The 57671-nt window shown below is 41.4% G+C and carries 30 protein-coding genes and 3 pseudogenes (2 of these 33 running past the window's edge); 18 read left to right on the top strand and 15 right to left on the bottom strand.

Features of this window, described 5'->3' with window-relative positions; genetic code table 11:
- The 11 genes and pseudogenes from sufB to ACR5KR_RS11740 form a co-directional block, all read left to right on the top strand.
- On the top strand, nt 1-465 hold the 3' portion of the coding sequence (sufB, locus tag ACR5KR_RS11790; protein WP_445626369.1) for a Fe-S cluster assembly protein SufB. It extends 975 nt beyond the left edge of the window; only the last 465 of its 1440 coding nucleotides appear in the window; its start codon lies beyond the left edge, outside the window; its stop codon occupies nt 463-465.
- A gap of 131 nt (nt 466-596) precedes the next feature.
- Complete coding sequence (sufC, locus tag ACR5KR_RS11785; RefSeq protein ID WP_322640942.1) at nt 597-1385, top strand: Fe-S cluster assembly ATPase SufC; 789 nt, start codon at nt 597-599, stop codon at nt 1383-1385.
- Complete coding sequence (gene sufD / locus ACR5KR_RS11780) at nt 1385-2776, top strand: Fe-S cluster assembly protein SufD (protein WP_448266654.1); 1392 nt, start codon at nt 1385-1387, stop codon at nt 2774-2776. Before sufC ends, sufD begins: the two co-directional genes overlap by 1 nt.
- 86 nt (nt 2777-2862) lie before the next feature.
- Nucleotides 2863-4125 carry a cysteine desulfurase gene (locus ACR5KR_RS11775; RefSeq protein WP_448270175.1) on the top strand — a complete coding sequence of 421 codons (1263 nt, stop codon included), beginning with the start codon at nt 2863-2865 and terminating at the stop codon, nt 4123-4125.
- A 103-nt stretch (nt 4126-4228) separates the two neighbouring features.
- Nucleotides 4229-4836, top strand: a pseudogene (locus tag ACR5KR_RS11770) (hypothetical protein).
- A 1-nt stretch (nt 4837) separates the two neighbouring features.
- A pseudogene (locus ACR5KR_RS11765) lies at nt 4838-5470 on the top strand (Uma2 family endonuclease).
- A gap of 47 nt (nt 5471-5517) precedes the next feature.
- Nucleotides 5518-6150 (top strand): Uma2 family endonuclease, encoded by a 633-nt coding sequence (locus ACR5KR_RS11760; RefSeq protein ID WP_448266652.1) that lies wholly within the window; start codon nt 5518-5520, stop codon nt 6148-6150.
- A 165-nt stretch (nt 6151-6315) separates the two neighbouring features.
- Entirely contained in the window at nt 6316-6609 is a 294-nt protein-coding gene (locus ACR5KR_RS11755; RefSeq protein WP_448266650.1) for a hypothetical protein, read from the top strand.
- A 68-nt stretch (nt 6610-6677) separates the two neighbouring features.
- Nucleotides 6678-6899, top strand: a complete 222-nt coding sequence (locus ACR5KR_RS11750; protein WP_445626373.1) for an addiction module protein — start codon at nt 6678-6680, stop codon at nt 6897-6899.
- The gene (locus ACR5KR_RS11745; protein ID WP_448266649.1) at nt 6896-7195 is read left to right on the top strand and encodes a type II toxin-antitoxin system RelE/ParE family toxin; all 300 of its coding nucleotides are present in this window, start codon (nt 6896-6898) and stop codon (nt 7193-7195) included. Before ACR5KR_RS11750 ends, ACR5KR_RS11745 begins: the two co-directional genes overlap by 4 nt.
- A gap of 884 nt (nt 7196-8079) precedes the next feature.
- The gene (locus ACR5KR_RS11740; protein ID WP_448265250.1) at nt 8080-8871 is read left to right on the top strand and encodes an IS5 family transposase; all 792 of its coding nucleotides are present in this window, start codon (nt 8080-8082) and stop codon (nt 8869-8871) included.
- A gap of 266 nt (nt 8872-9137) precedes the next feature.
- Here the strand turns inward: ACR5KR_RS11740 and ACR5KR_RS11735 are convergent, their stop codons facing one another.
- Nucleotides 9138-9620, bottom strand: a complete 483-nt coding sequence (locus ACR5KR_RS11735) for a tetratricopeptide repeat protein (RefSeq protein WP_445626375.1) — start codon at nt 9618-9620, stop codon at nt 9138-9140.
- Between the two features lie 253 nt (nt 9621-9873).
- On the opposite strand from ACR5KR_RS11735, the pseudogene ACR5KR_RS11730 reads away from it, so the two are divergent.
- Both ACR5KR_RS11730 and ACR5KR_RS11725 read left to right on the top strand, forming a co-directional pair.
- Nucleotides 9874-10005, top strand: a pseudogene (locus tag ACR5KR_RS11730) (GTP cyclohydrolase II); the annotation flags it as partial.
- A gap of 545 nt (nt 10006-10550) precedes the next feature.
- Nucleotides 10551-10967, top strand: coding sequence for a DUF2294 domain-containing protein (locus tag ACR5KR_RS11725; RefSeq protein WP_445626376.1), 417 nt, complete (start codon nt 10551-10553; stop codon nt 10965-10967).
- On the opposite strand, the gene ACR5KR_RS11720 is transcribed toward ACR5KR_RS11725, so the two are convergent.
- Nucleotides 10936-11319 carry a response regulator gene (locus tag ACR5KR_RS11720; protein WP_445626377.1) on the bottom strand — a complete coding sequence of 128 codons (384 nt, stop codon included), beginning with the start codon at nt 11317-11319 and terminating at the stop codon, nt 10936-10938. The genes ACR5KR_RS11725 and ACR5KR_RS11720 overlap by 32 nt on opposite strands.
- Nucleotides 11320-12017: 698 nt before the next feature.
- A complete protein-coding gene (locus ACR5KR_RS11715; protein ID WP_448266646.1) occupies nt 12018-13322 on the bottom strand; it encodes a CCA tRNA nucleotidyltransferase in 1305 nt (434 codons plus the stop codon).
- Between the two features lie 86 nt (nt 13323-13408).
- On the opposite strand from ACR5KR_RS11715, the gene ACR5KR_RS11710 reads away from it, so the two are divergent.
- Complete coding sequence (locus ACR5KR_RS11710) at nt 13409-13657, top strand: Ycf34 family protein (RefSeq protein WP_118167283.1); 249 nt, start codon at nt 13409-13411, stop codon at nt 13655-13657.
- A gap of 52 nt (nt 13658-13709) precedes the next feature.
- Here the strand turns inward: ACR5KR_RS11710 and ACR5KR_RS11705 are convergent, their stop codons facing one another.
- Complete coding sequence (locus ACR5KR_RS11705) at nt 13710-13907, bottom strand: hypothetical protein (RefSeq protein WP_448266643.1); 198 nt, start codon at nt 13905-13907, stop codon at nt 13710-13712.
- Between ACR5KR_RS11705 and ACR5KR_RS11700 the strand changes: the two genes are divergently transcribed.
- Complete coding sequence (locus tag ACR5KR_RS11700) at nt 13895-14428, top strand: 6-aminohexanoate hydrolase (RefSeq protein ID WP_448266642.1); 534 nt, start codon at nt 13895-13897, stop codon at nt 14426-14428. The two genes, ACR5KR_RS11705 and ACR5KR_RS11700, sit on opposite strands and share 13 nt — an antisense overlap.
- Before the next feature lie 160 nt (nt 14429-14588).
- Nucleotides 14589-15245 carry a tRNA (adenosine(37)-N6)-threonylcarbamoyltransferase complex dimerization subunit type 1 TsaB gene (tsaB, locus tag ACR5KR_RS11695; protein WP_445626381.1) on the top strand — a complete coding sequence of 219 codons (657 nt, stop codon included), beginning with the start codon at nt 14589-14591 and terminating at the stop codon, nt 15243-15245.
- Nucleotides 15246-15275: 30 nt separating this feature from the next.
- Here tsaB and ACR5KR_RS11690 read toward each other — a convergent pair whose 3' ends face one another.
- Complete coding sequence (locus tag ACR5KR_RS11690; RefSeq protein WP_448270173.1) at nt 15276-16193, bottom strand: AEC family transporter; 918 nt, start codon at nt 16191-16193, stop codon at nt 15276-15278.
- Nucleotides 16194-16295: 102 nt separating this feature from the next.
- Between ACR5KR_RS11690 and ACR5KR_RS11685 the strand changes: the two genes are divergently transcribed.
- On the top strand, nt 16296-17099 hold the full coding sequence (locus ACR5KR_RS11685; RefSeq protein ID WP_448266641.1) for a M15 family metallopeptidase: 804 nt from the start codon (nt 16296-16298) through the stop codon (nt 17097-17099).
- Nucleotides 17100-17180: 81 nt separating this feature from the next.
- On the opposite strand, the gene ACR5KR_RS11680 is transcribed toward ACR5KR_RS11685, so the two are convergent.
- The 3 genes from ACR5KR_RS11680 to mrdA (ACR5KR_RS11670) all read right to left on the bottom strand — a co-directional run bounded on the left by ACR5KR_RS11680 (nt 17181) and on the right by mrdA (ACR5KR_RS11670) (nt 22416).
- A complete protein-coding gene (locus ACR5KR_RS11680; protein WP_448266640.1) occupies nt 17181-18218 on the bottom strand; it encodes a serine hydrolase domain-containing protein in 1038 nt (345 codons plus the stop codon).
- A gap of 170 nt (nt 18219-18388) precedes the next feature.
- The gene (gene mrdA, locus ACR5KR_RS11675; protein ID WP_445626386.1) at nt 18389-20227 is read right to left on the bottom strand and encodes a penicillin-binding protein 2; all 1839 of its coding nucleotides are present in this window, start codon (nt 20225-20227) and stop codon (nt 18389-18391) included.
- Nucleotides 20228-20568: 341 nt separating this feature from the next.
- Nucleotides 20569-22416, bottom strand: a complete 1848-nt coding sequence (gene mrdA / locus ACR5KR_RS11670; protein WP_445626387.1) for a penicillin-binding protein 2 — start codon at nt 22414-22416, stop codon at nt 20569-20571.
- Nucleotides 22417-22794: 378 nt separating this feature from the next.
- Between mrdA (ACR5KR_RS11670) and ACR5KR_RS11665 the strand changes: the two genes are divergently transcribed.
- Nucleotides 22795-23922: an ABC transporter ATP-binding protein gene (locus ACR5KR_RS11665; RefSeq protein ID WP_448266638.1), complete on the top strand. Its 1128-nt coding sequence runs from the start codon at nt 22795-22797 to the stop codon at nt 23920-23922.
- A gap of 301 nt (nt 23923-24223) precedes the next feature.
- On the opposite strand, the gene ACR5KR_RS11660 is transcribed toward ACR5KR_RS11665, so the two are convergent.
- From ACR5KR_RS11660 to ACR5KR_RS11630, 7 genes are all read right to left on the bottom strand, one after another.
- Nucleotides 24224-26122 carry a PAS domain-containing sensor histidine kinase gene (locus ACR5KR_RS11660; RefSeq protein WP_448266637.1) on the bottom strand — a complete coding sequence of 633 codons (1899 nt, stop codon included), beginning with the start codon at nt 26120-26122 and terminating at the stop codon, nt 24224-24226.
- 231 nt (nt 26123-26353) lie between these two features.
- Entirely contained in the window at nt 26354-32245 is a 5892-nt protein-coding gene (locus tag ACR5KR_RS11655) for an AAA family ATPase (protein WP_448266636.1), read from the bottom strand.
- A gap of 158 nt (nt 32246-32403) precedes the next feature.
- Nucleotides 32404-38403 carry an AAA family ATPase gene (locus tag ACR5KR_RS11650; protein ID WP_448266634.1) on the bottom strand — a complete coding sequence of 2000 codons (6000 nt, stop codon included), beginning with the start codon at nt 38401-38403 and terminating at the stop codon, nt 32404-32406.
- 113 nt (nt 38404-38516) lie between these two features.
- Nucleotides 38517-44387: a trifunctional serine/threonine-protein kinase/ATP-binding protein/sensor histidine kinase gene (locus ACR5KR_RS11645; protein ID WP_448266633.1), complete on the bottom strand. Its 5871-nt coding sequence runs from the start codon at nt 44385-44387 to the stop codon at nt 38517-38519.
- A 73-nt stretch (nt 44388-44460) separates the two neighbouring features.
- Nucleotides 44461-50292 carry an AAA family ATPase gene (locus tag ACR5KR_RS11640; protein ID WP_448266632.1) on the bottom strand — a complete coding sequence of 1944 codons (5832 nt, stop codon included), beginning with the start codon at nt 50290-50292 and terminating at the stop codon, nt 44461-44463.
- A 75-nt stretch (nt 50293-50367) separates the two neighbouring features.
- Entirely contained in the window at nt 50368-56217 is a 5850-nt protein-coding gene (locus ACR5KR_RS11635) for an AAA family ATPase (protein WP_448266631.1), read from the bottom strand.
- Between the two features lie 75 nt (nt 56218-56292).
- A protein-coding gene (locus tag ACR5KR_RS11630) for an AAA family ATPase (protein WP_448266630.1) crosses the window boundary here: on the bottom strand, nt 56293-57671 show its 3' portion. The gene runs 4411 nt beyond the window's last position; the window shows 1379 of its 5790 coding nt (coding positions 4412-5790); the start codon falls outside the window, past its right edge; the stop codon is at nt 56293-56295.

The following is a 57671-nucleotide window of genomic DNA, read 5'->3' as shown; positions in this document are numbered from 1 at the left end:
GAGTTTTACTCGGTGGCGCTGACAAATAATATGCAGCAAGCTGATACGGGTACAAAGATGATTCACGTAGGTAAAAATACCCGTAGTACAATTATTTCTAAAGGAATCTCCGCAGGTAATTCTAGTAATAGCTATCGGGGTTTAGTGAAAGTTAATCCGACGGCTAAAAACGCGAGAAATTATTCCCAGTGCGACTCGATGCTGATTGGGGATAATGCTCATGCTAATACTTTCCCTTATATCCAGGTGCAAAATAATACTGGGAAGGTGGAGCATGAAGCTTCTACTTCTAAGATTGGGGAAGATCAATTGTTCTACTTTGCTCAACGGGGCATTTCAGCAGAAGATGCGATTTCGATGATGGTTAGTGGCTTCTGTAAGGATGTTTTCAATCAGCTACCGATGGAGTTTGCTGTGGAAGCTGATAAGTTGTTGAGTTTGAAGTTGGAAGGCAGTGTTGGATAAATGGAAGCAAGGATAAACACAGAGACATCAGCGTTCTGTGTTTATCTTTAGGAAGAATGACGTAGACGCAAAGCGGCTTGCCGCAGGCTACGGCGAAGACGCTAAGAAGGCGAAGAGAGAAGGGAGAGAAGATGATTATTGAAAATAGCGAAGTTGTGCTGTCAGTACGGAATCTGACGGCTAATGTTGATGGAACACCAATTTTGAAAGGTGTGAATCTTGAGGTGCGATCGGGTGAAATTCATGCGATCATGGGGCCGAATGGTTCTGGTAAGAGTACCTTTTCTAAGGTGTTGGCTGGGCATCCGGCGTATGAGGTGACTGGCGGTGAGGTGATTTTCCAGGGGCAGAATTTACTGGAGTTGGAGCCGGAGGAACGCGCTAGAAGTGGCGTATTTTTGGCGTTTCAGTATCCGTTAGAAATTCCGGGTGTGAGCAATTTAGATTTCTTGCGGGTGGCGTACAATTCCCGGCGCAAAGCGCAAGGTTTAGAGGAAATAGACGCTTTTGATTTTGACGATTTGATTGAAGAAAAGCTGGATGTGGTGAAGATGAATTCCAGTTTTCTCAGTCGGAGTTTGAATGAAGGGTTTTCTGGTGGTGAGAAGAAGCGGAATGAAATTCTGCAAATGGCGTTGCTGGAACCAAAGTTAGGAATTTTGGATGAAACTGATTCGGGTTTGGATATTGACGCGCTCCGAATTGTGGCGAATGGGGTAAATCAACTGGCAAGTCCAGAAAATTCGACAATTTTGATTACTCACTATCAGCGATTACTCGATTATATTGTGCCTGATTTTGTGCATGTGATGGCACAGGGGCGAATTATTACGAGTGGTGGTAAGGAACTGGCGCTGGAATTAGAATCTCGCGGTTATGACTGGGTGCTAGAAGAATTTGCTGCTGAGGTGGGTGTGTAATGAATATTCAAGTTTCTCCTAGCCCAATACCTAATTCAAATGCAGTCAGTTTGACATCGATGTTAGATAGAGATGATTATCTGACTGGGTTGTTGAATCAAGTAACGGCAACTAAAACAGAAGGTTGGTTGCAGGAATTACGCCAAAGTGCTGCAAATTGGGTACGTCACTCGATTATCCCGACTACCCGCGAGGAAGAATGGCGATTTACTGATTTGTCGTCTTTGCGGCAAATTCAATTTAATTTTCAGCCAGGCGAGATATCAAATGCAGAGGGTACACCTTTATCGCTGCCAGAAGCACTAAAAAGTCGTTTAGTGTTTGTTAATGGCAAATTTGCACCTACTTTATCTGCAATTGCCAACTTACCACCTGGCGTTAAAGTGAGTAATTTAGCTAGCTTGTCTGCGGATAATCGTGAGCATTTAAAACAGTATTTAGCTCAAACAGAAGGAGCGCAGGAAGTATTTACCGCGCTCAATACTGCTGGTATAAATGATGTAGCGGTAGTGTGGGTTTCCAAAAATGTAGAAGTGGAAACGCCAATTCATTTACAGTTCGTAACTGTGGCTGAACCTTCAATTTTTTCTCTACCGCGTTGTTTGGTAGTAGCTGAGGCTGGAAGCAGTCTTATTTTAGTTGAAGAGTATACAACTCCTTCAGGTCTTGTAGGCAATTTTGTAGAGAATACCACACCAGAATTTGTTGGCTTTACTAACGCAGTAACGGAAATTTGGTTGGGAGAGAATGCTCAGGTAAATCACACTCGCATTCAATGCGAACATCTGATCGATTTTCATGTAGGTAAAACTGCTGTAACCCAAGCTCGTGATAGCCGATATACTTGTCATGCCATCACTTTAGGTGCAAAGTTGTCGCGGCATAATTTGGAAATTTTGCAAACTGGTGAGCAGACACAGACTACTCTTAATGGGTTGACGATTATTTCTGGTAGGCAGTTGGCTGATACTCACAGTGCGATCGCACTTAACTATCCTCACGGTACAAGCGATCAATTGCATAAATGTATTGTAGGCGATCGCGCTCATGCAGTGTTCAATGGTAAAGTTTTTGTACCCAAACCAGCGCAGTTAACAAATGCAGCCCAGTTGAATCGCAATTTGCTGCTATCATCGAAAGCCAGAGTTGATACTAAACCCCAACTGGAAATTACTGCGGATAATGTAAAGTGCGCTCACGGTGCTACCGTTAGCCAATTGGAAGATGATGAAATATTCTACCTCCAAAGCCGGGGAATCGATGAAAATGATGCTCGCAAATTGTTAATTAACGCTTTCGCCGCCGAAATCATCAACCAAATACCAGTTCCCTCTCTGCGAGAAATCTTGTTAAACACAGTCAATAATCTTAAGTCTCTGACTAATGACTAATGACCATTGTACAGACGCAATTAATCGCGTCTCTACTGACCATTGTACAGACGCGATTAATCGCGTCTCTTATAACTAATCTACCAATGACTTTTACTCCTACCAAAACCCTTGCTGATAAAGTTCGCGCTGACTTCCCGATATTGCATCAGGAAGTCAACGGGAAACCCTTGGTTTATCTCGATAATGCGGCGACATCGCAAAAGCCTTTGTTCGTATTAAATACCCTACGGGATTATTACGAGCAATATAATGCTAACGTGCATCGCGGGGCCCATTCTCTGAGTGCCAAAGCTACTGATGCTTATGAAGGTGCTAGAGATAAAGTTGCCAAATTCATCAATGCTGCATCGCGTCAGGAAATCGTCTATACCCGCAATGCAAGTGAGGCGATTAACCTAGTAGCCTATAGTTGGGGAATGAATAATTTGCAGCCTGGGGATGAAATTATTCTGTCGGTGATGGAACATCACAGTAATATTGTACCTTGGCAATTGGTGGCACAAAAAACGGGCGCAGTACTGAAATTTGTAGAATTAACACCAGAAGAAACTTTTAATTTGGAACAGTTTCAAAAACTGATTTCTGACAAAACCAAGTTGGTGTCGGTGGTGCATATTTCTAATACTTTGGGTTGTATTAACCCAGTGGAAGAAATTGCTGTGATCGCACACAAATATGGTGCTAAATTTTTAGTTGATGCATGCCAAAGTGTTCCCCACTATCCTGTAGATGTGCAGAAGATAGATTGTGATTGGTTGGTAGCATCTGGTCATAAAATGTGTGCTCCAACTGGGATAGGATTTCTGTATGCCAAGTTAGAATTATTAGAATCAATGCCACCATTTTTTGGTGGTGGTGAGATGATTGCAGAGGTGTATTTAGACCATTCTACTTATGCAGAATTACCGCATAAATTTGAAGCTGGTACGCCTGCAATTGGAGAAGCGATCGCACTTGGTGCTGCGATCGATTATCTTAGCAATATCGGCATGGATAAAATCCACGCCTACGAAGCAGAATTAACCGCTTATTTGTTCCAACAATTAGAGCAAATTCCCCAAATTAGAATTTACGGCCCCAAGCCAAATGCAAAAGGTGAAGGTAGAGCCGCTCTTGCGTCGTTCACAGCCGGAGAAGTCCACGCCAACGACTTATCTACATTATTAGATCAAGAAGGCGTTGCTATCCGTTCTGGACACCACTGTACTCAACCATTACACCGTTACTTAGGTCTTGCTGCAACCGCACGAGCAAGTCTATCTTTCTACAACACCCGCGAAGAAATTGATATTTTCATCAAAGCACTGAAAGAAACTCTCGATTTTTTTGCAGGTTTACTTGCTTAAAGTTACAAAATATTCCGATAGTGATTGTGCCAAATATCAGCAATTTATCTTGCTAATAGTTGGCACAATTTAATTATCTGGATTCTTTACAGGAGCAACTAAAGTGTCATACAGTGACTTTACTTTAGATAGAGTTAGAAAAACCTTTGGCTTAACTATTTCTGATAAGATTGATATATTTCCATTTATACATGAAGTAGACTGTCCACCATTACTTGCAGAACTATTGCGGTAAAATGTACCTTTGGCTCTTGTTAGTAATACTGAAAAATCTCGTTCAAAGATGATTATTGCACCTATTTTAATCGCTATAAGAAAATATTTAAATAATCAAATAAGTTTATTTTCTGGTATTGACTTTACTGTTGATTCAGCACAAGGTTTAAATGGAAATTGCGATTTTATTATTAGCCGTTCATCAGAGTTACTAATTCTGAATGCACCAGTTGTCACAATTGTAGAAGCTAAAAAAGAAAATATCAATGCAGGATTAGGTCAGTGTGTAGCAGAGATGTTAGCAGCTAAATTGTTTAATGAACGTGAGTATAATAACATTCAGGCAATTTATGAACTGTCACCACTGGAACTAACTGGAAGTTTTTGAAGCTCATTGGGCAAGTGATTGAAATTGACTTGAGCGAGTATTATATTAATGACATAGGTAAAATTTTCGGAATTTTATCTAATATCCTGGCAGAAGAAGTATTGTAATATGCTTGTCAAGTCAACGCCTGCGGAACAAAGAACAGTCTTACACAACGTTAGCTGGGAAACCTTTGAAGCCTTGCTGAGAGATACAGGTGAAGATAGAGGTTCTAGGTTTGCTTACGACTGTGGCACTTTAGAAATTATGACTCCACTTTTTGAACACGAAAATCCTAAAATTTAGTTTGACCGCTTGATATTCGCTTTAGCAGTGGAATTAAAAACTAAAATTAGAAGTGCTGGTTCTACAACATTGAAACGTAAACCAATAACAAAAGGAATAGAACCCGATACTTGCTATTATATTCAAAATGAGCCACTAATTAGAGGTAAACAAAAATTAGATTTAACAACAGATCCAGCACCAGATTTAGCAGTTTAAATTGATATTACTAGCAGTTCTATTAATAAGCTTAATATTTATGCGGCTTTAGGTGTAGGAGAATTATGGAGATATGACGGTGAATTTTTAAAATTTTATCAACTAGTAGCAAGCGAATATATTGAAATTAAGTCGAGTATCGCTTTCCCTTTAATTTCTGTTATTGAAATGAATAGATTTATCCAGCAAAGTAAAACTATGGATGAAATTGATTTGGTGCAATCGTTCCGTGGTTGGGTGCAGGGCAAGATAGGGTAAAGTGTACTTAATTGATAAATATAATTACTGGCTTATTTTTTGAATTTATGCTTGTCAAGTCAACGGTTGGTGAACAAAGAACAGTGCTACATAACATTAGCTGGGAAACCTTTGAAGCCTTGTTGAGAGATACAGGTGAAGATCGAGGTTCTCGGTTTGCTTATGATTGCGGTGTTTTAGAAATCATGACTCCACTTTTTGAACACGAAAACCCCAAAAGTAATTTTGGTAATTTTATTATTGCTTTAGCTGAAGAATTAGGAATTGAAATTAGAAGCGCTGGTTCTACAACATTGAAGCGGAAAATATCAAAGCGGGGAATAGAACCAGATACTTGCTACTATATCCAGAATGAACTAGCTATTAGGAGTAAGCAAACTTTAGATTTAGAAAACGATCCGCCGCCTGACTTAGCAATTGAGATTGACATTACTAGCAGTTCAGTTAACAAATTAGGGATTTATTCAGCGTTGGGTGTAACTGAACTTTGGAGATATGATGGGCAAAATTTAAAGTTTTATCAGTTGATAGAAGAGCAATATGTCGAGTGTAAGTTTAGTATTGCCTTTCCTATAGTATCGGTGAGTGAGATAAGCAGATTTATTGAGCAGAGTAAAAGTATGGGTAAAATTGCTTTGCTCAAATCATTTCGCGCTTGGGTCAGGAAGAAGATAAACTAATTTTAATTACTTAGTTGATTATCTGATATTTTGGTAAGTGTTCATTCTGGGCTGTTTTACAATATTTATGCTGTAAAGCAAATTATTTGTAGTAGTAGCTAATCTCATTTTCAAGTTTGAGTCTTTTTATTTAATATTCACTCCTAGTGTAAACAAAATAGCTTTATGGCTACCAACTGGATTTTTGATAAAAATCTCAAACCACTGATTGAAATTTTGGCTATGTTTTGTGACTGCAAAATAGATCAAGATGATTTAGATACAATCTACTCTGGAGTCCAAAAAACAGATTATGAGAAAGATGTTTGGTTCGAGTATGAATATACTGGCAGCCTAAAGTTTAAAGTTGCACAGGATGTAGGTTCATGTGTAATTTTTGTGGATGTGTTGGCTGATGAGGGGTTGGAGGCAAAGGTAGCTGTAGCAATAGAAATTTTACAGATATACCGTTTAACATAGATAACAAACATGGATAACATCTATAATCTAAAATAAGATTATATTGAGCAACTACATTAATAACAACCATGCACCCCATATTAAAAGTCGATATTTCCGAACTAAGTGTATCTGAACGTATACAGCTTGCCGAAGACTTATGGGACAGCATTCTTACTACACCTGATGAAATTCCTCTCAACGATGAGCAAAAACAAGAATTAGATAGACGCTTGGAGATGCATAGCCAAAACCCAAACCGAGGTTCAACCTGGCAATCAGTGAAGCAAAGACTAGGTTTACCTGAATGAGCTATCAGTTAATAATTAGTCCAGAAGCAGAACTGGATATTCAAGATGCTTTTGAATGGTATGAACAACGTGAATCTGGAGTAGGTTCGGAGTTTGTACGCGCAGTTGATAGCTGTTTAGCATTAATCGGACGTAACCCTTCAGCTTATCCAGTGGTGTATCGACAAGCGCGACGATTACTAATACGTAGGTTTCCCTATGGTGTTATTTATATTGTAGAAGAAAATGTTATCACTGTAATTGCTTGTTACCACGTCAAACGTAATCCTAAACAATGGCAGAGCAGGAATATTTGAACGCTTTTATGATCTCGCCTACAATCACCTGAACTATCTATAATTTCTGCTCTCAAATAAGCCATTAATAACAGTGTAATCAAACCGATCGCATCCTACGAAATCAGCTCAAAGAATCTGGATCGATCCCCAACTTCCGCAATTCTTGTGCCAGTCTTCGAGTGCATTGTTCAGCAGTGATTCCTGGTTTGTCATACCAATACAACCAATCCCGCCTAATTCCCTAATAGGTTTCCCGTTCATAACCAATTGCTAAACCTATCTCTGATAACCAAACGAAATTTCCTGGTTGCAATACATATTCACCATTTACAAAGCGATAACCTTCTAAAGGTAGTTTTCTTCAGCGTTGGGGATTGTAAACAACATAATATAAAACCTCTATATTCTCTTATTCTCTCGATTTTCACAATTCATTTAGGATTGCTATAGTTAGAAAAACTTTTAGTTTAACAGAGTAAAAGATAATATCGGCAAGAATTTTAATTGCTGAGTTGGAATGTGCAATAAGACATCAGGGGCCTTTTTTTAAAATTGCTGTAACTGTGGCTATGGCATTCACGGCATCCATACCATAACTCATAAAGAAATCTACTGTACCCCCATCAACAATTGAGTACCACTGAGAACCTATAGACCAGTCGTTTCGATAGTTACATCTAAACTGTAGTCTTTGTAAATACCAGTGGCGTAGGCGCAGCCCGCACAACTCTTGGAGACGCTCTTGCTAGCTTGCTTCCATCAAGTGGTACGGCAAGCTACTTCGGCTGCGCTCAGTACAAGTCAGTGACCATCTTAGAGGATGTTTTAAAAGAGAGGGGCTGTTGTAAGAAAGCTCACAAGGCTTATGCTGAGATTTGTAGAAAACAGCACCTTGTGAGCGAATGACTAAAGCATACCGTAGCAATTTGACATGGGAACAGTGGGAATTAATTGCAGACCTATTCCCAGGAGCAAAGCCAGGTGGTCGTCCCCGAAAATTAGCCTTATTTGCGGTGGTGAATGCGATTCTCTATGTATTGTGTGAGGGGTGTACGTGGCGAGGTCTACCAGGTGATTTTCCCGCCTGGTCAACGGTTTATGGTTATTTTTGGAGATGGGGTAAAGATGGTACATGGTTGAAAGTTCACGATCAACTCTACCAGTGGGTGAGAGTAGACGCGGGGCGTGAACCTAGCCCATCAGAAGCAGCAGTTGATAGCCAGTCAGTAGAAACAGCAACGATGATCTCTATTGATGTTGGTTACGACGCAGGTAAAAAAATTCATGGGCGTAAACGCCATTTGAGTGTAGATTTACTGGGTCTAGTTTTACGGGTTTTGGTAACATCGGCTAGTTTTCCAGAACGTGAAGGCGCGAAAAAAGTCCTCAGCCGAGTTCACAATACAGGCAATCAAGTAAAACGGTTGAACACTATTTGGATGGATGGAGGATACCGAGGAGAAGAATTTATGCGGTGGGTGATGGATATGTTTCGCTGGATTGTAGAAATTGTTCTTAGACCCTTGGAAAAAAAGGGTTTTGTTCATTTACCAAAGCGCTGGGTTGTTGAGCGAACTTTCGGGTGGCTTAATTGGTGTCGGCGTTTAAGCAAAGATTATGAAAGATTACCTGAAACTTCCGAGATATTTATCTATATTGCCATGATTCGTATTATGGTCAGACGACTGGCATAATTTTTGACTGGTTTTGACTTTTAAAACATCCTCTTAGACATCGTTTGGTAAAATCCACCATGTTCTGCTTGTGCTATCTAGTTTGTACTAAAGGTAACTTTATTCAACCGATTGTTAGTTGACAGTTGGTTGCTGTTAGTACAAACAGTGATAACACTGCTATTAATTCAGCTAGAAGCGTATTGAATAAAACTATGGCGGGTAAGGCGATGAATTGTTGTTGATGAGGACGATAACAGATTCCTAAAACAGTATGATGCTCTCTCCTATCTGCCGTTGTAGCTGAATCTAAATGTACATTCTAGAATCAACTTTTGATTCACTAGGGAATAGGGCTGAATTTCTAAAGCACGTTGAAAAGCTCGGATAGCTTGACTATACTCTCCTATTGCTGCATAGCATAAGCCCATACCATGAAGCGCCCCAAAATGTATTGGATTTATCTGTACAACCATCTGACAATCAGCCAGAGATTTTTGATAATCGCCAATACTGTAATAGAGGAAAGCTCGACGATTCCAAGCTTCGGCAAAATCTGGCTGGTCTTTAATTAATGCCGTCAGCGCTGTTTCAGCTTCAGCAATTTCACCTGCATCCAGTAACTTTTGACTGCGGTCAATTATTTCCAGCCCATAGATTCCCTTTTGCTGAAACCAGATCCGCCAGATTTTTCTGGTTGCCTTGTCGCGCACTGTGGCATCCGGGTTTTTCAACTCTTCAAGTAAGGAATTGATAAATAAAGAATCCATGAATTTGAGATCAGTGAATATACCTTTGTATTAACTTTCTCACAAAATACATCAATTAAATCATTTTTCAACTCATCTTTAAATTAACTTTGATTAATCGTCAATTATGAAATTTATGTGTGATTTATTGTCTTCAACAATATGACTAATACCATACTAGATATTTCAAGTCATAAAAATAAAAACTGACTAAGGTAGCTAGCAGTTCCCTTTGGCGACATCAATATACTAGAACTGTAATATGCAGTTAGACAAAGGTTGTTTGCAGTTAGATGGCAAGATTATGAAACCAGGCGGTAATTTGGTTATTACCAAAGCCGCAGTTGAGCCAGTTTGGTATTTACCAGGAATTACTAAGCGCTATGACATTACACGATCGCGGCTGATTTTCCCGTAAAGAATGTGATGGGCTTCTAAGAATTAATGCCGAATATGTTGTATTGGCTTTTCACAAATTATCTTAGTGGCTAATATACTTTTTACTAGAACCTAAATTTATCTGCTTACTAGCTGCACCAGAAGGTATAGAGAGTCTTGTAATGTACATTACATTCCCATGTAATATTATATGCCTTTGTCATTGATGACCATTTGCATAAACATAGCTAATTAAGTGGTGGGTTATGAGATACAGGCACGGTGGGCTACACCTAAGCTTATGTAACACAAAATAAGCTGATTACCCCGATCGAATGACGAGCAAATCCAGTTATTAACCTAATACTGCACAAATCGTAAGTTAACAAATTTTACTTCATTAAATATGGCAATATTCTTAAATAAATACATACTAAATACATCACATTGATACAGTAACTTTATATAAAATAGTGATTAGTTTTCTTAGCTATTCCATAATCATCTATTATAATGTTGGATAATTTAATTAATTTCCCGATTAGAACGATAAATATTACAGAGTAGGTACTAATGGTACAACCGACTATCGCACAATTAGAAACAGAAATATCAAAGCAAATCATAAAATTATATAATGATAGATTAGGAAAATCTCCTAGCCAAATCATTTGTCATTTTTTTGATACTGAAATCGTAATTTCTATAGAAAACTCTGTTACTCAAGCTGAACAAACTTTACTCAAAGGAGGTTATGATACTTTAGCTGAACAAGTACGATTATATTTAGAAAAAATAATTAAACCAGATTTAAAAAATTTGATTGAGGAAATTATTGGTCAACCTGTCCTTTACCTGATGACAAACACAAATTTAACAACAGGTCGTAGTGGGATTGTTGTAATTCTCAAAGAATTAGCTGAACTTCGTAATCCCGAACCTATTTCCAAGATAAATATTAGGAATTTAGCTGACAGATGTGGCGACTGATTACCACTTCTAATTGATTAAAATCATAGGGTTTAGTAATGCAATCATCAAATGCTGTGAGCATTGTGAAGCGCTCGTCTTGTACTGTTGTTATCGGTGTGACTGCAATGATTGGAATGGTAGCAGTTTTTGAGTCATCTTTAAGATCGTCAATGACTCGGTTCGCACTCAAATTAGATAGCTTCATATCTAGCAGAATTAAATCTGGTTGATGAGTTTGTGCCAACATCACAGCCCTCACTCCTTGTTTGGTACAAATACATGAAAAATTTAATATTCCTAGATGAGAATTAAGTAGCTCTAAATCATGTAAACTCTGTTCTACAACCAAAATTAAAGGCTGTTTATTCATAAGCAGTTAGTTCTGTCCAAAAAAAGCTATTCATCAAAACTCCACCCATCAGGAAAACCTGAAAGTCTTTGTTTATAGCAAGTGTTTAATTGAATGTACGAACGACCAACTAAAGCATAAAAATCAATAACTTAATATATAGTTCATTCGGTTGTCCATCAACGTTAATTAGGAAATAACCTCGTAAAGCAGTCATAACATCAAGCACATATTAGCATAGTTGATGTATGTAATTGCCAGGATTGACCATAAGAGCTGATTCGTAAAGAAAATCTGAAGGGTACTTAACTCATTGCTAGGTCTAAGTTTCAGCGAATAAGTGCTGTATTGACTTAAATTACTGAAACCCTGATTAGACAAGTGTTTTACTTGAGTTGACAAATTAGCTCTAAAGATCGGTATTTTAACCTTGTTTTGTCACTCTTGGAAAACAATAATCGAAGCAAGATTTTGAAACTTTGATTGAGTCAACCTTTGAGCCTCTATTTTTTAATAGTAACTATTTGTAGCCAAAACCGGAAAATTCAAGCTCTGAAAGTCTTTCAGCGATTGGGTTCTCCCAAAGTGACAAAACAGGGTTATGGTACGTAAGGGATACTTAAGGCACTTAAAGTTGCAGATTTACCAGCCTAAGCCAGGAGTGCCCAAATTGCGTAGGCATCGCTTTTATTACATTACCATAACTTAATTAAGTATATTTAACCATCAAGTAACTTACGTGCATAAGCGATCGCCTCTGTTGGAGTTGAAACTTTCCCCTCAGCTTGTGCTACGCCAATTTCAGTGAGCAGTTGACCGATAATTGGCGAAGCTGGAATATCTAATGTAGTAATCAACTCCTTCCCGCTGACTAGGGGAGTGGGATGAGCGATCGCATCATCAGGGTTGAGGTAGCGATCGATCAAAGGTGCTAAAATTTGGTAGCCCATTGCTTTAGTTTCCACTGCTGTCTGTAGTGGCTTGTCACCAGATATTGCCTCTACCAAATTATTAATTGCTACAGCTAGCACTGCCGTAGTCGGAAACACAATATCTGCATCATGAAACAAAAAGTATTGTTCTCGCAACGACATATTAATTACTTGAAATTGCGGTAACAGTTTCAAAGCAGTAGTTACACCTCGGATTTCGGCACGACTATAAGTTAGTTCCTGTAGCTCTATTTCTGCTAATTCTGGATCTGGGTTGACGAGACAGGCAAGTTTAGCAATACCTAGCCAAGTAGTTTTAATACTATCGCGAACATATTTTTGCAGTTGTACGCCTAGTTGTTGCCAATTTTCTGTGAGTAAGGCGGCAGCTGTGTCAACTGCTGCTAGTTTGAGCAAGCTTTCACGGGTGGCATTTTTGAAGAAAGGCGCAAGTAAACCATCTTCCCAAGCCATTGTAATCCAAGGAGTACCTTGAGAATTTGCCAGTAGATAGCCAATTTCTACCCTAACTCTTTCGGCTGCAACTTTGCTAAGATGTGATGCCAAAGAACGAATTGCGGCTTGGGTAGCTGGCTCAATAGTAAAACCTAGTTGAGCGGCTTGGCGATAACCCCGCATTAACCGCAAAGGGTCATCTTTTAGGTTCGCAGGTGATACCATTCGCAAAATGCTCTGTTGTAAATCTATATAACCTTGCAGAGGATCGATAATTTCTTGCGTATGAGGATTATAAGCGATCGCATTTACTGTAAAGTCCCGTCTGTGCAAATCAACTTCTAAACTATCTCCTTCCTGTTGGGCAAAATCAGCCGTGGCGTGGGGAAAAACCACACGCGCAATTTGTCGTTCTGCATCGAGTAACACAAAACCAGCTTTGTAATGATGAGCGATCGCTCTCGCTACCTTTACCGCCTGAGATGGTATAACAAAATCTAGATCCAGATATTCGCGAGTTCTGCCCAGGATCGCATCTCGGACAGCACCACCTACCATGTAAGCGGGTTGTGGCAGGAATTCCAAGCTGAAAGGCCAATTTTCGGGAGCGAGGGTAGAAGGAATTGATTCGTGCATTGTAATAAAAATCAACCCAGCAACTCATGAATAACAGTTGGGCTTAAGTTAGATTAACAATAAAGGCCCCTGGAGTTGGTTCTATTATGTGTATTTGCGTGAATTGCCACTATGTAGACAGCTGTGTTACCTATCATGCCGTAGAAGGGCAGCACCAACAGCCTCACTTGACTGAAACACCAAATTTTGACCCGAATGAACCTTCTATCAATGTCAACATTCGGACTAAAGATGATGTGATTGAAATGGAATGGGATGTTGTTGGTTGTCTGAGCTTTAAACGAGAAACAGGTAAGTGGTCGAAATTGCGTCCTGGTGAATTAGTGCCGACTTGATAGAAAATGATTGGTGTATCTTACAGCTATTTTCAGGTAAACAGACTACGCGTTAGGGGCACAGCATTGCTGTGCCTTTAATACAGATGTGGTTCAAATACATGATTTCTGCTGTAATGAGATTTTGTCCATTAGCGATCGCGAATTCATGATACAGAAACGAGATGCCAGGAAAGCGTAGGCGTAGCCCGCCGCAGGCATCGTAGAAGATAAAGAAGCTAGCCAAGAGAAACCAGCATGACCAACGCACAGCGACTAGACCATGTAGAAGATGACCTCGAAACTGTTAAGCGATTGCTAATATCTACTGCTAGCTACGCAGAATCAGCAAACAGGCGGCTTGATGAATTGACCATAAAACAAGACCGTACTCAATCTCACCTTGATGAGTTGACCATAAAACAAGACCGTACTCAATCTCACCTTGATGAATTGACCATAAAACAAGACCGTACTCAATCTCACCTCGATCGACTAGAGGTACGTATTGATCGGGTAGGGGGAAAGGTTGACCAACTTTCCGATCGGGTTGATAGTTTTATCACTCACACGCAACGCCTATTTACAAGGGCAGGCAGTGAAATAGAGGAAACAAAGGCACGAACTGAGCGATTAGAAGCACTCATGCTAAAGCTTGACCGAAGCTTTGAAGAACAAAAATCTCAGTTTCAGGAGTTTCAACTCACCACGGGTGCTACCTTGGAGCGAATTGACCGAGTTTTGGACTATCTACTGAGACAGCAAGGCGGTAATCTAAATCCCCCATCCTAGCCGCGATCGCTTTTAGAAAGTCAACAGCATTGGCTCTCACAAACTTTGTAACAAGACTGTTTGACTGATTATTACTCAGTAGTTTTTCAATTAAGAACCGCTATGTTATATGCTTAAATAAATCACGTTAACTCTATAAAAATAGATATTTTAAGTAACTTTGACAACGGAACTAGAAGACCTTGCAATAAATAAATACGCTTTAGCACTACACACCACCACTCCCGAATTGGGTTTGGCAATTAGTAATTTTGCAGGTGAAACTCGCTCTCAAATTTGGAATCTGGGGCGCGATTTATCTAGCTTAGTGCATCAATATTTAATTGAATTTATCAAACCGCAAACTTGGGCGGATTTGTCCTTTATCGCAGTTGCCAAAGGCCCCGGCGGCTTTACGGGAACTCGCATTGGCGTTGTCACCGCTCGGACTTTAGGGCAACAGTTAGATATTCCTGTATTTGCGATTTCAACTTTGGCTGCGGTAGCTTGGTCAGAAGTAGGTAAAAGTCAAAATATAAAAACTTTTGCTGTGGAAATGCCAGCACAACGAGGTCAAATTTTTGCTGCTATTTATCAATTTCAGCCAGATACTTCTAAACTAAACGTGTGTTTGTCAGATAGAGTGTTGACACCAGAAGCTTGGCAGGAAACTTTAGCGAAGTGGAACACTAATTATCAGCTGATTCAAGCCCAATCTGGGTTAGCAGCGACGGTGACAAGTATTTTGGAACTAGCTAATCTCGATTGGCAAGAAGGCAAGTGTCCTCATTGGTCCGAGGCTTTGCCATATTATGGGCAACATCCTGTAGAACTTTAACTGATATTATCGCAGTGCATAAGTCCAAAATCAAAACAGCCACAGCCAAACCGGGAGAGTAACCAGTAATACTATAGCCCCAGCAGCTAATGCTGTAACTGCCAGATCGCGATCGAGATTGAATGTCTCAGCAATTACCAGTGTGGCAAAAGCTGGAGGCATAGCCATTTGTAGCACGATTATCTTTGCGATCGGCCCAGTTAATCCAAATAGGGGTAAGATGCTACCCAATATCAAAGGAACTAGCAGCATTTTGATTCCTAAGCTCATCCCTACTTGTGGTAGGCTACGCCAAGATTTGAGCAACGCTAGGCGCATTCCAATTAATACCAGGGATAAAGCTACACTACTCCAAGCAAATTTTTCTAACCAGAATTCTGCAACTGTGGGAATTGTCACCTGCCGAAACAGCAAGCCAAATCCGAAACCCCACAGCGCAGGATTAATTAAAATCGCCCTAGTAATCTGCCAATGATTCTGGACACTGCCACCAAAACTAGCTGCTAGCAACACACCCAGAGCATAAGTTCCTGGGAATGAACCTAACAAATCGTAAAATAACGCCCAAGCAAAGTATTCCTTGCCTACCATTGCCAAGGTAATGGGAAAACCAAGATAACCAGTATTACCCAACATTGCGGCTAATATCAAGCTAGCCTGAGTTGATGGTTGGGAAACAGTCTTTCTAAAATAGGCTTGTCCTTTAATCGCTAACCAAGCAAAAAATGCTCCTAGTAAAATAGCTAGGTAAGCGATCGCAGGTGCAATCCAAATTTGCCCCGACAAGCTAGATTGACGCAAAAACGATACTATGCTTATGGGTACTCCCACCCAAAAAAGAAACAGTCCTAAACGTGTAGGAACTGTTACAGGTAGTTTGCGTCCCAGGATAAAACCTACTAGGACTAATCCTCCCAGCTTGACGTATAGTTCTAAAAGGTTTGTCAAGGTTGCGCCTAAGAACCACAGATGTAAAATGCTACCTGTTACGTCTACTTTTGTCCAGTGCAAAATCTGTTATGGCTATTCCACAAAAACAGGAGTTTACCCTTGAATAAGGCAGGGTTTTCTGGAAAACCGCAAAACTCATCGAATGACTTTGGTGATGATATTCCAGTGGCTGTACGCGATACCCCTGTTGCAGCACCGAAAATTTGGTTGCAACCCCGAATTATTTTGATTGGGGGAGTAACAGGATTTGTCTTGCTATCTTTAATTAGCGGTTTGTGGTTTTTCGTCACTGCACCCAAAAAAACCGCCGATTCTCAACCTTTACCAGCTACTTCTGCTCCGGCGACGACCCCAGCATCTAATAATTCCAGCGATACTGTGTTAGGGCATTTTCCATACCCAGAAGCCCCTGAGTCAGAACTAGTAACCATCTCCGCAAATAGGGGCATTAGAATGCGAAAAACTGCTGCCCAAAAATTTGAGGAGATGGTAGCAGCAGCCCGGAGTTCAGGTGTAATTTTAGTGCCGATTTCTGGCTTTCGCTCAGTCAAAGACCAAGAGCAGTTGTTTTTTGCTGTCGGCGCCCAGCGAAATCAAACGCCAGCAGAACGAGCCGCCCTCAGCGCTCCTCCTGGTCATAGCGAACATCACACGGGTTATGCAGTGGATGTTGGAGACGGATCGGTACCAGCAACTAATCTTCAAACAAACTTTGACAATACCAAGGCTTATCGGTGGCTACAAGCAAATGCACCGCGTTTTGGCTTTGAAATGTCATTTCCCAAAGATAATGCTCAAGGTGTAAGTTATGAGCCTTGGCACTGGCGTTTTGTAGGCGATCGCAATAGTTTAGAAATGTTTTACAAAGCCAGAAACTTGAAACCCGCTAAGATATCACAATAGAAGCCAAAATAATTCGTAATACTCGCCAAAGGCGAGAAGCAAGCTACGTAATTCGTAATTCGTAATTATTACCTCTGCTTCTCATAATGGAGGCTGAAGTACTACTTCCTTAAGGGCTGGATAGTAGTATTCAGCGATTTTTTTAGCGATCGCATCTGGGCGGGAAATTTTATCGAGATTGCAAAGTAACATTACAGTAATTTTGTCATCAATAAAGCGGGTAATGTTACTTGCGAATCCTAGTATCGAACCATTATGACCAACTACTCGGCGATCGCCATAATTAAATACCCACCAACCTAAACCTGCAACATATCTCAATTTTTCCCAATCATCACCCTGATTGGGAAAGTGAGGAGTCCACATCAAATTCAGGGTTGATTGCTTTAGTAGAGTTTCACCACAAAGCGCCTGTTCCCACTTCACCATATCTTCCACACTGGAAAGTTGACCTCCAGCAGAATAGGTAACTGAGGGACTGTAATAAGGTTTGTTAACAAGCTTGCTGTTTAGTAACCGATAACCAGCAGCCCGGTGCGGTACTATGTCACTGGGATTATTCATCACGGTTGCATTCATTCCCAAAGGAGCAAAAATACGCTCTTGTAACAAATCTCCATAAGATTGTCCAGTTACTTTTTCTAGGAGCAAACCCAGTAGATAGTAGCCTGTGTTGTCGTAGGCGCTAAACTCACCCGGTTGGAACTTGAGGGGTAAGTGAGTAACTAGAGCCAAAATTTCAGACTTAGATAAATCAAGATGAGTAATTTCCCAATAGTTTGGAGCATCGGTATAGCTAGGAATTCCAGACTGATGAGACAGAATATGCCCGATTGTGACATTTTGCCACGTTATAGGTAGACAATCAAGATATTGTGCGGTCGCATCATCTAGCGAAATTACCCCTTGTTCCACCAGCATCATTACGGCTGTAGCGGTGAAAGTTTTACCAACAGACGCAATTTCATAAACTGTGTGTTCAGTAGCTGGAACAGAGTGTTCAGTATTCGCCAGTCCATAGCCCTTAACTAAAACAGGTTCACCTTCCTGCACCACTGCAACAGAAAGCCCCGGAATTTGATTTTGAGTCATTACAGCTCGAATATAGTCGTCAATCATAATTGACCTAATTTTTGTTTGATGATGGGGAGATGAGGGAGCAGGGGAGCAGGGGAAAAGGTTAAAGGTTAAAGGGAAAAGGAATAAATTTAATCTTTCCCCTTTTCCCCTTACCCTTTTCCCCTTACCCCTTTCCCCATACCCCATGCCCAATGCCCCATGCCCTACGTTTAATTTCGTCTGCTATTTCCTGGATTTTCAGGCTGAGGTTTCTGATACTTACCTGGATACTTGCGCTGAAAGTATTCCTCCATAATTTGTAAAATCATGGGCGCAGCAATGCTACCACCACCACCACCGGAATGTTCGGCAAATGCTACAATCGCAACTTCTGGCTGTTCAGCAGGTGCATACGCTCCAAACCAAGCGTGATTTTGCTTAACACGGCCTTTCCACGCTTCAGCAGTGCCACTCTTACCAGCCACTGCGGGAACTGTTGGCTGCTTCAAAGCTTTACCCGTACCTTCAGCTACTACTTTCCGTAGTCCCTGACGGAGAACACTTATAGTTGTCGGCTTCATATTTAAAGATGCTCGCCAGCTTTTTGCTTCTTCATTGTCTTTAAGCAAATGTGGCTGGACTCGATAGCCACCATTAGCGGGCACGGCAAACATGATGGCGACTTGTAAAGGTGTCGTTTGTAAAGCTCCTTGACCAATTGACATATTAATGCTATCTCCGACAGTCCAAGGTATCTTCCAAGTTTTCTGCTTCCATGCCTCATCTGGCACTAAACCCTTTGCTTCTTCGTTGGCAAACTCAAAACCAGTTTTTTTACCAAATCCATACTTGCGAGTCCACTCAATTAAAGTTGGGCCGCCGACTCCGCGACCAATTTGATAGAAGAAGGTATCACTACTCCACTGTAATGCTCCGACAAAACCCAATGGCCCGAACCCGGCGTGATTCCATTCGCCAAATCGGGTGCCGCCAAAACTCAAAGAACCGTAAGTTTGCAGGACTGTGCTAGGAGAAAATTTACCTGATTCTAGACCGGCTGTGGTGGTAACAATTTTGAAGGTGCTAGCGGGTGGAAAGGCGCTGAGGGCGCGATTCACCAAGGGATGATCGGCACCTTGGACAAATTCCCAATCTTTTTGGGTGAGTTTCTGCTTCGAGAAAATATTTGGGTCAAAGGTGGGATGAGATACCATTGCTAAAACAGCACCGTTCTTTGGATCGAGAGCCACGATCGCACCGTCGCGATCGCCTAGAGCTTTTTCTGCTGTCTTTTGCATATTTAAATCTATGGTCAAGTGCAAATCGTTACCAGCTTTCGCCTGTTTCTCTCCCAAAACCCGAAGCGGGCGACCTGCACCATCCACTTCTACCTGCTGACCGCCCCATTCGCCCCGCAGAGTTTTCTCATAAGCTTTTTCAACTCCCATTTGACCAATTACATCACCTAATCTGTAGCCTTCTTGCTTCTTTTCTTTTAACTGATCGCCGGTCAGTTCTCGCGTATAACCTAATACATGGGCTAATTCCTTGGCGTGGGGGTAGTAACGAACGGCTTCTGTATGAATTTCTACGTCTTTAAGTTCAGTTTGATACTCTTTCAATGCTGTGATTTGCGCTTCATTCAAGTCACGAGCAATTCGGATCAGTGAAGAAGAGTTAGCACCTGCCTCTTCTAGTTTCTTTTCCATCTCCTCTTGGGGAACGTCGAGAATTTGAGATAGACGCGCTCCCACTAATGACCATGCTGGTTTGGTATGTGCCATCGGCCACAAATATACAGAGCGAGGATAGCGAGTACTGGCTAAAAGTTTGCCGTTGCGGTCAAAGATATTGCCTCGTTCTGGTTGTTTGGGGATCATCCGAATTCGATTTGACTCGGCTCGTTTTCGGTGGCTTGCTCCTTCAGTAATTTGCAAATATGCCAAGCGAATGCTGATTCCTGTCAGCATCAATAGAGTAAATATAATTAAAAATATCGGCTGGAAACTTTGGCCAACAGTACGTGTATTTTTTTGTCCGCCAAGTGGAGATGGTTTAAGGTAAGTCATAAGGAAAAGAGAATTGTAAAATTAAGATTATCTGTAAATAACTCTGCTAAATTTTTAACAGGTATTTAAGGGCAAACTAATTGGCAGTAATTAATTGTTTCCAATTGATACCATAAGCTCATCTCTTCTATTGCCTTGCCTAAAGGCTTTTTGAATTTTAAACTTTGCACACTACTGGTCTGTCCCATTAATTTTGATGAGTTTGTAGTAAGCACAAAGCGTGCTTAAAAATCTAGGATTAAAGTCTTTACTTTCAAAACTAATGGGATAGACTAGAAAATCTGACGCTGTATACCTGTTTGACTTTTGAATTCGTCACTTTTGACTTTTGCCTTGCGGTACTAATCTCCAGTGCTATGTCCTGAACTTTGAGTTTTAGCTTCTGATGGGTCAGGCTGAGGTTTTTGATACTTACCTGGATATTTGTGCTGAAAATAAGCTTCTAGTACTTGTAAAACCATCGGCCCGCAAATAGTACCGCCATGTTCGCCAGTATTTTCCCCAAAGGCCACAACCACAATTTCTGGCTTATTACTAGGCGCATAAGCACCAAACCATGTATGATTTGGGCGACCAACACCAGCTTCAGCTGTGCCACTCTTCCCGGATGCTGGGGCAATTGTCGGCACGTCTAAGCGCTTACCAGTGCCTTCACTCACTACCCTTCGCAGTCCATCGCGGAGAACTTTGATAGTTGTTGGCTTCATATTTAAGGATTCTCGCCAACTTTTTGCTTCTTCGTTATCTTTAAGCAAATGCGGTTGAACTCGATATCCACCGTTAGCAGGGACAGAAAACATAATCGCCGATTGCAGTGGTGTCACTTGCAAAGCACCTTGACCAATTGACATATTAATGGTATCGCCAACAGTCCAAGGCGTTTTCAAAACTTTTTGCTTCCATATTTCATCTGGAACCAAGCCTACTGATTCTTCATCACGAAATTCAATACCAGTTCTTTGACCAAACCCGTATTTGCGACTCCATTTGATTAAAGTTGGGCCGCCAACTTTTCTGCCAACTTGATAGAAGAAAGTATCACTACTCATAGCGATCGCTCTGGGAAATCCCAATGGCCCAAATCCGGCGTGATTCCACTCACCAAATGTCACCCCACCCACGGTAAGAGAACCAAAGGTTTGTAGTATTGTATCAGGAGAAAATTCACCTGATTCGAGTCCAGCTGTTGTAGTAACAATTTTGAAAGTACTGGCGGGTGGAAAGGCACTCAGGGCACGATTAACCAAAGGATGATCCTTACCTTGCAAGCTTTCCCAATCTTTTTGAGAAAGTTTTTGTTTGGAAAAGATATTCGGGTCAAAGGTGGGATAAGATACCAGCGCGAAAACAGCACCAGTATTCGGATCGAGTGCTGCGATCGCACCTCGGTGATTTCCCAAAGCTTTTTCGGCTGCCTTTTGCACATCCAAATCTATGGTCAGGTGCAAATCATTACCAGCTTTTGCCTGTTTCTCTCCGATAACTCGGATTGGTCTACCCGCACCATCCACTTCTACCTGCTGACCGCCCCATTCGCCCCGTAGAGCTTTCTCATAAGCCTTTTCCACACCCATCTGACCGATGACATCTCCCAGTCGATAGCCTAACTCCTTCTTGCCTTTTAACTGCTCGGCGGTCAACTCCCGTGTATAACCTAGTACGTGCGCTAATTCTTTGCCGTGGGGATAATAACGTACAGAATCTGTATTAATTTCCACTTCTGGGAGTTCATTTTTATACTCCTTTAATGCCGTAATTTCTGCTTCATTTAAATCGCGAGCAACCCGGATGAGTGAAGAAGAATTAGCACCAGCTTGTTCTAATTTCTTTTCCATCTCTTCTTGGGGAATGTTAAGAATTTGCGCTAGACGCGGGCCGACTACAGACCAGGAAGGCTTAGTATGTGCCATCGGCCACAAATATACAGAGCTAGGATAGCGAGTGCTAGCTAAAAGTTTGCCATTCCGGTCAAAAATATTGCCCCGTTCTGGTTGCTTGGGAATCATCCGAATTCGGTTTGCTTCAGCTCGTTCCCGGAGTTTTGGCCCATCAACTATTTGCAAGTAAGCCAAACGAGCCTCAATTCCACTGGTCATTAATAGGGTAAATACGATTAAAAATATTGATTGGACACCACGTCCAACTGTACGTGTATCTTTTTTGCTACCAAGTGATGGGAATGAAGACATAAGTATTAATTCAAAATTCAAAACTTGTACTGAGCGTCTTGCCCTGAGCGAAGTCGTTGGCACAGCCTCTCGTAGAGAAGGGAGCCGAAGTATTCAAAATTCAAAATGAATAAATGCAATTCCAGCCAGCCTTTTAGCAATTGCTAAGATGCAATTTTAAGACTTGTTAACTTAATTACAGATTATCTAAATAATGAGTTTTGTATATAAAATTACCATATTTTTGTTTTTATTACTGAGTATGAAATAATCGGACGAGTATATTCTTGAACAATTGTTTTTGGCGGATACAATAAACCAAAGTGTCAAATATAGTCTGCCCAAAAGACTAGAGCAATTGACAAAATCACTTAAGATCGCGGCATTCTACTGAGGATTATGGCTCAAATCGTCATGCAAAATCAGAGGGGGATAACAAGTTTTCAGCCACTTGATGTTGAACTGCGTAACGTCTTCAAGTTTTTTAACCAAGAACCAGCAGTAAATGGGATTGACTTGGATGTTAGACAAGGAGAATTTTTTAGTATTTTAGGCCCCTCCGGTTGTGGTAAAACAACAACACTGCGCTTAATTGCTGGGTTTGAAATTGCTGACGCTGGTAAGGTGTTTATTCAGGGTCAGTCCATGACTAATGTGCCCCCTTACCGCCGACCCGTCAATACTGTATTTCAAAGTTACGCTTTATTTAACCACCTGAATGTCTGGAATAACATCGCCTTTGGACTGCGGCTAAAAAAAATACCCAAATCGAAAATTGAAGCTAGAGTCCAAGAAGCTTTAAAACTGGTGAAAATGGAAAGTTTGCGATCGCGCTTTCCCAATCAACTTTCTGGTGGTCAACAGCAGCGAGTAGCTTTAGCAAGGGCCCTAGTCAACCGTCCCACCGTGGTACTACTAGATGAACCTTTAGGGGCGTTAGATTTCAAACTACGTAAAGAAATGCAGGTTGAGTTATCAAATTTACACAAAGACTTGGGGTTAACCTTTGTGATGGTGACACATGACCAAGAAGAAGCATTGTCTTTGAGCGATCGCATTGCCGTAATGAATCAAGGCAAAATTGAACAAGTTGGCACTCCTAGCCAAATTTACGAACGTCCTTGTACATCCTTTGTTGCTGATTTTATTGGTGATACTAATTTATTCAGTGGTGAAATTGTCGCGGTAGACTCCTCTAGTATTAAAATTTCCACAAAAATGGGACTCTCAATTGTTATTAGCCGCGCTGAGGATACACCAACTGAATTATCACAAGCTGTAGTAGTGAGTGTGCGTCCAGAAAAAATACAGCTTTCGCTTTATCCACCTAATTTGCCAGTTAACTGCTTTGAAGGACGGCTGGTTAACGTTATGTATTTGGGCACACACGTTAATTATGTTATGGAATTAACAAATGGCATTAGCATTAATGTGTTGCAACCTAATACTTTGGGCACTTTACCAGACCGCGACACACTTATTTATGCTTGGTGGGCAGAAACTGATTGTTTAGCTATTAGTCAATAGTCAAACAATTTTGGATTTTAGATTTTAGATTTTAGATTGACCCCAGCAATCAAATCAAAGGCTTGTCAATTAGTTTGAGACTTAGTTGTGAGCGCTCAGTCGAAGGATTTTAGATTTATTCTATGTAGATTGCTACTAGGTGGGCGAGTATAAATTCGGGGGCAACTCTTTGACATACTATCGCGTTCAGACCTTTTTGAATTTTAAATCTTTAATCAAAAATCCAAAATTTAAAATCTAAAATTCGGTGAGGAGGACAACCGCCCCATAAGGAATATAACCTTACAATTACAAAAAAACTTTAATGCTGAATTGGAATTGTAATTACAAACTCTGTTCCTGCTGCTGGTGATGAATGACATTCCAGTTTGCCACCATGTGTTTCTGTAATGATTTGATAACTGATAAACATTCCCATACCTGTTCCCTTACCTACAGGCTTGTTGGTGAAAAACGGATTAAAAACTTGTTGTTGAATCTGTTCTGACATACCTATTCCATTATCAGCGATCGCAATTTTTACCCAACTGGAATCTATCACTGATGTACGAATGGCAATCGTGGGAGTTAACAACCCAGATGTGAAATTGTCTATTCTTAATTGTGCATTCTCAATTGTCCATTCTTCTAAAGCATCAATGGCATTCGCCAATATATTCATAAACACCTGATTGAGTTGTCGGCCATAGCATTCCACTAAAGGTAATGTGCCGTAGTCTTTGATGACTTGAATGGCTGGAAGCTTTGTTGTTTCTTGGAAGCGATGTTGCAATACCATTAGAGTACTGTCAATGCTTTCGTGAATGTCTACTGCTTTAAACTCGGCTTCATCTATGCGTGAGAAGGTTCGTAACGACAGCACAATCTGACGGATGCGCTGAGTGCCAACTTTCATCGAACTCAATATTCTTGGTACATCTTTTTGGATGTACTCTAGGTCAATTTCCTCACACAAAGCCTGAAATTCCAACTTATTACCAGATTGCTGCTGATGGTGAATTATTCGCAACAGGTCTTGAGTATATTCTTCAATATAAGTGAGATTACCGTGAATAAAATTAACGGGGTTGTTGATTTCGTGAGCAACTCCAGCCACAAGTTGACCCAGACTAGACATTTTTTCTGCTTGAATCATTTGTGCTTGAGTTTGTCTGAGTTCTTGAAGAGTTTGGGCTAAATTTTCTGTTTGTTGTCGCAATTGGTCTTCCATCTGTTTGCGCTCACTGATATCCCTGGCGACACAAACAACGGTGTTTTCGGTCATGCTGGCAATATTCGCCTCAAACCAAACCTCTTGCTCGCCTATAGGCAAGCTATATTCTACCTTCACAGTTTTTTTAGTTAAGAGTGCTTGTTGAATAGAGTTGAGAAAATAGTTGGCACAAGCAGAGGGTAAAACCTCATATATTTTTCTGCCCAGCAGTTCCGCAGGAGGTTGATAGAGTAAGGGCGCACCACTAGGAGCGATTTTTAAGTATCTTCCTTCAGCATCCAAGACAAGAATCACATCCTGCATAGCGTTGAACAACGCAAGTAATTCTGCTTGCGAGGCTTTGATTAATTCTTCAGCTTGTTTGCGACTGCTGATATCGCTAATAGCGCCATGAAGACCAATAATTTCACCATCTGAATCGAAAATTGGCGAAGCCACTGACCTCATCCAGCACCAATTTCCATCCTTTTTTTGGTGGCGAAATTCTATTGCGATTCGCTGCCCCTTGGTTTCCACCATTTCTTGAATTTTTCTCTGGGCTAGGGGGAAATCATCAGGATGAAGCAGGGGGGCAAAGGGTTGACCAAGTAGGTCTGAAGGTTCCCATCCTAAAACATTTTTATATTGTGGTGAGACATAAGTAAAAAGACCTTCCACTGACATAGAAAAAATCAGGTCGCTGATATTTTCCACGAGTTGGCGATACTTAGCCTCACTCTCAGCCAGAGCAGTTGCCGCCGTTTGATGATGCCGTCCGCGAATTTTATTTGCTGATTCCACAAAGGCAGAATTATCTGCCAATTTCGACTGTAATTCTATCAGTTGTAAATCTTGTGGGACTTCATCAGTAACTAATTCCCAAATTTGATGTTGTTCGGCTAACAGTGTAGTTGAATAAAGGTCTTGCAATGCTTCTAGCTGTTGCAGCAATTGGGCATTTTGCTGACGTAAAAGCAATATCTCTTCATTGATTTCGTTAGTACACATATTCAACTCCAATTTACTTTACTTAGTGCTGTTAACAGATAGCTAGTAGTCTGCCAACCCAACAATGCTTGGTTTGTAGTGAGCGCTTTAGCGCTCAAATTAAGGACTAAAGTCCTAACTACAAACTTATTCACCCATCAAACTTAGCTTGGCAGACTACTAGGGGGGATCGAATTCTATGCAGCTTCAGAAAGAATTGCTCTTAGCTAAAGTTGGTCTACTCAGCACTATTTAGTACCGCACTGGAATTGCAATTACAAACTCTGTACCTTTTCCTGGGGAGGAGTTGCAGTGTATCGAACCCCCGTGTTTTTCCACAACAATTTGACGGGCGATCGCCAACCCCAAACCCGTACCTTTGTCAACAGATTTCGTCGTAAATAAATGTTCAAATATTTTTTGTTTGACTTCTTCATTCATCCCTTTAGCATTATCAGCAATAGTTATTTCTACCTGATGAGATTTCAATGAAGTTTTAATGATAATCTTGTGAGGATTTTCTTGAATTTCTGCAAAATTTCGCCCAACATTTGACTCATCTAAGGCATCAATGGCATTAGCGAGGATATTCATAAATACCTGGTTTAATTGTCCGGGAAAACATTCAAACTGAGGGAAATTACCGTATTCAGTTATTACTTGAATTGCTGGGCGTTGTTCGTTAGCTTTGAGGCGATGTTTGAGAATCAAAATCGTACTGTCAATACCTTCGTGGATGTTAAATGGCACTTTGTAATCTTTATCTGCGCGGGAAAAGGTACGAAGACTATGACTGATGGATTTGATGCGATCGCCACCATCTTTCATCGCTCTGATTAACTTGGGTAAATCGTTCCGTAAATATTCCAGATCAATTGTCTCTAATTCTTCTTCAATTTCAGTTCCAGGTTGGGGGAATTTATCGTTGTAGAGGTCAATCAACCCAAATAGGTCATTGATGGAATCTTGGACAGCATCAACGTTGCCAATAATGCAGCCGACAGGATTGTTGATTTCGTGGGCAACTCCGGCAACTAAGTTACCCAGCGCCGACATTTTTTCACTTTGGACAATTTGCAGTTGGGCGTGCTGCAAATCGTTCAAGGCATTTTCTAATGCAAGGGATCTCTGCTGTAAGGCAAGTTCTGCTAGTTTGCGTTCGCAAAGTGCAGCTTGCTGTTCGCTAATATCCAAAAACAATCCATCCCAAACCATAGACCCATCGGCAAATCTTTGGATTTGAGATTCCCCATGAATCCACTTGATAATTCCTGATGGGGTGATGATTCGCCCTAACCAGTGCCAGGAAGATTCGCTTTGAATGGCCTCAGTTTGGGACTGTAGAAAACTTGCGATGTCATCTGGATGCACCATATTGTTTAAAAACTGCCAATTGGACATAGCTTGCTCTGGGGTAATTTCCAGCAAGCTGTAACAATTTGCACTAATGTAGCTCAACGATATAACCCCATCGGCACTCATGGTATATTGAAAAACTACCCCAGGCACATTGTTTACCAAGTTATGGAAACGAGAGTTACTCGCACTCAATGAGTTCAGTGATTCCTCTAGTTGTTGAGCATATTGCTGCGATCGCTCATAAAGTTGGGCATTTTCCAAAGAAATTGCGGCTTGAGCGCAAATTAAATTGAGCAGTTCGACGCGATCGCTCGTGAACGCCCCCGTTGCTAAATTATTTTCTAGATATAAAATGCCCATCAACTTGCCTTGATGCAAAATTAGGTTGCACAAGATACTTTTCGGCTGCTGACGGATAATATAGGGGTCATTGGCTAAGGTGGTATCTGCGGTTGCATCCAATAAGACAACAGTCTGTTGACTGTGCTTGACTTTGTAAATGAGCTTGTGGGGAATGTCTTGACTTTCTTCAACCCGAAGGTTCTGCAATACCACTGGGTTTGTTCCCTGAATAATTGAGCCTTGAATTAGCAGGTGATTGTCTCGCAGCAGCATTAACACACATTTATCAGCCCCAGCATTTTCGATGATGATAGAAAGTAACGATGAAAGTAGTTTTTCGAGTTCGATTTCACCAGAGATAGTCTGAGAGGCTTTGAGAATTGCTTTTAAATCTAGAGTATCTGAGACACTGCTGCTAGAACTGGAAGAACTGGTAGATGTCACAGTTCCCAAAGTGAAGATAGTTTCGTTAGTAGAAAGAACCGAACGGCTTTGCTTTAATATTGGCGCAAGTAATAAGGGATAGCATTTTTCTAAGGCGGCGACTTTGGCTTTTGCTCCCCAACGGGCATAACAATAATATGCTTGTTGCATATAACCTGCGGCGATTTTCTCTTTCCCCCAACCAAGGTAAAATTTGGCGGCTAATTCGTTAGCGAGGGCTTCTTCTTGGATATAGTGATTTTCTTTTGCACCTGCGATCGCGCGATCGTAATGTTCAATTGCTTCGGCTTTATTGCCGAAAACCCGATACTTTTCGGCTTCAACTAAATACCATTTATGCTGATGATTCATGGGAGCATTCTGCGCCCACTGTTGCAAAATAGTTTGATGGGTTTTTGCCAAAGCGAGAAGTTTTGCTTGCTCCTGCTCTGGCTGTGTGGTGAAGAGTGCCAAATGCGTCAGAGCTGTATAGAAATGGAAAATGGGAATCAGCATCAAGCCTGATATTGCCATTAAATGCTGTTTGACTTGAGCGCTATGTTCTAGGGCAGCCGTGTAATTACCAAAACAGTAGGCAAGGAGAAGTTTGTAGAAGTAAGCAAGAGCGATCGCACAAAGATCGTTGTCCTGATGGTGCTTAGGAATCATCACCCTTTCATCGTAGGCATCACCAATTAAGCAATCCGACAGAATACGAGTTTCCCTCAAGTTTTGTATCGCCTGCTGTTTCATATCCAAATAAGTCTTGGCAGAATATTGCTTCACATCTGCCATAACGCCGCTGTAAGCTGCAATCTCAGGTTCCCAAGTGTCTAGTTCTACCCCACCAAAAAGGTTGGCATTAAAGTAAATGCCGATGTTATAGCCAGCGTTGAAAAAATCGCCAGTTTCTATACCAGTCGCATAGCCATCTTTACCCGTCAGCATCGTTGCCCTCAGAGCTTCCTGACGATGTTGGATAAAAGATCCAAATAGAAGTAGAACCTTGCTCTTGAATTCCCGCACATTAAATCGGTCAATCAAATTCAGTGCCAATCGCCCAAAGCTATAGCCTGTTTCCACTTCTCCCAAAAAACCACACAGTACCAGACCATGAATCACATACCCCACTGTTGATGCAGGCGAATTCCCAAAGGAGAGCGATAAACTCACCATCGTCGCGCTCAGTATGGGCACTAATTCTGGCATTCCCTGGATAATGGGTGCAAATAACATTCCTAACATTTGCATGGCTGCCTGAGTCTGAGGATCGCTCATTATCGGGAGATCGACTAATTCCTCAATCCTGCTACTGCTTAGTTGAGCCGCAAGAGTCTGTAGCACTTGGCTAATTTTGGCTTCGTCAGGTGCAGTCGGGAGTTCTACCCCCAATTGCCCCAAGGCATCTCTACCTACTACAATAGCTTTTAACATCTGGCTCTGGGCTGCCAGTGCCATTATTTGAATTTCGTAAATTTTAACTTTGTCTAAAATTGTTTGAGCTTCTTCTAACACCAGTGCAGCCATCTGTTCCATACTGTCAAGATCGGCATTCAAATAAGCGGCTTCCGTAGCAGCAACATGGAGATTCAGAGCCAATTGATACTGACTTTGCCAGCAGTTAGCTGTCAGTAACTCAATCCCTTTTTGCAGATAGACTCTTGCTGCAGTGTATGCTGTAGAATTTCTGGCTTTCTGTCCCGCTTTTAAGTTAAGTTGAGCTAAGGCTTCTCGTTCTTGCGGTTGAGTAATTAACTCACTTCCTAAATTCAAATGCCCGACCAGATCGAACAGTTTTTCCTCTTGCTCTAACTCGGAGAAATTTTGTTGAAGTAATTGTCCAATTTTTAGATGAATTGCCGTTTTCTGTTCGTCGGGAATCAGGGAATAAGCAGCTTGTTGTACTCGGTCATGTAAAAATCTATACTTGGCTATTTGTTTAGTAGTATTTTCATTTGACACTACCAATCTTTCATTTTCTTCTCCCTGATAAAACTTATAAACATCGCCAATCGGCAAAATCAAGCCTGATTGTAATGCTTTCCATAAATCCGCCGACGTTTCAATTTCTGATTTTTCTGAAACAATTGCCAAAGTTGCTAAATCAAACTGATTGCCAATACAAGCTGCTAACTGCAATATCTGTTGAGTTGATGGCGGTAGTTTTCGCAATTGAAAACTCATAAAGACTACAACATCATCTGTAACTGCTTGCTGGTTCACTTGTGCAATGTCACATTGCCATCCCCCGGCTCGATCGGGGGGAGTTGGGGGAGTGAATTGAATCAGTCGCTCTTGATGTAATGCTTTGAGAAACTGGGTAGCGAAAAACGGATTTCCTTGAGTTTTTTGAGAGATTAATTGAGAAAGAGGTAATGCCAAAGTTTCTGGACATTTCAGCGTGTCAGCAACTAATTGATTTACTTTGACTTGACTCAATGGCGCTAAAGTAATCGTATTAATCGTTGCTTGGTTTTTTTGAATCTCACTCAAGGTCAAGATTAATGGATGTGCTGGAGTAACTTCGTTATCGCGGTACGCACCAATTAACAAAAGATAACTTGTATCAGCCATTAAAAGCTCCATTAACTTCAGCGATGCCAAATCTGCCCATTGCAAATCATCTAAGAACATCACTAAGGGCTGTTCAGCACTGGTAAAGACTTGAGTAAATTTTTGAAATAATAAATTAAATCTATTTTCTGCCGCCGTTCCTGATAATTCTATAGCTGGTGGTTGTTCGCCAATAATTCTTGATAATTCGGGTATGACTTCAATAATTACCTGACCATTTTCTCCAACAGCATCTAATATTTTGTTTTTCCGTTGCTGGATTTGTGCCTCACTTTCGGTTAATAATTGCCCCATTAAATCTTGGAAGGCTTGGACAAATGCACTAAAGGGAATATTCCTTTGAAATTGGTCATATTTCCCTTTGATAAAATAACCGCGTTGCCGCACAATGGGTTTATGAACTTCGTTGACCACTGCTGTTTTACCAATGCCGGAAAAACCTGCTACCAATATCATTTCTGTTGCACCAAGGCTGACTCTTTCAAATGATTGAAGTAGGGTTGATACTTCGGCTTCTCGTCCATAAATTTTATCAGGAATGATGAAGCGATCGCACACATCCCGTTGGGCAATTGGGAAGTTTTCTATTGTGCCCGTTTCCTTCAATTGAATCAAGCAGTTTTCTAAGTCATATTTTAGCCCTAATGCACTCTGATAGCGGTCTTCAGAATTTTTTGCCATCAACTTACTGACAATTGCAGAGAGCACAGATGGAATTGCTGAATTAATTTTATGTACTAAGGTTGCTGTTTTCGCAAGATGACAATGTACCAACTCCATCGCATCTTCTGACTGAAATGGTAATTTTCCAGTGAGTAATTGGTAAAAAGTCACACCGACTGAATAAAAATCAGTGCGGTAGTCAATCTGGCGATTCATCCGTCCAGTTTGTTCTGGTGAAATATAAGCCAGCGTTCCTTCTAGCACATTTGGATTGAGGAGGGTTTGAGTTTCTCTTGGTAGCAGAGAGGCAATACTAAAATCAATTAATTTGACTTGTTTGGTTTCGGGGTTAATTAGAATATTGGCGGGTTTGATATCTTTATGGATAATGCGATCGCGATAGAGTATATCTAAGGTGTTGCACAGTGCGATCGCAATCTGCAAAAATTCCTCCAAAAATGCGATATATCGCGTCTCTACAGAGGTGAAATAATCTTTTAAAGAAATCCCCCCAAAGTCTTCCATCACCAGCGCATAGCCATTTTGATAGGGTTCCAGGCTATATGTTTGGATAATCAGAGGTGAGTTAAGATTTTTGGCTATGGTGTATTGATTGCGAAACGACAAGAGTTCGCTGGAACTCGGATAAGGATTTTTCAATAATTTGATGACTACAGGTAATGAGTCAGTCTTTTTATACCCTCGATAAACTATGGTTCTCGAACCATTGTAGAGTTCTTCGCTAACCTGATATCCGGGAATATTGACTCTCGTGTTAACCATACTGCTAAATCTTTAAGACTCCAGATATAGTGTTCCCAGATATAAAGCGAACCCGTCGCTCCACAACTTGAAATTTTCAAGATTTAGAGTCAAAGAAAATCGGCGCTAATCCCATCCCTTCTCTACGAGACGCGGCGCGAACAGAAAGTGTCCGAGATTCATACCGGAATTTCAATCATAAATTCTGTACCTTGACCCAGAACCGAGTTAAAACTTAATTTTCCACCGTGGGTTTCTTCAACAATTTGACGAGCGATCGCTAATCCTAAACCCGTTCCTTTTCCCACAGATTTTGTTGTAAACAAATGGTCAAATATCTTTTGCTTTACTGCTTCATTCATGCCATTAGCATTATCAGCAATCGTTATTGTAATCCGATCGTCTTGCAATGAGGTTTTAATTGTAATCTTGTTAGGATTTTTTTGGATTTCTGCAAAATTCCGCCCAGTATTCGACTCATCTAAGGCATCAATTGCATTAGCTAGGATATTCATAAACACCTGATTTAATTGTCCAGGAAAACATTCAACTTCAGGCAAAGTGCCATAATCGGTTATTACTTCAATTGCTGGACGTTGTTCATTGGCTTTGAGGCGATGTTTGAGAATTAAAATTGTACTTTCAATTCCTTCATGAATTTTAAATGGCACTTTGTAATCTCGATCGGTACGGGAGAAAGTTCTTAAACTAGTGCTGATATTTTTCAGGCGATCGCACGCCATCACCATTGAATCTATTACCTTGGGTAAATCTTCTAAACTATAATCTAAGTCAATTTCTTCTGCATGGTCGATAATTTCAGCACTTGGATTAGGTAAACTTTCTTGATAAAGTTTCAAGTGTTGCACAACATCGGCAATAGTGGGTTTAGTTTGTTTGAGACTTGCAGCAATAAAGCCCAAAGGATTATTCATTTCATGGGCTACACCAGCAACTAAATTACCCAATGCAGACATTTTCTCACTTTGAATAATTTGTAATTGCGCTTGTTGTAAATCTTCTAAAGCTGTTCCGAGTGCTTGAGATTTTTCTGTAACTGCTGATTCAGCTTGTTTGCGATCGCTAATATTAATCGTTGTCCCAACTATACGATAAACTTTGCCCGTCTCATCTTTTAAAGGGCTGAGTGTGGTTAACCACCAAATTTTCTGGTCATTAAATGTTAAACATTCTTCATAGGTGATGCGTTTTCCGGTTTGAAAACAATGCAAATATTTTTGCTCGACTGCTACACCTTCGTCAGGAACCATTATTTCTTGCGGAGTTTTACCTAGCACTTGAGAAGCAGGTATACCAACCGCTAATTCGCAAGATTTACTCCATCCTGTGTACTCATACCTGCCATCATCCCGGATCTCAGTCACAAAAATAAGACAGCCAACACCTTCGTAAATACTATTGAGGAACTTTTCTCGTTCCTGGAGATGATTATATAACTGGGCATTTTCCAAAGAAATTGCAGCTTGAGTGCAGAGGAAATTTACAATAGAAAGGCGATCGCTAGTAAATACCCCTTGCGTCAGTTGATTTTCTAAGTAAAGAATCCCTACTAAACGCCCTTGATTAATAATCGGGGTACACAATACACTCTGGGGTTGTGTTCGCTGCATATATTCCCCAATCAACCCAATGGTATCTGTTTTGCAATTGTCTATAACAACTGTTTGTTGAGTATTTTTGACGTAATTGATAATTTTTGCGGGAATATCTTGACAATTAGCGAGTAATTGTGGTTCCAGAATGGTTTGTATTTGGTCATGATTGATAAAGGTAATTGCCCTAACTTGCCAATTATCGCCAGACACTTTCTTCAATAAGGGTTCCCCCCGCACGGCAGTGTCCTCATCTTGGGGAAGAATTAGTACAACTTTCTTGGCGCCAGAGTTTTCTAGGATAATTTGGGTCAAGCTGGCAATGAGTCGATCTAATTCCAGAGAACCAGAGATAGCAATAGCTGCTTTGAGGACAGAGGTAAAATCAAATGTCTGGGAAATACCAGTACTGCCAGTGGTAGAAGTGCGAGTAGATGAGGAAGTGCCACGAAAGCTAATAGTTTCTAAGGTATTGAAGTTGATTCGTTGCTGTTGCAGAATCGATTGGAGTAGTTGGGGATAGCGTTTTTCTAAGTCTTCTATTTTGGCTTTTGCACCCCAACGAGCGTAGCAGTAGTATGCTTCTTGCATATATGCTTGGGCAACTCTTTCTTTACCCCAGTCGAGATAAAATTTGGCTACTAGTTCATTGCTAAGTGCTTCTTCGTTAACGTATTCGTTTTCTTTGGCGAGGGAGATGGCGCGATCGTAATGTTCAAGTGCTTCTGCTTTATTGCCCAACACTCGTTGTTTTTCAGCCTCAACTAAATGCCATTTATGTAGATGATTCATGGGAGCATTTTGCGCCCATTGGTGCAAAGTGGTTTGATGGGTTTCTACCAAAGCGAGAAATTCGGCTTGCTTTGGCTCTGGCTGTGCCAGCAAAAGCGCTAAATGCGTCAGGGCTGCATAGAAATGAAAAATGGGAATAAAAATCATGCCTGATACTGCCATCAAATACTGTTTGGCTTGGGCGTTATGGTCTAGGGCAACCCTGTAGTTACCAAAAAAGTAGGCAAGTATCAGTTTGTAAGTATAAGCAATAGCGATCGCCGAGAGATCCTTGTCTTGATGGTGCTTAGGAAGCATTGCTGTTTCATTGTAGGCAGTGCCAATTAAGCAATCCGACAGAATACGGGCTTCCCTCAAGTTCTCCACAGTCTGCTGCACCATATCCAAATAAATCAGGGCAGAATGTTGTTTTACCTGCACTAAGACAGCCCTGTAACCTGCTATTTCGGGTTCCCAAATGTCCAGTTCTACCCCAGCAAAAAGTTTGGCAATGAAGTAATTGAGCGAGTTGTAGCCAGCGTTGAGAAAATCACCAGTTTCCATACCAGTTGCATAGCCATCTTTCATCGTCAGCATCGTTGCCCTGAGAGATTCCTGATGATGTTGAATCCAGGCCGCAAACAGAAGTAGAATCTTACACTTGAATTCCCCGACATTAAATCGGTCAAGCAAATTCATTGCTAATCGCCCAAAGCTATAGCCTGTTTTCACTTCTGACAAAAAGGCACACAACACCATACCGTGAATCATATACCCCACCGTTGATGCAGGTGCATTGCCAAACTGGAGTGATAAACTCACCATCGTTGCGCTCAGTATGGGCAGTAATCCAGGCATTGCCTGTAGAATCGGTGAAAATAATATTCCTAAGAGTTGCATAGCTGCCTGAGTTTGGCGATTGCTCATAATAGGTAGATCGACTAATTCTTCAATCCCTCTGCCGCTTTGAAGGCTGGCTACAGTCTGTAGTACCTTGCCAATTTTGGCTTCGTCAGGTGCAGTGGGGAGTTCAACCCCCAATTGAAAGAGTGCATCTCTGCCAACTGCGATCGCTTCTAATATTCTGGTCTGGGCTGTCTGGGCAGCAATTTGAATTTCGTAAATTTTAACTTTGTCTAAAATCGTCTGGGCTGATTTCAACACCTGTACTGCGATCTGTTCCATACCATCAAAGTCAGCATTCAAGTAGGCGGCTTCGGTGGCGGCAACATAGAGACTCAGGGTCAATTCATATCGATCTTGCCAGCTATTCGCTGTAAGTAGCTCAATTCCAGTTTGTAAATAGACTCTAGCAGCAGCATAAGCGGTGGAATTTTTCGCTTTATCTCCTGCTGCTAAGTTAAGCCGAGCCAAGGCTTCTCGTTCGTTTGATTGGACAATCAACTCTTGCCCTAAATTCAAATGCCCGACAATATCAAACAGTTTTTCTTCTTGTTCTATTTGAGAAGAATTTTGTATAAGTAATTGACCAATTTTGAGGTGAGTTGCTTGTTTTTGGTTATCAGGAATTAGAGAATAGGCAGCTTGTTGTACTCTGTCATGTAAAAATCTATAATAAGCTGTCTTTTGTCCTATGTCCTTTGTGATTCGTTCGCTCTTTTCTAATGACCACTGACCACTCGCCCTGAGCGGAGCCGTACCACTTCGTGGAAGCAAGCTACGCGTAGCGTCTCGCAGAGAAGGGATGACCAATGACGAATCATGATAAAACTTATAAACATCACTAATCGGTAAAATCAACCCTTCTTGTAAAGCTTTCCATAAACTTGCAGCCGTTTCAATCTCTGATTCTTGCGAAACAATTGCCAAATTTTCTAAATCAAATTGATTGCCAATACAAGCAGCTAACTGCAACACCTTTTGAGTTGAATCAGGCAGTTTTTGTAATTGACATATCATGAAATTAACAACATCATCTGTAACTGCTTGCTGATTTATTTGGGTGATATCACATTGCCAATATCCTGATTCAAAGTTAAATTTAATTAATCCATCTTGGTGTAATGCCTTGAGAAACTGTATGGTAAAAAACGGATTACCTTGAGTTTTCTGAAATACTAATTGAGAAACAGGTAATGCCAAATCTTTTGTACATTTAAGTGTATCAGCAACTAATTGATTCACTTGCAATTGACTCAGAGGCGCTAAAGTAATTGTATTAATTGTGGCTGCTGTTTTTTGGATATCATTCAAAGTCAACATTAATGGATGTGCTGGGTTCACTTCATTATCACGATAAGCACCAATTAAAAAAAGATGTTTGGTATCAGCCATTAATAACTGTATTAACATCAATGATGCTGAATCTGCCCATTGTAAATCATCTAAAAACATCACTAATGGATGTTCAACACTAGTAAAAACTTGGGTAAATTTCTGAAATAATAAATTAAACCGATTTTGAGCAGCAGTTCCGGATAATTCTGTAACAGGTGGTTGCTGACCAATAATACTTTCTAATTCGGGGATGACTTCAATAATCACCTGTCCGTTATCACCTACAGCCGCTAAGATATTGGTTTTAAATTGCTGGATTTGAGCATCGCTTTCGGTTAATAATTGCCCCATTAAATCGCGGAAGGCTTGCACAAAAGCACTAAAGGGAATATTTCGTTGAAATTGGTCATATTTCCCTTTGATAAAATAACCGCGTTTTTTGACGATTGGTTTATGGACTTCGTTAACTACAACGGTTTTCCCAATACCCGAAAAACCAGCCACCAGCATCATTTCTGTCGCACCTGTACTAACGCGCTCAAATGCTTGCAGGAGAGTTTCTACTTCTGTTTCTCGTCCATACAGTTTATCAGGGATAATAAAGCGATCGCACACATCTCGTTGAGCAATTGGGAAATGCTTAATTTCACCAGTTTCTTGGAGTTGAGATAAACAAGTTTCTAAATCAAATTTCAGTCCTAATGCACTCTGATAGCGGTCTTCAGCATTTTTTGCCATCAATTTCATGACAATATCACAGAGAACTTGGGGAATCTCTTCTCTATTCCCTGTCCCCTGTTCCCTATCCCCTAAAAGTGGTGGAAGTTTTGCTAGATGACAATGTACCAACTCCATCGGATCGTTTGAATGGAACGGTAACTCACCCGTCAGTAGTTCATAAAAAGTGACACCTAAAGAATAGAAATCAGTCCGGTAGTCAATCCCCCGATTCATTCTTCCTGTTTGTTCGGGAGAAATATAACCAAGTGTCCCTTCCAAGACATTGGGATTCATCAGTGTTTGAGTTTCCCGTGGTAATAGCGATGCAATACTAAAGTCAATTAATTTAACTTGTTTGGTTTCTGGATTAATTAAAACATTGGCGGGTTTGATATCTTTATGAATAATCCGGTCGCGATACAATATATCTAAGATGTTGCACAGGGCGATCGCTATTTCTAAAAACTCCATTAAAGATTCTAAGCTTTTCCCCACTACTTCGGCTTCTCTTCGAGACGCTACGCGAACGCTCAGTACAAGTCCCCAATCCTTGAGAGAAATCCCCCCAAAGTCTTCCATTACCAACGCATAACCATTTTGATAGGGTTCTAGGCTATAGGTTTGGACTATTAGCGGTGAGTTGAGATTTTTCGCTATGGTGTACTGATTACGAAACGACAAGAGTTCGCCAAAACTCGGATAAGGATTTTTCAGCAGTTTGATCGCTACAGGTAATGAGTCAGTCTCTCTATATCCTCGATAAACGATGGTTCTAGAACCATTGTAGAGTTCTTCGCTAACCTGATATCCGGGAATATTGACTCTCGTACTAACCATACTGCTAAATCTTTAAGACTCCAGATATAGTGTTCCCAGATAGCAAGCGAACCCGTCGCTTCACGACTTGAAATTTTAAAGATTTAGCGGCGCAAACAAAAAGTGTCCGAAATTCATACCGGAATTTCAATCATAAATTCTGTACCCTGACCCAGAATCGAGTTAAAACTTAATTTTCCACCGTGGGTTTCTTCAACGATTTGACGAGCGATCGCCAACCCTAAACCCGTCCCTTTACCAACCGCTTTTGTCGTAAATAAATGGTCAAATATTTTTTGTTTAACTGATTCGCCTATCCCCTTGCCATTATCAGTAATGGAAACTTTAATTAGATTGTTTTCGACTGAGGTTGTAATTGTAATGCAGTTAGGATTGGCTTTAATTTCTTCAAAGCTGAGTCCATGATTAGATTCATCTAATGCATCAATAGCATTAGCAAAAATATTCATAAATACCTGATTTAATTGACCGGGAAAACATTCTACTTGAGGTAAATTACCGTAGTTTACAACAACTTGAATCGCCGGACGTTGTTCATTGGCCTTGAGACGATGTTTGAGAATGAGAATAGTGCTATCAATGCCTTCGTGGATATTAAAAGGTACTTTGTAGTCTTGATCGGCACGAGAGAAAGTTCTCAAACTGGTGCTGATGTTCTTTAGCCTGTCACACGCCATAGACATAGAATCAATCATCTTGGGCAAGTCTTCTAAGCTATAATCCAAGTCGATTTCTTCGGCGTGGTCTTCGATTTCATCGCTTTTGTTGGGTAAACTTTCTTGATATAGTCTGAGATGTTCAACAATATCAGCGATAGTAGGTTTAGCTTGTTGAAGACTAGCAGCAATAAAACCAAGGGGATTATTCATTTCGTGAGCTACACCAGCAACTAAGTTGCCTAGTGCAGACATTTTCTCAGTTTGCACCATTTGTAATTGTGCTTGTTGCAGGTTTTGTAAAGCAGTTTCTAGCTCTTGTGCTTTTTGTTGAAGTTGGGCTTCGGCAACTTTGCGTTCGCGTAGCGCAGTTTGCTGTTCTGTAATATCATCTACTAGGGAAGCAACTCCGATTGACTCGTTATCTGCATTTACAAGCGGATTGTTATACCAAGTACAAATGATAATTTTACCATCTTTTGTTACATTTTCATTGATACTGTAATTGCCGCCCTGCTGGGATATAATTTCGACGCTGACTCGCTCCATTTCTGCTTGAATTATTTCAGGAATGATGAATTTGAAGTCACGACCCAAAGCCTCTTGTTTGCTGTAGCCAAAGATTCTTTCTGCGGCTGGGTTCCAGTCAGTAACGTGAAAATTGGTATCCCACTCGATAACTGCCAATGGAGTTTGCTGAACCAATAGCTGGAGTCGTTGCTGGGATGCTTGCAAGCCAGACTGGGCGGCGCTCAACTTATCAAGCGATCGCTCTAGCTGTTGGGCATATTGCTGCGATCGCTCATAAAGTCGGGCATTTTCTAAAGAAATTGCCGCTTGGGCGCAGAGTAAATTCAGCAGTTCAATGCGATCGCTAGTAAACGCCCCCGTTGCTAAATTATTTTCTAGATATAAAATGCCCATCAATTTACCTTGATGCAAAATCGGGCTACACAAGATACTTTTCGGCTGCTGACGCATGATATAGGGGTCGTTGGCTAAGGTTGGATCGGCACTCGCATCAAGTATCACAGCAGTTTGTCTATCGTGCTTCACTTTATAAATCAGCTTGTGGGGAATGTCTTGACTGTCCTCAACCAGAAGGCGCTGCAACACTACTGGCTGCATCCCCACGGTAATTGACCCTTTAATTAGCAGACGTTCGCCTTTGGTATCGCCTAGCGAATTGTTTCGTAACAGCATAAACACGCATTTATCAGCCCCAGCATTTTCAATGACGATTTCAAGCAACGATGAAAGCAGTTTTTCAAATTCAATTTCGCCGGAAAGAGTGTGAGAGGCTTTGAGAATAGCAGCTAAATCTAAAGCAACAGAAACACTACTACTGTGGGAAGTGCCGGAATTCGTGGGTGTAACATTTGCTAACGAGAAGATTGTTTCGTTAGTGGAGAAAGGAGAATGGGTTTGCTGGAGGATAGGGGCTAGCAGTTGCGGATAGCGTCTTTCCAGATCGGCAATTTTGGCTTTTGCCCCCCAACGTGCGTAACAGTAATATGCTTGTTGCATATATGCTTGGGCGAGTTTTTCTTTCCCCCAGTTGAGGTAAAATTTGCCAGCAAGTTCATTCGCTAGTGCTTCTTCTTGGATATATGCGTTTTCTTTGGCAGAAGCGATCGCGCGATCGTAGTAATCCATTGCTTCATACATCCGCCCCAATACCCGATACTGCTCTGCTTCAACCAAATAAAATTTGTGTAAATGGTTTTTGGGTACATGGTTTGCCCATTGTTCGAGCTTTTTCTGGTTGTCAACAACTTGCTGGGGGAGGCATTCTTTACCTTGAGCGTTGGGTAACATCGCTAGATGAGTCAATGAATCGTAAAAGTGAAACACCGGCACCATAAAACAGCCGGATACTCCACTTAAATATTGTTTGGCATCAGCCGCCACTTTGATAGCTTGTTCCCACTCATTAAACAAGTAACAAAGAATTAATTTATTGATATACAGTGTTCCCATTGCGTAAAGATCGTTTGCCTTTTGATGCAAGGGCAACATGATTTGTTCGTCATAGATTACACCTTGAATTTCCCAAGGGCACTTGCTTTGAGCGAGTAAATTTAAAACGGATTGGTAAAAGACTCTCAAATAATTATGAGCAACTTCCTGTTTGAGTTGAGCCAATGCCTGATTGTAAACCTTCATCTCTGGTTCTAAGATTGACAAATCTTTTCCGAGAAAATAGGAAAGCGAACAGTAATTGTAGGCACAGTAGGCAGCATATTCTAAAGTACCCATTTCCAGACCGCTGTGGTATCCGTCGAGTAAAGGAGCAAGTGAATTTTGAATATGATGTTTCCAAGGCTTCACGAAGGGATAAACCATGTTAATCGTGCTGGCTTTAAATTCTTTGCTTTGGAAGCGTGATAGTAGTCCCATTGCCAGTTCGCCAATGCGATCGCCTAAATCTATTTCTCCAATACCACACAAAATGACTCCATACCAAGCATAAGCCTGTGCTGATACCGCAGCATTACCGTATTCTACTGATAACCTAATCTGCTTACACACGATTAATGGCAGTAATTCTGGAACCGCTTGATAAACTGCTGCTGTCACTGCCGCTAAAATTCGGATTGTTGCCAGGGCTTGGAAGTCTGTCATTTCCGGCAGTTCCAAGAAATCTTCTAAATGTTTTCCTTTTAAGACATCTTGAGTCTGCTGCAAACTTTCAGTAATATCTGCGTCAGTCGGTTGTTCTGGAAACAATAGTCCAAATAATTCCAAAGTCGAAAGAGCGGTTTTAATAGCTTTGGGCTGTTGACTCTGGGCCACCTCAGCCAAAATTCTTACTTCATAGACCTTCACTTTGTCTAGTAATTGACGAGCATTTTGCACTACTTCGTCAACTATCTGCTCCATTTGCCTAAAATCACCGCTCAGACAGGCTACTTCTGCGGCTAAATCATGCAGAGCTAACGTTAGTTCATAGCATTGCTGCCAACAATTTGTTGTGAGAAGTTGTATTCCTTTAGTGGCGTATTCAATTGCTGCGACGTAAGCGGTTGCAGATTTAGCTCTTTGGGCAGCAACTAGATTTAGCTTTGCTAATTCCTCACGTTCAATTTCTGCAACAATTAAATCGGCTCCTTTATTTAATTGATTGACAATCTCAAAGATTTTTTCCTCTTTTTCCGTCTCGCTCATTACACTTAAAAGCAATTGCCCAATTTTTAAGTGCGTCAATTGTTTTTGGTCATCGGGAATCAGAGAATAAGCGGCTTGTTGGACGCGATCGTGTAAAAATTTATATGTAACAGTCTGAATATTTTCCGGTGTACGTACAAGACTTTCTTGCCCAATATAAAATTTATAAACATCACCGTTCGGTAAAATCAACCCTTCTTGTAATCCTTTCCACAAAGTTGCAGCCGTTTCGATTTGAGATTGTTTAGAAACAATTGCCAAACTTGCTAAATCAAACTGATTCCCAATACAAGCAGCTAGCTGTAACACCTGTTGAGTTGATAACGGCAGTTTTCGCAATTGAAAACCCATAAAGGCAACAACATCATCTGTAACGGCTTGAGTCATCACTTGGGTAATGTCACATTGCCAACAGCCTAACTCAATATCAAATTGAATAAGATTTTCTTGATGCAATGCTTTGAGAAACTGGATTGCAAAAAACGGATTTCCTTGAGTTTTCTGATAAATTAATTGAGAAAGAGTCCATGCCGAAGTTTCTGTACATTTAAGTGTGTCACCAACTAACTGATTCACTTTTAGTTGACTCAGTGGTGCTAACGTAATTGTATTAATCGTCGCTTTGTTTTTTTTGATTTCACTCAAAGCCAACATTAATGAATGTGCTGGATTTACTTCATTATCGCGGTAAGCACCAATTAACAAAAGATGACCTGTATCAGCCATTAATAGCTGCATTAACTTCAATGATGCCGAATCTGCCCATTGCAAGTCATCTAAAAACATCACTAATGGATGTTCAACACTAGTAAAAACTTGGGTAAATTGTTGAAATAATAAATTAAATCTGTTTTGCGCCGCCGTTCCTGATAATTCTATGGCGGGTGGTTGTTCGCCAATAATTTTTGATAATTCGGGGATGACTTCAATAATTACCTGTCCATTTTCCCCAACAGCATCTAATATTTTGTTTTTCCATTCCTGAATTTGTGCATCACTTTCGGTTAATAATTGCCTCATTAAATCTCGGAATGCTTGTACAAATGCACTGAAGGGAATATTCCGTTGAAATTGGTCGTATTTGCCTTTGATAAAATAACCGCGTTGGCGAACAATCGGTTTATGAACTTCGTTAACAACTGCGGTTTTGCCAATTCCCGAAAAACCTGCAACCAGCATCATTTCTGTTGCACCAAGGCTGACTCTCTCAAAGGCTTGAAGTAAAGTTAATATTTCGGTTTCTCGTCCATAAAGTTTATCAGGAATGATGAAGCGATCGCACACATCCCGTTGCCCAATTTCAAAGCCTTCAATCTTACCATAAACTTGTAGATGAGACAAACATTTTTCTAAATCAAACTTCAGTCCCAAGGCACTTTGATATCGATCTTCGGCATTTTTTGCCATCAATTTCATCACAATATCGCAAATAACTTGGGGAATATCTTCTCTATTTTTTAAAATTTGTGGAAGTTTAGCAATATGACAATGCACCAATTCCATTGGCTCGTTTGATGTAAAAGGTAAATTTCCTGTAAGTAACTCGTAAAATGTCACACCCAAAGAATAAAAATCAGTTCGGTAATCAATCCCCCGATTCATTCTGCCTGTTTGTTCTGGGGAAATATAAGCGAGTGTTCCTTCTAAGATATTGGGATTGACTAGCGTTTGGGTTTCTCGTGGTAGTAAAGATGCAATACTAAAATCGATTAATTTAACTTGTTTGGTTTCGGGATTAATGAGAATATTGCTAGGTTTTATGTCTTTATGAATAATCCGCTCGTGGTAGAGTATATCTAAGGTATTGCATAGTGCGATCGCAATTTCTAAAAACTCTTGTAGAGATTGTCGCCTTCCCTTGATTCCCCATTCCTTGAGAGAAATCCCGCCAAAGTCTTCCATCACTAGCGCATAGCCATTTTGATAGGGTTCTAGGCTATAAGTTTGGACTATTAGCGGTGAGTTGAGATTTTTAGCTATGGTGTACTGATTCCGAAACGACAAGAGTTCGCCAAAACTCGGATGAGGATTTTTCAGGAGTTTAATAACTATAGGTAATGAGTCAGTCTCTCGATACCCTCGATAAACAATGGTTCTAGAACCATTGTAGAGTTCTTCGCTAACCTTGTATCCAGGAATATTGACAAGAGTGCTAACCATACTGCTAAATCTTTAAGACTTCCGGATTTAGTATTCCCAGATGTCTGAAGTTGTTTACTAAACGAGCCAAAAATTACACTGGAAATTCAATCACAAATTCTGTACCTTCACCAAGAACAGAGTTGCAACTCAATTTACCGCCGTGGGTTGATTCAACGATTTGTCGAGCGATCGCCAACCCCAACCCCGTTCCTTTCCCCACAGCTTTTGTAGTAAATAAATGGTCAAAAATCTTTTGTTTAACTGATTCACTTATTCCTTTGCCATTATCAGCAATGGTAATTTTTACAACACTATCTGCAAGTGAAGTATTAATTGTAATGCAATTAGGGTTGGTTTGAATTTCTTGAAAACTGCGTCCAATATTCGACTCTTCTAAAGCATCAATAGCATTGGCAATAATATTCATAAATACCTGATTTAATTGGCCAGGAAAACATTCAATTTGCGGTAAATTACCGTAGTTAGTTATCACTTCAATAGCTGGACGTTGTTGATTAGCTTTGAGGCGATGTTTGAGAATAAGAAGGGTACTATCAATACCTTCGTGAAGATTAAATTGCACTTTATAATCTCGATCGGCACGAGAAAAAGTGCAGAGTGAAGTGCTGATTTTTTTCAGCCTGTTGCACGCCATCGCCATCGATTCAATTACCTTAGATACGTCTTCTAAGCTATATTCCAAATCAATTTGCTCGGCATGGTCAATAATTTCCTCACTGCTATTTGGGAAAGTTTTTTGATAGAGTTTCAGGTGTTCGGTAAGATCGGCAATAACGGGTTTAGTTTGTTGCAGGCTAGCAGCAATAAAGCCCAAAGGATTATTCATTTCGTGAGCAACACCAGCAACTAAGTTACCCAAAGCAGACATTTTCTCACTTTGGATCGTTTGTAATTGGGCGTTTTGCAAATCGGTTAGCGCCTGTTGTAATAAGAGCGATTTTTCCTCTAAAGCAAGTTCTGCTTTTCGGCGTTCGCTAATATCCAACAAGAATCCATCCCAAACTATAGTTCCATCGGCTTTTTGTTCTATTCGGGCTTGGCAGTGAATCCATTTAATCATCCCAGATGGTGTAATAATTCGCCCTGACCAGTCAAAATCAGTTAAGGTTTGCATTGAGTCAATAACAGACTGCTGGTAGCTTGCGACATCATCTGGATGCATTCTCTCCAAGAGCAGCTGCACATTAGCGATCGCTTGTTCGGCTGTAATTTCGTATAGTTCATAACATTCTCTACTCATATAGGTGAGAGACATTGCACCATTAGCAGATATCTGGTACTGATAAACAACCCCAGGCACGTTATCTACAAGTTTCTCAAAGCGAGAGTTACTCGTACTCAATTCGACAAGCGATCGCTCTAACTGTTGGGCATATTCTAAGGAACGTTCGTAGAGTCGAGCATTTTCCAGAGAAATCGCAGCTTGAGCGCAGATTAAATTCAGCAGTTCGACGCGTTCGCTGGTGAATGCTCCCATTGCTAAATTATTTTCTAGATATAAAATGCCCATCAACTTGCTTTGATGCAAAATTGGACTGCACAAGATACTTTTCGGCTGTTGACGAACAATATACGGATCGTTGGCCAAGGTGGGATCTGCTGTCGCATCCACCAGGACAACAGTCTGCCTGTTGTGCTTGACTTTGTAAATCAGCTTCAGGGGAATATCCTGGCTTTCTTCAATGGGAATGCGCTGCAATACAATTGGTTGTGACCCCTCAACAATTAACCCTTTGACCAACAAGCGATCGTCTCGCAACAGCATCAACACGCATTTATCGGCCCCTGCATCTTCGATGACGATTCTAAGCAACGATGAAAGCAGTTTTTCAAGTTCGATTTGCTCTGAGAGAGTTTGGGAAGCTTTGAGAATAGCGGCTAAATCTAGGGAATCAGAACTGCTGCTAGAAGTGGCCGAACTGGTGTATGTAACGCTCCCCAAAGCGAAAATGGTTTCGTTAATTGAAACGGGAGAACGGGTTTGCTGTAATATCGCAGCAAGTAGTTGAGGATAGCATTTTTCTAAATCAGCGACTTTGGCTTTGGCTCCCCAACGAACATAGCCATAGTAAGCTTGAATCATATACTCCTGAGCAATCCGCTCCTTATCCCATTCCAGGTAAAACTTTGCTGCTAGTTCGTTGGCAAGAGCTTCAATTTGGGTAAAGTGATTTTCTTTGGCGGCGATAATGGCGCGATCGTAACAGGCGATCGCATCTGCGTAATTACCAGAAACTCTTGCCATTTCAGCCCCAAGCAACAGCGATTGATGCAAAAAGTTTTCTGGACAAGTCTGTGTCCAGGTTTCTAGTAGCTGGCGGTGCTGCTGCATCACATCCCAGTAGTGCTGTTGATTCTCTGGGGTTGCTTGGAGATAAAGCGCGGCTAAATTCAGCGGGTAATAGAAGTGGAATAAAACGATCGGAAACAGACCAAGATTAGAAGCCAGGGTTTTTTCAGCAATCGCAGCAACTTCTAGGGCATCGGCATAGCGACCGTACAAGTACAATAGCTGGAGTTTCAAGAAGTAATACCAATTGATCCCAGCTTCAAAATTATTCTTCTGCCAAGCATCAAGACAGACAATCTGGCGATCGCCGCGATCGACTAGCAGATCGGGTTCGGCCAACAAACCTTGCAGGTGCAACAGAAATTGCTGCTGGAGGTTAAATGTCAGCGTCATGTTCGCGTTATTTACTTGTTGCACATAGCTCAAGTATTTCTCGGTTTCGGCATACACCTCTGATAAGCAATCACCTTTCAACAGCATCGTCCAAATCAGACATACTACTGCCCAGATGCCAAATCCAATATCACCTGTTTCATAACTAATCTGAAGAGATTGTTGGTAAACTGCGAGGTTTTCAACCAGTGGCCTGTTGTAGGGATTGATTGTATGACCAAAAACGTTATTGGTTTTGGGAATGAACTTGGCGCTATTGAATTGGCGATCGAGCTTTCGCCCCAAGGTAGCGAATTCATAAGCACTGCGATAGTCTCCTTGAATTGTCAGCATCATCCCATACAAACAGTAAGCGCAGCCCGAACTTTCGGCATTGCCATAGGTGAATGAAGTCTGAACCATTAACAGGATACTGAGAATTGTTAGCGCTTGATTGCCACCGACATAAGCAGCCCCCCAGAGATCGGGGAGGATTGACATACATACCTTCTTTGCCGGATCGGTCATCGCAGGCAGATCGAATAAATCTGCGGGTTGTACAGTTTCCAGTTTGACGCGGATCTCCTTGAGTATGCTTTCAATCAGCGCTTGCTGACCTGCATCAGTTGCCGGAATGCTCATACCCATAACACTCAAGCCACTCAGTGCAGCCTCATAAGCGGCGAGTAAATTCTCTCCCTGATTGGATCTCAGGGCTAATTGCAGCCCATAAATGTCTGCTAGCTCGAATTTATTCTGGGCGTACTGTAATGCCTGATGGAAGAGTCGTTCTGCTTTGTCAAAGCGTCCTGTAATGTATTCGCACTCTGCACATTCCCGATAAAGCTGAAATGTGAGATCGTAGGCAGTCTGCCAACTATCTTCCGGAAGGATTTCCATGCCGATCGCACAGTATTTAATGGCTGCCTTGTAAGCTGTAGAAACTTTTGCTTTTTTGCCAGCAATCAGATTCAACTGCGCTAACTCATAGCGATCGCCGATCCGATCGATCAGAGCAATTCCATTGTTCAACTGATTAACAATATCAAAAACATTCAGTTCTATGGCTTCAGGTGCGGTATTTTGCAACAGCAATTGCCCAATTTTGAGATGAGTCGCTTGCTTTTGGTTGTCAGGAATTAGAGAGTAAGCAGCTTGCTGGACGCGATCGTGCAGGAACCGATAGGTCGGATTAACTGTCTCCCCTGCCTGGGACTTTTGGGCATCCTGAAAAAACTTGTAAATCTGACTCGTGGGTAAAATTAAGCCTAACTGCAAAGCTTTCCACAATGCTGTGGCTGCATTGGTTGGCGATCGTTCGGAAACGATCGCCAATGTTTCCAAATCGAACTGTGCGCCCACACAAGCAGCCAGCTTCAGTATCTCTTGAGTGGCTTGTGGCAACTTTTGTAATTGCTGCGCCATGAATTCAACCACATCATCAGTAAGCGAGAGCAATTTCACCGACACCATATCGCACTGCCAGTGTCCAACTTGCAGGTTATATGCAATGTAGTTCTCCTGATGCAAAGCTCTGAGAAATTGGGTAGCAAAGAAGGGATTGCCTTTGGTTTTTTGATAGACTAACTCTGCTAGGGGTTGTGCTAGAACTGTGGAACAACTGAGGGTGTCGGCAACCAAACAATCGATCTGAGATTGACTTAACGGGGTGAGGGTAAGGGTACTGATAGTTGCCTCAGCTTTCTTCATCTCCTCCAGTGTCAGCATTAGGGGATGGCTGGGAAAGACTTCGTTATCTCGGTATGCCCCGATTGTTAGCAGGGAATCCACCTCGCTTTGACTCATCAACACTTGCATGAGCTTCAATGAGGCTGAATCTGCCCACTGCAAGTCATCGAAGAACATCACTAACGGATGTTCTAGTGTAGCTAACGCGGCAATGAATTTCACAAATACCAAGTTGAAGCGGTTCTGGGCGGCACTACCATTGAGTTCTGGGGCTACTGATTGTTTGCCGATAATCTGCTCTAGTTCGGGAATAACTTCAATTAGGACTTGCCCATTTTCACCTAAAGCACAGAGGATTTTCTCTTTCCACTGCGCCAGTTGCTCATCAGTTTCGCTTAACAATTGTTCCATTAAATCTCGGAATGCCTGTACAAAGGCACTCAACGGGATATTGCGGTTAAACTGGTCAAATTTGCCTTTGATAAAGTAGCCGCGTTGTTTCACAATCGGCTTATGCACTTCGTTGACAATAGCAGTTTTGCCAATCCCCGAAAACCCAGCAACCAGCATCATTTCTGTTGCGCCAAGGCTGACTCGCTCAAATGCTTGCAGGAGAGTTTGAACCTCCATGTCTCTGCCATAAAGTTTATCGGGAATGATGAAGCGATCGCACACATCCCTAGTTGCTATTTCAAACTTGTGAATTTCCCCAGTTTCTTGCAGTTGTTCTAAACAATTTTCTAAATCAAACTTTAATCCCAACGCACTCTGATATCGATTTTCGGCGTTTTTCGCCATTAATTTCTTGACAATCTCCGAGAGTACAAATGGGATTTGTGGGTTAATGTCATATACTAGCGGTGGAAGTTTTGCAATATGACAATGCACCAACTCCATCGGATCGTTTGATGCAAAAGGTAATTCTCCCGTCAGTAATTCGTAGAAAGTTACGCCGAGTGAATATAAGTCTGTGCGGTAGTCAATCCCCCGATTCATTCTGCCTGTTTGTTCGGGGGAAATATAAGTAAGTGTCCCTTCTAATACATTAGGATTGATTACTGTCTGCGTTTCTTGTGGTAGCAAAGATGCAATACTAAAGTCGATTAATTTAATTTGTTTGGTTTCGGGATTAATTAATATATTGCTAGGTTTGATATCTTTATGAATAATGCGCTCGCGGTAGAGTAAATCTAAGGTGTCACACAGGGCGATCGCAATTTCTAAAAATTCTTGTAGAGATTGTCGGCTTTGGCTGAGGAGCCATTCTTTGAGAGAAATCCCCCCAAATTCCATTACCAGCGCATAGCCATTTTGATAGGGTTGGAGGCTGTAGCTTTGGACGATTAACGGTGAGTTGAGATTTTTCGCAATGGCGTACTGATTGCGAAACGACAAAAGTTCGCCAAAACTGGGATAGGGATTTTTCAGCAGTTTGATCGTTACTGGTAAGGAGTCAGCTTCCCGATACCCTCGATAAACTAGGGTTCTCGAACCATTGTAGAGTTCTTCAGTTATGTGATATCCGGGAATCCTAACAAGAGTGTTGACCATACTGCTGAAGGAATGACGATTTATAGATATAGTGTTCCCAGATATATTGAGTGTTTGATAAACAAGAGCAAAGATTTACATTGCAATTTCAACGATAAATTCTGTACCTTCACCGAGAACAGAGTTGCAACTCAATTTGCCACCGTGGGTTGATTCGACGATTTGAAAAGCGATCGCCAACCCCAAACCCGTACCTTTTCCCACAGATTTCGTAGTAAATAAATGCTCGAATATTTTCTGTTTAACTGATTCGCTCATCCCTTTACCATTATCTGCAATGGCAATTTTCACGAGTTGATCTGCCATTGAAGTGGTAATAGTAATTCGGTTGGGATTAACTTTAATATCTTCAAAACTCCGCCCAATATTCGACTCTTCTAATGCGTCAATGGCATTTGCCAGAATATTCATAAATACTTGATTGAGTTGCCCAGGAAAACATTCTAATTGAGGGAGATTGCCGTAGTTGGTGACAACTTCAATCGCGGGACGTTGTTCGTTAGCTTTGAGACGATGTTTGAGAATGAGAATGGTACTATCGATACCTTCGTGAATATTAAACGGCACTTTGTAATCGCGATCGGCACGAGAGAAAGTGCGTAAACTGGTGCTAATATTTTTCAGTCTCTCGCACGCCATCGTCATGGAATCAAGCATTTTCGGTAAATCTTCTAAGCTATATTCCAAATCGATTTCTGATTCGTGGTCAAGGATTTCTTCACTCTTATGTGGAAAAGTTTCTTGATATATTTTCAGGTGTTCAACAATATCAGAAAAGGTGGGTTTAGCTTGTTTAATACTGGCAGCAATAAAACCCAGAGGATTATTCATTTCGTGAGCTACGCCAGCAACTAAGTTACCCAACGCAGACATCTTTTCACTTTGAACAATTTGTAATTGAGCTTGTTGCAAGCCAAGTTCTGCTTGCTTGCGATCGCTAATATTCAAAAACAATCCATCCCAAACCAATGAGCCATCCGATCGCTGTTCAACTCTGGATTCACCGTGAAGCCATTTGACGATTCCTGACGGGGTAACGATTCGTCCTTCCCAGCACCAGGAAGATCGAGCTTGAACGGTGTCAGTGTAAGTTTGCAGGTAAGAAGCCAGATCATCTGGATGTATCATTTTGTCGAGAAAATCGGGATCGACAGCAGCTTGTTCTGGGGTGATTTCGTAAAAATTGTAACAGTCGGCACTGATGTAGTTTAACGAGAGGATGCCATCAGCACTCATCTGGTATTGACAAACCACCCCAGGCACGTTGTTTACTAAGTTGTGGAAGCGAGACTGGGCCACATTCAACTCCAAAAGCGATTCTAAGGAACGTTCGTAAAGTTGGGCATTTTCCAAGGAAATGGCAGCTTGAGCGCAAAGTAAGTTGAGAAGTTCGACGCGATCGCTCGTGAACGCCCCGTTTGTTAAATTATTTTCTAGATATAGAATGCCGATCAATTTCCCTTGATGCAAAATTGGGCTGCACAAAATACTTTTGGTTTGCTTACAGATGATATACGAGTCGTTTGCTAAAGTCAGATCGGCACTGGCATCAACTATTACAGCAGGTTGCCTGTTGTGCAAGACTTTGTAAATCAGCTTTCTTGGAATATCCTGAGAGTCTTCAATCGGAAGATGCTGCAACACGACGGGCTGTGTTCCCTCAGTAATCGAACCTTCAATTAGCAGGCGCGAGTCTTGCAACAGCATTAACACGCATTTATCAGCCCCCGCATTTTCGATGATGATCGAAAGCAATGATGAAAGCAGTTTGGACAGTTCGATTTCGCCAGAAATAGTTTGGGAAGCTTTGAGAATGGCAGCTAAATCTAAAGCTACAGAAGCACTGCTGCTGGAAGTAGCAGATGTAGTGGAGGTGATACTTCCCGAAGCGAAGATAGTTTCGTTAGTTGAGAGGGCCAAACGGGTTTGCTGTAATATGGGGGCGAGTAATTGGGGGTAGCGTTTTTCTAAGTCGGCGACTTTGGCATTCGCACCCCAGCGGGCATAGGCGTAGTAAGCATTCGTGATGTATTCTTGGGCAATGCGCTGTTTGCCCCAGTCAAGGTAAAATTTGGCAGCTAGTTCGTTGGCGAGGGCTTCTTCTTGGATATAACCGTGTTCTTTAGCCAGAGCAATGGCGCGATCGACTTGTACGATCGCTTCAGCTTTTTCACCTAACACTCGATGCTTTTCTGCCTCCACCAAATGCCACTTATGCAAGTAGTTCATCGGTGCATGATGCGATCGCTTCTGCAACTTTGCCTGATTCTCTGCTACCCGTTGCAAGCGATCTCCCAGATCGGAATCCCCACTACAATCTCCAGTTAAAGCAGCAAGAGAATCATAGAAGTAAAAGATTGGCACCGTAACAAGACCTGCCCCTGCTGTTAAATACTGTCTGCCCTCAGTCGCAATCTCTGACAGGGATTGTGCCGTTCCACCAAACAGGTAGCCAAGAATCAGTTTGTGCAGATAGAAGAAATGAAGCCCCATCAGATCGTTCGCTGCCAACAACTGGGGTAGCAACTGCGCCTCGTCGCACAGATCGCCCACAGAAAGCTGGGGATTCTGAGCGTTGCCCAACAGGTTAAAAACCGCCTGTCCGAGCATTTGAAAGTAGTTAAACGTCTGAACCTGCTTGAGATTCTTTGGCATCTGGCTGTAGGCGTTGATGTCTTGCTCCAGCGTTCCTAGTTCCTGACTGCTGAAGTAGGCATTTTTGCAGCTATGAAGTGCGGCATAACCCGCAAATTCCAAATCTCCGGTGTCTAATCCAATTTGGTAGCCTTCCCGTAGAACTTGCACTGACGTTTGCAGATGAGTAGTTCCATGCAGAACCAGCGCCCCTGCTATAACGCGGGTTCTACATTCAACTTCCTTAGCATTGAGTTTTTCGATGACCGCTAACCCTAGCTTGCCAGCCCGCTCTGCCCCTTCCATGTCTTCTAAAATGCCATTCAACAGCAGACCATAGTGGGCATAAAAGAAGGCAGAGAATGGCGCATTGCCGTATTGAATCGAGGCATTCACCTGCGACAGAATTAGTAATGGATATAAGGATGGATTTGTAATATAAATAGCTGATGCAGCGCTGGCGGCAATTTTTATCGCTGCTAGAGGTTCACCTGCCGTCATGGGAGGCAGGTATAATAACTCCTCGATCGCTCTACCCGCCAACAGGTTCACCGTATGCTGAAATCCCTGCTGGATATCTTCTTGCGTGGGGCTATCGGGCAATTGAATACCTAATTGACTTAGCACTTGTTTCGCCAGGTCGCTCGCATCCAACAGTTTATGCTGCAATGTATGGTTTTGAATCTGAATTTCGTAGATTTTCACCCGATCGAGGAGAGTTTTTCCTTGCTGCAATACTATCTGCGCCCAATGTTCCATTTGCTCGAAGTCTGCGGCAAGAAAAGCATTTTCAGCTGCCAATTCGTGCAACATTAGCGCCAATTCATACTGACTTTGCCAGCAATTGGGGGTTAACAGAGCGATCCCCGTATTTGCGTAGGTTATGGCAGATTCATAGGCGGTTGCAGACCGAGCTTTTTTAGCGGCGAGTCCGTTTAACCGGGCAATTTTCGCTCGTTCTGCGGGTTCAACGACCAATTTCAATCCCCTGTTCAGGTGATTGACTATATCAAATAGTTTGTTGGTCTGTTCTATGTCCGATGTGCCATCGAGCAGCAGTTGACCAATTTTGAGATGAGTCGTTTGTTTTTGGTCATCGGGAATCAGGGAATAGGCGGCTTGTTGGACGCGATCGTGTAAAAATTTATAAGTAACTGTCAATTGTTCTCGGTCATCGGCTGGTTGTACTTCGTCTGCGAATGACAAATGACTACTCGCCCTGAGCGGAGCCGTTCGCGTAGCGTCTCGTAGAGAAGGGATGACTAATAACTCTTGTTGGTAAAACTTATAAACTTCACTAATTGGTAAAATTAACCCTTCTTGCAAAGCTTTCCATAACGCCGCCGCTACGTCTGTTTGAGATTGTTCTGAAACAATTGCTAAGGTATTGAGATCGAACTGCGCCCCGATGCAAGCTGCCAATTTGAGAATTGTTTGGGTTAAGATTGGCAATTTCTTTAGTTGCACTGCCATGAACTCTACGACATTATCGGTGAGCAAGAGCGAACGCACTTGAGCAATGTCACATTGCCAATAGTTACCCTTAAAGTTAAAGGTAATTAATCCATCTTCATGCAATGCTTTGAGAAATTGTGTGCTGAAGAAGGGATTACCTTTTGTCTTGCTCATCACCATATCGGTCAAGGGTAACGCCAAGTTTAGAGAACAACTCAGCGTATCTGCAACTAACTGGTTTATTGATTCCAGATTCAGGGGAGCTAAGGTAATAGTATTAATGGTTGCCTTTGCTTTTTCCAGGTCTTGCAGCGTCAACATTAATGGATGAGCTTCCGAAACTTCGTTATCTCGGTATGCGCCAATCAGTAAGAGATACTGACTATCAGTTTTACTCATTAACAGGTGCATCAACTTCAGCGATGCCGAATCTGCCCACTGCAAGTCATCAATAAAGATGACTAGAGGATGTTCTTTTGTGGCGAATACCTGGATAAATTTTTCAAATAGTAAGTTGAAGCGATTTTGAGCAGCACTGCCAGAAAGTTCGGTTACAGAAGGTTGTTTGCCAATAATGCGCTCTAGTTCGGGAATCACTTCGATAATTACTTGTCCATTTTCTCCAAGTGCTGCTAATATTTGATTTCTCCATTGTTCTAGCTGGACATCGCTTTCGGTTAATAATTGCCCCATTAAATCCCGAAATGCTTGGACAAAAGCAGAGAAGGGAATGTTCCGTTGAAATTGGTCGAATTTTCCTTTGATGAAATAACCGCGTTGCTTGACAATTGGTTTGTGAACTTCGTTGACGACGGCTGTTTTCCCAATGCCGGAAAAACCTGCTACCAGCATCATTTCTGTTGTGCTTTGACTTACTCGATCGAATGCTTGTAATAGAGTTTCTACTTCGGTTTCTCGTCCATAGAGTTTGTCGGGAATGAGGAAGCGATCGCACACATCCCGACTCGCTATTTCAAAACTTTCAATCTTACCTGAAATCTGTAACTGATGCAGACAATTTTCTAAATCAAATTTTAGTCCTAAGGCATTCTGATATCTCTCTTCAGCATTCTTCGCCATCAATTTACTGACAATTTTTGATAGTACAGATGAAATTTCGCAATTAATTTCGTGTACTAATGGTGCGATTTTGGCAAGATGAGAATGTACCAACTCCATCGGTTCGTTGGAAGCAAAAGGTAACTCTCCCGTTAGTAATTCGTAGAAAGTTACGCCGAGTGAATAGAAGTCTGTGCGATAGTCAATCCCCCGGTTCATTCTACCTGTTTGTTCGGGAGAAACATAAGCAAGTGTCCCTTCTAATACATTAGGATTAACTAGTGTTTGAGTTTCTCTTGGTAATAGTGATGCAATACTAAAGTCAATTAATTTAACTTGTTTGGTTTGGGGATTGATTAATATATTGCTGGGTTTGATATCTTTGTGAATGATGCGCTCGTGGTAGAGTAAATTTAAGGTGTCGCATAGGGCGATTGCAAGAACTAAAAACTCCTGTAGAGATTGTAGATTCCCCTTGAATTTCCATTCCTTAAGAGAAATCCCACCAAAATCTTCCATTACCAATGCATAGCCATTTTGGTAAGGTTCTAGGTTATAAGTTTGAACTATCAGAGGTGAATTCAGATTTTTAGCAATGGTGTATTGATTGCGAAACGACAAGAGTTCGCCAAAACTCGGATAGGGATTTTTCAGCAGTTTAATGACTATAGGTAATGAGTCAGTTTCTCGATATCCTCGATAAACTAGGGTTCTGGAACCATTGTAGAGTTCTTCAGTTAAGCGATATCCGGGAATCCTAATAAAAGTGCTGACCATACTGCTGAAAAAGTGAAGATTTACAGATATAGTGTTCCCAGATATCTCAAGTTATTTAGAAACCAGAATAAAAGTTTACACCGGAATTTCAATGATAAATTCTGTACCTTGACCGATAACAGAATTACAATTCAATTTGCCGCTGTGGGTTGATTCGACGATTTGTTTTGCGATCGCCAATCCCAACCCCGTACCTTTACCCACAGATTTCGTAGTAAACAAATGGTCAAATATTTTTGATTTGACTGATTCACTCATCCCTTTGCCGTTATCAGCAATGGCAATTTTCACGAAATTATTTTCGATTGAAGTTGTAATGTTAATTTGGTTGGGATTATCTTTGATGTCCTGAAGATTGCGCCCGGTATTCGATTCATCTAATGCATCAATAGCATTAGCCAAAAGATTCATAAATACCTGATTTAATTGTCCAGGGAAGCATTCAACTTGCGGTAAATTTCCGTAGTTTGTAACAACTTCAATCGCCGGACGTTCAGGGTTAGCTTTCAAACGATGTTTGAGAATGAGAATAGTGCTATCGATACCTTCGTGGATATTAAACATCACTTTGTAATCGCGATCGGCACGAGAGAAAGTTCTCAAACTGGTGCTGATATTTTTCAATCTTTCGCACGCCATCGTCATGGAATCAAGCATTTTGGGCAAGTCTGATAAGCTATATTCCAAGTCAATTGATTCTGCATGGTCTTCGATTTCTTCACTTTTATTTGGGAAAGTTTCTTGATATAATTTCAGGTGTTCGGTAACATCGGCAATGGTGGGTTTAGTTTGTTGAAGACTGGCAGAAATAAAACCTAAAGGATTATTCATTTCGTGAGCAACACCAGCAACTAAGTTACCCAACACAGACATTTTCTCACTTTGAACAATTTGTAATTGAGCTTGTTGCAATGCCAGTTCTGCTTGCTTGCGATCGCTAATATCTAAAAACAATCCATCCCAAACGATCGAACCATCATCCTGGCGATGGGTTCGCGTTTCTCCGTGAATCCACTTGACGATTCCTGAAGAGGTGATGATTCGCCCCTCCCAATGCCAAGAAGATAGCGTTTGAACGAGATCGCTTGTGGACTGCTGGTAAGAAGCGAAGTCCTCTGGATGCACCATTTGTGTGAGAAAATCTACATTGGCAGTAGCCTGCTCTGGGGTGATTTCATACAGGTTGTAACAGTCGGCGCTGATATAAGTCAGTGTGGAAACCCCATCAGGAGTCATCTGGTATTGATAAACTACTCCAGGCACGTTATCTACTAAGTTGTGGAAGCGAGACTGGGCCGTATTCAACTCTGACAGCGACTGTTCTAATTGTTGGGCATTTTCTAAGGAATGTTCGTAAAGTCGGGCATTTTCCAAGGAAATGGCAGCTTGAGCGCAAAGTAAGTTGAGAAGTTCGACGCGCTCTTTTGTAAAGGCCCCCGTGACTAAACTGTTTT

It is taken from the genome of Nostoc sp. DSM 114159 (assembly GCF_053470285.1).
This window is presented reverse-complemented; position numbering and strand designations above follow the sequence as displayed.

Bases quoted from the DNA above. Each gene is read 5' to 3' on its own strand.
- ACR5KR_RS11635 (WP_448266631.1), bottom strand. From the start codon at position 56,217: ATGGTCAGCACTTTTATTAGGATTCCCGGATATCGCTTAACTGAAGAA.
- ACR5KR_RS11755 (WP_448266650.1), top strand. From the start codon at position 6,316: ATGGCTACCAACTGGATTTTTGATAAAAATCTCAAACCACTGATTGAA.
- ACR5KR_RS11645 (WP_448266633.1), bottom strand. From the start codon at position 44,387: ATGGTTAGCACTCTTGTCAATATTCCTGGATACAAGGTTAGCGAAGAA.
- ACR5KR_RS11700 (WP_448266642.1), top strand. From the start codon at position 13,895: ATGACCAACGCACAGCGACTAGACCATGTAGAAGATGACCTCGAAACT.
- ACR5KR_RS11715 (WP_448266646.1), bottom strand. From the start codon at position 13,322: ATGCACGAATCAATTCCTTCTACCCTCGCTCCCGAAAATTGGCCTTTC.
- ACR5KR_RS11760 (WP_448266652.1), top strand. From the start codon at position 5,518: ATGCTTGTCAAGTCAACGGTTGGTGAACAAAGAACAGTGCTACATAAC.
- ACR5KR_RS11710 (WP_118167283.1), top strand. From the start codon at position 13,409: ATGTGTATTTGCGTGAATTGCCACTATGTAGACAGCTGTGTTACCTAT.
- mrdA (WP_445626386.1), bottom strand. From the start codon at position 20,227: ATGACTTACCTTAAACCATCTCCACTTGGCGGACAAAAAAATACACGT.
- mrdA (WP_445626387.1), bottom strand. From the start codon at position 22,416: ATGTCTTCATTCCCATCACTTGGTAGCAAAAAAGATACACGTACAGTT.
- sufC (WP_322640942.1), top strand. From the start codon at position 597: ATGATTATTGAAAATAGCGAAGTTGTGCTGTCAGTACGGAATCTGACG.
- ACR5KR_RS11725 (WP_445626376.1), top strand. From the start codon at position 10,551: ATGGTACAACCGACTATCGCACAATTAGAAACAGAAATATCAAAGCAA.
- ACR5KR_RS11745 (WP_448266649.1), top strand. From the start codon at position 6,896: ATGAGCTATCAGTTAATAATTAGTCCAGAAGCAGAACTGGATATTCAA.
- ACR5KR_RS11655 (WP_448266636.1), bottom strand. From the start codon at position 32,245: ATGGTTAACACGAGAGTCAATATTCCCGGATATCAGGTTAGCGAAGAA.
- ACR5KR_RS11750 (WP_445626373.1), top strand. From the start codon at position 6,678: ATGCACCCCATATTAAAAGTCGATATTTCCGAACTAAGTGTATCTGAA.
- sufD (WP_448266654.1), top strand. From the start codon at position 1,385: ATGAATATTCAAGTTTCTCCTAGCCCAATACCTAATTCAAATGCAGTC.
- ACR5KR_RS11650 (WP_448266634.1), bottom strand. From the start codon at position 38,403: ATGGTTAGTACGAGAGTCAATATTCCCGGATATCAGGTTAGCGAAGAA.
- ACR5KR_RS11640 (WP_448266632.1), bottom strand. From the start codon at position 50,292: ATGGTCAACACTCTTGTTAGGATTCCCGGATATCACATAACTGAAGAA.
- ACR5KR_RS11740 (WP_448265250.1), top strand. From the start codon at position 8,080: ATGACTAAAGCATACCGTAGCAATTTGACATGGGAACAGTGGGAATTA.
- ACR5KR_RS11665 (WP_448266638.1), top strand. From the start codon at position 22,795: ATGGCTCAAATCGTCATGCAAAATCAGAGGGGGATAACAAGTTTTCAG.
- ACR5KR_RS11775 (WP_448270175.1), top strand. From the start codon at position 2,863: ATGACTTTTACTCCTACCAAAACCCTTGCTGATAAAGTTCGCGCTGAC.
- ACR5KR_RS11735 (WP_445626375.1), bottom strand. From the start codon at position 9,620: ATGGATTCTTTATTTATCAATTCCTTACTTGAAGAGTTGAAAAACCCG.
- ACR5KR_RS11660 (WP_448266637.1), bottom strand. From the start codon at position 26,122: ATGTGTACTAACGAAATCAATGAAGAGATATTGCTTTTACGTCAGCAA.
- ACR5KR_RS11720 (WP_445626377.1), bottom strand. From the start codon at position 11,319: ATGAATAAACAGCCTTTAATTTTGGTTGTAGAACAGAGTTTACATGAT.
- ACR5KR_RS11680 (WP_448266640.1), bottom strand. From the start codon at position 18,218: ATGATTGACGACTATATTCGAGCTGTAATGACTCAAAATCAAATTCCG.